This window comes from Scytonema hofmannii PCC 7110, from assembly GCF_000346485.2.
GTDB classification, from domain to species: Bacteria; Cyanobacteriota; Cyanobacteriia; order Cyanobacteriales; family Nostocaceae; genus Scytonema; species Scytonema hofmannii.
Window position 1 is genome coordinate 11,478,207 of record NZ_KQ976354.1, and the last position, 57,671, is coordinate 11,535,877.

Below are 57,671 nucleotides of genomic sequence, written 5' to 3' on the forward strand. Positions count from 1 at the left end.
TGAAGTTGTCGCACAATTAACTGTAGTGCTTCTTCCTGCTTAACTTCCTCTTTAACTTCTTCGCGAACTTCCTCTTTAACTTCTTCGCGAACTTCCTCTTTAACTTCTTCGCGAACTTCCTCGTAGTACCTTGTCTTCTTGATGTCAAAATCACTAAGTCTGAACATTTTAGCTAACTCCTGACGGTTAATACGTGGCAGTTTGTACAGTACAATTGTTTCTATCAAGTCTAACACTTGCTGTTGTGCTTGTTTGGGGAGTTCCGCACGCGCTTTATCCACCAAAGTTTGTGCTGCTTGTGGAGTACGTTTTCTTGTCTCCACTACTAACTTCATTATCCCAATTCCCAATGATTGCTCAGCTATATCCCCTAGCTCGTTTAAGTACAAACACGTGACTTGTTCGCTTCCTAATAAAGTCACGAATGGATCTACTTCCTTTGGTTCTATGCTGCGTCTGGCAAAGATCGCAACAGCTCGCCACTTTTTAGTAGGTGCATAAAGGCGTATGTAGAGAAAAATTTCCGAAAATAACCGGGCGTATAGTGCGGGATCTTTTTGGAATTGAACTTCAACAAAGAAAATCGGTTTTTCCTTTAAATCAGGAGTAGGAAGAAAGATTCCATCTATCCGAAAAGCTGTTTGTTTTAATTCCACGGAAGCAAAATCATAGGCGTTGGCTTCCGTTTCTTGCTGGGCAATAAGTTCAAAAAAAGCTTCTGGAAATGTTTGAAAGAGACGATAAAAAATTGAGTCAGTTTTCATGTAAGTTTAAATAGACATTCCTATTATTTTAAGTATATATGTCTGATTTTTTATGTCAAAACTATAATTTATTTGTGAAGTTAAATGATATAGTTTCCTAGAGAAGCGTAAAAGACGATTCAAGAAGATCTAAAGTCATGTACTTCTTGATAGAACGTTCGAGAAGTTTATTTTAGGAGTTAACAAAAATGAGTTCCTTAAATCTATCGTCCGGCGATGCACAAGAAATAGTAGGACTTCAATGGTTTTTGATTGTAGTAAACTGTGAGTCGATACTTTGACTTTTCAATCAAAATAGAGGTTTTCTCTTTAACATTTGCACTATTAATAAGTTGTGAAAGAGGTTTGTTGTAGTTCAATAATTCTTTGCCTGTAGGAGGAATGTGTAAGACTTGTTGTGACGGACACCCTGTTAGACAAACTACCTCTGGAATTGCCGTCAAGGGAACCATCAATCCCTGACGAGCTAAAAGAAAATATAGTGTGGAAAAACTGGCTCCCAACAAAGCCGTTCCAAGAATATTCCTTTGATGATTTTTGTAAAAACTTTTCCAACTCACAGTATTTAATAAAATAGAAGTCTTTATGTGCTAGTTTAGTTTGGAAAATTTTTAATCTGCAAGGAAATTTGTTTGAAAAGTTTTTAGAAATGCTTCTGGTTTACTAAGGCGCTATTCTACAAAGGCTTTTGAATCCGAGCGCACTTAAAGGCAATGGCTCTGCCAATGCCACGTGAACCTCCTGTAATCAATACGTATTTATCGATTTAATTATTTTTATTTAGATAGTGAAATACGAGGAGCGCTCATAAATGTCCTCGATATTGAAATAGTGTCACACCAATGCGATCGCTTGTCGCGATCGGTCATAATAATGACTGAGGCTGCGGAGGCAAATTTGCTAGCGCCATTGAACTACCTGGCTTTTATAACCTGCAATTCTAGTGAAACATGACTAATGATATGCGACGCGAGTTTACTAACCGCGATGAACTTGTAGCTTACCTCCGCGAACAATTTCCTGAAGCCGCACAACGGGATGACAATGTCAGCGAAACCGTAGGCGGACGCAAAGCCGCAAATAAAGCATTGCAAAAAGTAGATCCAGCACGCTACGGAAAAACACGTAACTTTTTTACTGGTGCTGTCACTCGGCTTTCTCCCTATCTTCGCTATGGCGTACTTAGTTTACGCGAAGTTAAGGAATACGCCCTGGAAAAAGTTAAAAACCAAGATGATGCTACAAAATTGGTTAATGAATTAGGTTGGCGCGATTACTGGCAAAGACTGTATGCCAAACTAGGTGATGGGATTTGGAAAGACCAAGAAGAATATAAAACTGGTTACACTGTCGCTGAATATGCGCCCGAATTACCCAATGACATTAAACAAGGAACCACAGGGCGAGTTTGTGTAGACAGCTTTAGCCGGGAGTTGCGGGTGACTGGTTACTTGCACAACCATGCACGTATGTGGATTGCAGCATATATAGTGCATTGGCGGCGCATCCGTTGGCAAGCAGGCGCAAAGTGGTTTCTCGAACACCTTCTGGATGGCGATCCAGCCAGTAATAATATGTCATGGCAATGGGTAGCTAGCACATTTAGCCACAAACCCTATTTTTTCAACCGCGAAAACCTGGAACGCTATACCGAAGGCGTTTACTGTCGGCAATGTCCACTATACGATCATTGTGATTTTGAAGGAACTTATGAAGCCATAGAAGCAAAACTTTTTCCCAAAGGAGAATTCACCAAACAACCCAACAGTCAAAGCTGGCAAAAAGGGAAAAAGCGACGGTAAGCTTCTTTGCGCCTTAATCTGAAAAGAGTTTATAGCTTCATAGCCATAATATAACCGGAAATATTCAATTTCAGTGTGTTTTACTTAATAAAGCGTAGATTGATTAAGAGATCGCAGTCAAAATGCAGCTAATGCTAGACAAGCTAGAAGGTAAACAGCGAAAAAAATTATAAGAAGTACTTATGAGTGCATTTTCGTCCTTTACAAAACTGGAGCAGATAATTAGATAGAACCTATTCTGTCTTTATCCTAGCACTTTTGTCGCCCCGTCAGGTTAGCAACAGCAACTGCCGACCGCATCTTTTAAAGATTATCATTATATTTAACGGAGTCGGTTATTAGCACACCATTCATTAAATCGTCATATCATCATAGAGTCATTTTTAGTTTATTTACCTGCACTTACTTAATTTAACCTCAAAATTAATTATTTATTGTTGGGTAATAAATTATTTGTTGTCTGAACACGCTAGTTTTGCTCTGTCGCGAAACCTACTAATCCATAGTATATTTAAAGACTAGCCCATCCCACCCACCTGATTAAAAAAACAATTCATGAAAATGTTTTCATTGATTTGGCGTTTGATAATACGTTATTTAAATTTACGTAATGACCTTGTTTTAGATCAACGCTCTAGTAAAGACTTTCAAAATCTGGTTGTTCACGCTCAGTTCTATCAGTCTGCGGGGTTTAAAATCACAGTAAATGTGGATGAACAACCTGAAACATTTATGGATATGTTTCGTAATCGAACCCCAATAAAGCCAAAGTTATTTCAAGAAATGCTCTTCCAACCCAATGGTTTTAAACTGGCAAACCTTGGAGTTTCAATAGCTCTTGAAGTTGTTTCTCCTACTGGAGAAGTGTATGCAGCATTTACTCGACGGGGTGTAAGTGGAGAGACTCTTGCTCTGATCTCTGGGTATTGGGACGCACACCGTGACAAGAAGCCATCTTTATGTGCTGTGCGTGAGCTTCTCGAAGAATTTTTGGTCTGTGATGAATCTGAGAGTGAGAAGAAGTTCCTTATTCCACAAGGTTTTGACTTTCCGTACAAAGCTAACTGGGAATACTCAGAACGTTGGACTCTTTCTGCGAATGTTGAAGCTCTCAATTGGGTGCAAAGTGCGAAAGGAATGGTCATTGGGGATAATAGCTGTCGGATTTACTTTGATTCGACAACATCATCCGGGCAGTTAGTCTTCGGGTATAGAGCAATTTTGCGTGACTGGAAAGATTTATCCCTGCTTCACGCGGAAGATGAGCCAAAAGGAAAGATTCTAATTACCTACTTGCACGACCCCATTGTGCTTTTCCGTCTCGATAAAAGTAAGAGACACCTTGTTGGAGAACCACTCACGTTGCTTAACGGTAAACTGCTACGAGTGGAACTACCAAAAAATTCCTACTTTCACCAGTCAATGGTGGGAGTAGATTCTTATGCAATAGTCCACACTCATAGAATTAATTTACACGAGGTTGTAAAATCATAGAGAAATGAGCCCATATATATCAAAATCGCACTTGTCAGGCGGATAGCCATATTTCCGCAGCAGGCGCTTGACCAACCTTCGCAGATTCGCCTTAACGTTCCCCCCCTGTGGTAATTTTGGCTAATTAAAAGCGAATTAGGGCTAGAGCACTTAATAAGAAACAACAGATGAAAAGCATATACAGCAATACTTTCAGGCTTACTTTGCCCCTGTCAACTCTACCCCTTCATTTGAGACCACGAATGTAAAGAATAAGGCTGGTTTGCAGACCTGTATAATGATGAAGCCAGTAAAGTGGCCACAATTTTCCTTCACGAGATGAGCGGTGTAAATACTCTGTCACCCCAGCCCAATGAGCAGGCTTTCCATAATCATGCCAAAGGATAATAGCTTTCTCATTGGCAACCGACAGAGCAAGCTTAGTATCATTTTCAACATACACAAATGAGTGTGAGCCGTCAATAAAAATTAGGTCAAATGTGTCGCTGAAGTTGTTGGCACTAAGGTTCGCTGTATCTGCCTTAAGTTGTATAATTCGATTGGCTGTTGGACGACCTTCAAATAGAAGTGACGACTCACCTGCTGGAAAATAACGTCCATTCCATGCATCAGAGTTGAGACGAGGGCGTTGACCATCTGGAAGGTTAATAGTAAATAACTTTGCCTCATCATTTAATTGAAGAGCTAAGTTATGGGATGTCCAACCGTGAAAAGTTCCAATTTCAAGAACTCGCTGAGGTTCGAGCCAGCGTGTAAGGACTGCAAGTATTGTCAATTCTAGATGTGAAATACCGCCGTTTTCAATCATAGCACCTACTTCAAGCGATACAAACTGGCGATCTAAATTGGGAAATAGCTTAAATAGGTGTTCGTATCCAATTTCATACGGCCCAGCAAATTCGGAGTTACGCGGATCTATATCCAGAGGATCTAAAAGTGTTGAGGGATATTTCATTGTATTCCTAGTAATTACAGTTTCATTTGATGCATACTTCGACAAGTCAACAAGATATTGAGTCAAAAGACATCATAATATCCCACTTCAGCAGTTTATTTAAGCATACAAGCTTTCCAGGAAGTTATAAAATTTTCGTAGCTGATCTATTGCAACTTGTCTTGCCCAAGGATAGCTAAGACGATATTTTTCTTCAAGCTCATCTAGGTCTGCAATCAGTCTATTTTCTGCTTCTCCCCAACTTATCAGTGAGTTACCCAAACTTTGATCTCTGACAAGCTCAAACTTCGTCTCTAAATTAGCCATCCAAAGATAATATTTGATAATTCTCTCTTCTGGCTTTAACAAGTTTTGAGCAGCTTTCCATAACTGGCCAGTTACCTCGACTAATCTCTCAGCTTCTTGTATAAACTCTCGGTCATTTTTGCCTTTTTTAGCCTGATACAGATATCCCCATAATCTAATATCAGCAATTCCTCTGTACTGATGAGCGGTATCTCCAATAGCTTGAGCAGAGCTAGTAAACTTTTCCAGGGTAACATCATGTTTTTGAAAAGAAGATGAATCCCATTCAGATAACCATTGAGGCACGTAAGGAGCATTTACTAAAAGAGCTTTTAAATTATTTTCATACTCATCAGGTTGAGATAATCGGAAATTTACAAGCCTGAAGACAGCAGCTTTAGCATAAGACTCAATTCCTTTGCTGTACAATTCTTGAAACTTCTCAGGGTTAAGATTTTGAATATCTTTAAAAAGTAAAAATCCATATTGATTGCCTCTATGCCCCCAATAATGCGCTGCTCTTAAAATATAGGGAGCAACCACGTTAGAAGGAGGATTTGACAACTGTTTCAATTCATCAGGTAATAATTCATCTATAGCTGCTTCTAAATCTTTAGGAGTAAATATTTTTCCATCAATTTCAATTTTGTGTTTTTCTACTATAAGATTGTGAGCATGATCCAAGCAAAAAAGTTGATACCAAAGCCATGCCTCATGCTTACCTTCAAAGTTGATAGAATTTCTACTCTTAACATATTCTCTGGTCATCAAAAAACTTTGAACAGCATTTCTTGTGCCTTCTTCTCGACGATCCGCATAATAGCTGTGACCGATCATCTTATTTAGAATTATATGTCCCTCAACATCTTTTTCAGACAATACACTCCGAATATTTTTAATTCGTTCAAGACCATTATCTAAATAGCCAGTGTCGTAAATATACTGCTGAAAAACGAAGTTATCGAATAAAACACCCCAAATATTTAGAAACTCTTGATCTTCTTTCAGCTTTTTAAGAAAAAATTCTTGAATCAATGGATGAATAGGATTGCTATCTTCTTCGTGAATTAAGTGCAAGTCCTTAAGATTAATTTTGGCTATACCACGTTGTTCATCTAAAGGCTTAACTGCTTTTTCTACTAGAGACCAGGTATATGCAGGAGCATCAAACAGACTTAGAATTGCCCCCAGTTGCTTTCCCGATTGTCTTAGTTGACTCCAATTCAAGTCAAAAACAGCATAAACACTTTCATATAATCGCCGTTCTCCTTCCATAAGATCGGCTGTAGTTTTGCCATTACCAATAGGGATTGCAGTCTCATGCATAGCAGCCTGATCTAAACCTTTTTTCTTGAGTTGCTTAAGCAACTCCAACAAAGTGTCTTCTTTGAACTCTCGAAGATAGCGACCAACAAGATTCAAACCTAAAGGCAGATTACCTACCCATTCACAAAGCTTTTTGGCCTCATTCCGTTCATTAATAAGTCGCTCTCTACCAATATATGCTTCCAAAAGATTTAGTGCATCTTCTTCTCGTAAAACTTCAAGTACCAAAGAAGCAATATTGAGAGGCTCCAATCTTAGACGTGTTGTAATGATTACTTTGAGTTTGGGATCATAAGGAGGTAGAAAATCTTTAACTTGGTCATACGCTGCAACATCATCAAAAATTACCAGTTTTTCTTCTGGAAATGCTTGTGACCAAAGATTCCAACAAGCTTCAACTTTTTTAGCCAAATCAATTTCTTTACCTGAAGATTGTTTATCTGGTGGAATAAATTCTAGGTGAATATTTGCAAAGTCTAAAATTTCATCAGCGACATCTTTTCCTCTGACATCGATCCAACAAATCCCACCAGGATATTGATTACTCTTTCTTGCTGCAATTGCATATTGCAGAGCTAGCTCGGTTTTCCCAATACCTCCCATTCCTTTAATAGCTGTAATAGCAAGCCTAGTTTCTTTAGTTAGCTGAGTCTCTAGGCTTCTTAGAGCTTCCTCACGCCCCACGAAATACCTGTTAGCATTACGCTTTAACTGATTAGGTATTACCGTAGGTCTTTTAGCTAGGATGATTGTATCTGCAATCTGGATACGAATATCTCTAGCGTAAACTTGACTGAGATGAACAACAGATTGCGAATCTATTGCTCTTTTTTTTTAGAGTCTTCATTACTGGTGCCAGTTTTAATACCTTCTATTACAAAACCTTCGCGAACCTCAGTGTCACCGATACTTATTGCATAGTTTCCAGATGTTTGAATATCCCTGAATGTGGCAGTTGCTGCTGTAAAACGTTTAATGTCTATAGCGTATTTTTCAGCCTCTTCTTTTGGCATCTGGCTCAGTGCCTCTGACAGTTTTTGCGCTAATTTTATGACCTCTTCATCTTGATCTGCCTTAGTTTCTTCCAAGGTTTCAATTAGCAAATTCCGAGCAGCAGAGGATTGAGGCTTTTCTTGTAAAGCTTCAATAGATGCCTTGCTTTTATAGCGATCAACTATTATTGTTTTAATGGCTTGATAAGCATCTGAAACAGCTTTGTTAGCAACATCTTTTAGTGCTACAGCAGCCCCTCCTGCGATAGCAGCAACTATAGTAGCTGAAATTGGCTCCATATAAATCCCTTTTTACTATAATGTAAGGTCTTATACTATTATTATTCTTATACTACAATTAGTAGCATTTAAGCTAGTCGCGATGCTGTTGGCGAAATATTTTTTAATATTTCACAAACCTAGTGGGCGATCGCATGATTTATACTTTGATTCAGCAACGTCCACAATCATATCTCTCTTACCTCCGCGTTCTCTGCGCCCTCTGCGGTTCAAAAAAATAAATAAAACTAGGATAGCAATACTAACCAACCATTCGTAAATCCACACATCCCATGAATAAACCAATCATCTGGATACACGGAGACTGTCTCAACCCTCAAAACCCCGCACTTGAAGAATACCCCGACGCACCAGCCATTTGGGTTTGGGACGAAGCTCTGGTAGAAGAATGGCGACTAGGCTTAAAGCGCCTCACCTTTATCTACGAATGCTTGTTAGAATTACCTGTCGTCATTCGCCGTGGCGATGTCGCAAAAGAAGTTTTAGCATTTGCCAAAGAGCATAATACTAACAAAGTAGTCACAGCAGATAGTCCCAGTCCTCGATTTGATGCTATCTGTGATGAAATTGAACGTTCTTTGGAATTGGAAGTCTTTGAGGTAGACCCATTTTTTGACTACGACGGCTATATTGACCTCAAGCGCTTTTCTCGTTATTGGAAAGTGGCGGAACAGTATGTATTTGAGTAAACTTTAAAATTTACAAATTATTCCTTTACATTTTGCAACACTTCTATCGACTCCTCACACCAACTGTTCCACGCCTTCTCACAGCAAATGCCCATCTTTAAAACGGTGTATTGACACAACTCGCCATAAGACAGTTCTTCTGGATGTGCAAAAAGGCGCTTTTCTATATCTTTATATGCTTCTAACCGCTTCAAGTGGAGACGGCGATTTTGTTCTAACTGTTGAAGTAACACCTGAGGAGACACCAACTTACCTGCAAAAACTTTAACCATAATGTCTTCCCTAATTGGTCCAAGTTCGCACTCTTCGTCAATCCACTCCGCCAACTTTTGCTGTCCGAGTTCAGTTAGATGGTAAATTTTCTTGTCCAAAGGTTTTCCCTGGGCAATAACTTCGACACTTACCCAGCCTTGTTCTTCTAGCTTTTTCAGTTCTCGATATATCTGTTGGTGAGTCGCTTGCCAAAAATAACCAACACTACCTTCAAATTCCTTTGCAATTTCATAGCCACTGTAGGCTTTTTTCGCCAACAAAGACATAACAGCGTGTGCTAGCGCCACGATCGCAACCTCTTGACACGAACAATGTATTGAATATACATTAGCAGAAACAGAGTTTATGCAATTTTTTGCATAAACTTAATTTAATTAAAAAAATTGATTTAAGAACGGCATTCCCGATCGTGGCTGTAGCCATGAGGAACGCCTGTATTGTCGTGCAATGTTGAGAATTTCTACGAGGGCAGAACTTATGAGTGATGGGTCTGTAAAGCACGATACGGTATTGCCGATGAGCAGTCATAACTTAGTGGAAGCCGTATCACCACTCAAATGGAGACGATGGATATTCATTTTGGCAGGTGCGATCGCAATAAGTCTTACAATTACAATTACAAATAAAAATAAAGACACACAACAAACTTCTCCTCTCCGTATTCTCCCAGTGAAAACTCAACGGGTAGAAGCAGTCAAGTCCTATCAAGTGTTGCAAACTTATACAGGAGAAGTGGCAGCACTACGAGCAAGTGAATTAGGTTTTGAGCGATCGGGAAGAGTTGTCAAGCTCAATGTTGATCGCGGCGATCGCGTCACAGAGGGAACTGCCCTAGCACAACTTGATACCAGTAATCTAGAAACTCAATTCCAAGAATTGCTTGCCCGTAAAGCCCAAGCCGTAGCAGTTCTAGAAGAACTCAAAGCCGGACCGCGCTTAGAGAAAATAGCTGCCGCCCGCGCCCAAGTCAGACAATTAGAAGAACTCTTAAAGCTAGAAGAAATCAAACGTTCTCGGCGACAAAATTTATACACTCAAGGAGCCATTTCTAAAGAGCAGTATGACGAAGTGGCTTTCAACGCCAATGCCTTAATACAACGTCTAGCAGTTGCTCGCAGTGAATTAGATGAACTCTTAGCAGGAACCCGCAAAGAACAGATTGCAGCACAGCAAGCAGCAGTCAAACAGTTAGATGCCAGCATTGCTGAGGTAAAAGTTAACATTGCCAAGAGTACAATCAAAGCTCCTTTCTCCGGAATAATTGCCGCACGTAGGCTAGATGAAGGCACTGTTGTCAATGCAGCTCAGTCAGTAGTGCGCTTGGTAGAAAACGCTAACCCAGAAGTAGAAATTGGTATCCCCGTGCAATTAACTGCACAGATTAAACCAGGTAGTCAACAGAATGTGCAAGTTGGACAAACAATTTACCGAGGTAGAGTTTTATCAATTTTGCCAGAAGTCAATCTCACAACTCGCACTCGCACTATAGTGCTGACATTAGAGAACTCTTTAGCTCAATCAGTAGCACCCGGACAAATTGCAAGATTAGCGCTTCCACAAACCATCTCAACAACTGGATACTGGTTACCAATTGCCGCATTAGTAAAAGGGGAACGCGGTCTGTGGTCTTGTTATGCCCTAGGGACAGAAAAAAATTCACAAGACAGAACACCATCTTACCGAGTTGAACAGCGCAACGTAGAAGTATTGCACACCCAGGGAAACCGCGTTCTCGTGCGAGGAACACTCCAACATACTGACATAGTAATAGTCGATGGCACCCAGCGAATTGTACCAGGTCAGTTAGTCCAGCCTTAAAGGGGTTAGGGAGTAGGGAGTAGGGAGTAGGGAGTAGGAAAATAGTACTTCTTTCCCTACCCCCTAACCTCCATTCCCCACTCACCACTCCCCACTCACCACTCCCCACTCCCTCAAATGTTGACCCTTTTCTATCGCAACCGCCAACTACTCATCCTCACCTTGACACTCATTCTTGTCTGGGGATTATCTTCCTTCTTCTCCCTTCCTCGTCTAGAAGATCCGGAAATAACCCAAAGAGTTGCAACCGTCACAACGTTATTTCCCGGAGCCACTGCTGAGAGAGTAGAAATATTAGTCACAGAACCCATTGAGCAAGAATTATCCGAGATTGAAGAAGTAGATGTTCTCGAATCTCGGTCTGATACTGGAATTTCCATCGTTACCGTCAACCTGAAAGAAACAGTAGAAGATGTTGAGAAGGTTTGGGCAAAGATTCGGAGTCAGATTGATGACGCGATCGCGCAACTACCGCCAGGAGCATTACAGCCCAAGTACGAAGACCAAGAAGTCAAAGCCAATTCCCTCATTGCTGGCTTAGTTTGGCAAGACAATACACCTGTAAATTACGCAGTTTTACGTAGATTGTCGGAAACATTAGAAGATAGGGTGCGATCGCTTTACGGTACTGACAAAGTGGAACTCTTTGGCGATCCAGAAGAAGAAATTCGAGTCGAAATCAACCCCGCTCATTTGGCAATGTTAGGGTTAACCACTGAAGAATTATCCCGTCAAATTCAAGCGAGTGATGCCAAGGTTAGTGCAGGACAACTCCGCAGTACTACTAACGAACTCTTGTTTGAAGTTTCTGGGGAATTAGACTCTCTCGATCGCATTCGCAATATTCCCATTCGCGCCAATCGATCGGCACAAGTAACACGTTTAAGCGACATTGCTCAAGTTAGCAAAGGTATTACTGAGCCAGCAAATAGTTTAGCCTTTGTGTCTGGCAACCCCGCCATTATCATCGCAGCCACAGTTGAGTCAGGAATCCGAGTCGATACCTGGGCGGAATCAGCACGTCAAGTTCTCAAGAAATTTCAATCCGAATTACCCAATGGTATCAGTATCAAAACCGTTCTTGACCAAAGCCATTATGTCAAGAACCGTATTAGAGGGGTCATTCAAGAGTTGGTGACTGGTTCAGTGCTGGCTATGATTGTGATTTTATTTACAATGGGCTGGCGCTCCGCCGTCGTAGTTGGTGCAACTTTGCCCTTAGCAACCCTGCTTGTGTTTGGAGGGATGAAAGTTTTAGGCGTTCCCTTGCATCAGATATCGATGACGGGATTAATTATCGCTATCGGTCTGTTAATAGATAATGCTATTTGCATGGCAGATGAAGTGCAAATTCGACTGCATCAAGGAATGAGTTCGCAAGATGCGATAAGCCGGGTACGGCTTGCGCTAAGAGCGATCACAGACAGCGTGCGTCACATGGGTATTCCCTTGCTCAGTTCAACAGTCACAACAGTGTTAGCTTTTTTACCCATTGCTCTAGCCCCTGGTGGTGTAGGGGAATTCACTGGCACTATTGGAATTAGCGGAATTCTTGGACTTGTTAGTTCACTGTTGATTTCACTGGCTATTCTTCCTGCTTTGTCAGGTTTACTTCACACCAGGAAGCAAAACTCTCGAATTCCAACTTGGCTGGAACAAGGTTTCTCCCATCCCAGTTTGACCCGAGTTTACCGTTGGACGTTACAGAAAACATTTAGCCGACCTATGCTTGCAGTCAGTTTGGCTCTCCTAATGCCAGTGACTGGGTTTACCCTCAGTTTGGATCTAAAACAGCAATTTTTTCCTCCTGCAGGTCGAAACCAATTCTACATTGATTTTGAATTGCCAAGCCAAGCTGCTTTAAGCCAGACACAAGCCCAAGTTCTGCAAGCACGGAATTTAATTCTCAAGCATCCTGATATTGTGGATGTCCACTGGTTGGTAGGGGAAAGTGCGCCAACTTTCTATTACAACGTTGTTGGTAAAAGGGAAAATGCAGCAAATTACGCTCAAGGACTAGTGCAATTGCGACCAAATGTTTTACCGAGTCGCATGATTCAAAGTTTACAGGATGAGCTTGACAAAGCATTTCCCAGCGCTCAAGTCCTCGTGCGGCAAATTGAGCAAGGACCCCCATTTGATGCACCAGTTGAAGTTCGCGTGTACGGACCTGACTTAGAAAAGCTCCGAGAATTTGGTAATCAAATTCGTGCAGAACTATCGCTAATTCAAGATGTACTTCACACCCGTGCTAGTTTGACAGAAGCACAACCAAAACTGGCAATAAAAGTCGATGAAGAACAAGCACGAGTCGTGGGACTCGATCGCAGTGCTATCGCCCGTCAACTCGACACGACCCTTGAAGGTACAACTGGAGGTTCTGTATTAGAATCAACGGAAGAACTGCCCGTGCGTGTACGTATATCTGACTCTAATCGTAGCGATCTAGACCGAATCGCTACTCTTGACTTACTACCCAACCAAGCTTCAAATTCGGAAAACAATCAAACCATTCCCCTCGCATCTGTTGGTGAAGTACAACTAGTTCCAGATTTAGCAGTAATTCCTCGTCGCGACAGAAGACGAGTCAATATTATTCAAGGATTTATCACTGCGGGAGCACTTCCTGCGGTTGTTCTCTCTGAATTTCAACAACGCATACAATTAAAAAAATTGCAACTTCCTCCAGGCTATACTTTAGAATTTGGTGGAGAAGCTGAAGAGCGCGGTACTGCAATTGCCAATTTGTTATCTACAGTTGGAGTCTTAGGGGTGCTGATGACAGCAACACTAGTACTGACTTTTAACTCATTTGCTTTGGCTGGATGCATCGGTATCATCGCTTTACTTTCAGTGGGACTGGGATTGCTGGCTTTATGGATATCTGGCTACCCTTTTGGTTTCACAGCAATTCTCGGTACCATTGGGCTGATAGGAATTGCAGTCAATGAAGCAACTGTTGTTCTGGCAGCTTTGCAGGCAGATCCACGTGCTAGGTTGGGCGATCGTTCAGCCGTACAAGAAGTTGTTGTGTCCCCCCCCCGCCATATGATTGCCACAACTATTACCGATACTGCTGGCTTTACACCGCTTTTGTTCGATCCAACAGGTTTCTGGAATCCACTGGCAATTATTATTGCTGGTGGTTTGGGAGGCGTGTGTTTGCTGTCACTCTACTTTGTGCCTTCGGTATACCTGCTACTTACACGCAGGAAGAAATCTGTTCCTAATTCTGCTTCAAAGCCTATACTGCTACACTGAGGATTTGAGTGTTTACTCAAAAAAATAAACTTGGAACAATGTCCCAAGCTTTCGTTTAGTTCAAGGAGTGCGTGGTTTGCAGAAAAGAGGAACTGCAGTTTCCTCTTCAAGTACAAACAAAATTACAGAGTTCTTCACAAAACCGTCCTCAACTTTTGGGAAGATTTCCCAAAATCCAGTTTTCATTTTTTGTGCTTATTAATACAATAGACACAATGAGAATTTTACTACTGAAAAAACTTGGGACAACGTCTCAAGTTTTTTCAGTTATACTGCTGGTCCCCCAAGGAATCCACCTAGGAGTCCGCTTAGTAGTGGGCCAACGATTGGTATTATGTCAAAGGGTCCGCCTCCTGCAGCGCCTGGTTCGGTTGGGCCTAATAATCCGCCTACTAATCCACCTACTACAGACGTTAAATCTTCATTGCTAAGTTCTTCAACTTGGTTGACGGATTGTAATTCAGTGATTTTGATGATAGCCATGATTTTCCCTTGTTGTTACAACAATAATTCTTTTCAGAATATCTACTTAGATTATTCCGCAAAAAAGGTTACCAACAGACAACTTGAGGGATTTTAGTTCGACGTAAGTGTAACTATTTTGTCCTAGAGAAGGATTGCGGTTTCTCCAGAAATGTGATATTTAGAACGACGGTACAGTATTCAAAAATGAGGCAAAAAACCCGGTTTCTCTCTCCTGCAAAGCTCGATCTCTCGTAGGCTCAACCTAAAGAAACCGGGTTTTTGGTATTACTGTACCGATGCTCTAGAGGCTATTTGCAAGTGAGAGGATGGTAGTTATATGTTGTTCATCAAACGAAATGCCAATTTACAAAAACGAATTGAAGCAATTGTTAATTGAAACTGCGATCGCTCCCAACTAAAAAATTATACGCCGATTTTTTTGAAGATAAGCTATTCAAAGATGTGTTATCAGTGCTTAAACACATTGAACTTGTCAGGCTTTGATAGTGACGAAGAGCAACAATTGTAGCGACAATTACGCATACAGTACTAAGGTATAAAAGTTTCATAATGAATGCCTTGTAAAAGGTAAGGTGAAAAGTTCTTCAAATGCACAAAACTAAGCCTTATATTTTCAAATTTAAGTTTAATTTTGTGACCCTCATCTAATATCAAACATCATTTTGTTTACCAAAATAAGGAAGAAGGAAGAGGAAAGAGGGAAGAAGGTTGGGATTTTCGTTTATATCTCAAAGTCTAACTCTCTTTCTTCTGACAAATGGGTCAAAAGCCCCTCAATTTATTGATGGATTCATAAAGGTTTTTCACTCTGAAAATCCCCTCAATTTATTGATGGGGATACAACGCACGGTCTTCCTTCTTTCTCCTTACGAGCGTTAAGTATTGTTTGATAGGGCAAAAACAATAGTCCCAAGGCTAACTGCTACAGAGGTTTGTTGATATATAAGTTTCATCTTTACGATACCTCGGTTATTTTTTTGCATCTGGGAGCTATTCAGAGCCTTGGGCTTGTCTTTCACACGCCCAGTAACTACCGCTTGATGCAATCTCATCAATGCAGCAACGTCTTCTGGCTCATATCCAGTTTCTAGCAGCTTTTGCAACCACTCAACGGTATCAATACTCAAATATCCAGTAGTTATTGCTTTTCGTACTATCTCACTAATTAAAGCCATATTCTCAATTAATATTGAATTTCTAGAGATTTCTTGTTACATCAAGCAGTGCGTACTGCAAAAGCCATGTTTCAAAGGTTTGCTTCAAGTTTAAATTAGAAAACTTTAATCGTACATCTATCCTATGAGCTTCACCCAAGAGGGTGATTTTTGAAAAGACAGATAATATTATCTATCACAATTTGGTATTGTTTATTAGATATTTGTAGAGTAGCTAATTTCATCTCACTCAAATATAGATAAAAGTCATATAGAGTTTATGACTTTAGTCATGCCTTCATGACCACTATGTCGTGTAAAAAGGATATGCAAGATCCCCGACTTCTTTGAGAAGTCGGGGATCTGAGCAAATAAAAACCGAGATTAACTTTCCCGATCCAAACGCAGAACTGCCATAAAAGCTTCTTGCGGGACATCCACCGTACCTACAGACTTCATCCGCTTTTTACCTTTTGCCTGCTTCTGCAAGAGTTTCTTCTTACGGCTGATGTCACCACCGTAGCACTTAGCAAGAACGTCTTTCCGTAATGCTGGAATGTGTTCGCTAGCGATTACCTTGCTACCAATGGATGCTTGGATGGGTACTTTAAATTGATGGCGGGGAATGAGTTCTTTGAGTTTTTCCGCCATCGATCGCCCAACACCGTAAGCTTTATCCCGGTGAACAATCATTGCCAAAGAATCAACAGGGTCACCGTTGATCATAATATCCAACTTGACTAAGGGATTTTCTCGGTAACCAATCAACTGATATTCCATGCTGGCATAACCCCGAGATCGAGACTTCATTTGGTCAAAAAAGTCGGTGACAACTTCTGCCAAAGGTAGTTCGTATGTCAGTGTAGTACGCCCTTGGGTGAGATATTTCATATCCTTAAACACACCACGTCGATTTTGCGCCAACTCCATCAAAGTACCGACGTAAGTTTCCGGTGTAATCATATCTACCTGAACGTAAGGTTCCTCAATTTTTTCCCGTTCATTAGGTGAGGGTAAGCGGCTGGGGTTATCAATGTAAATTTCCTCGCCTTTAAGGGTTGTCACCTTGTACACTACTGACGGGGCAGTAATGATGAGATCTAAATCGTACTCTCGTTCTAAGCGTTCTTGGACAATCTCCATGTGCAACAAACCCAAGAAACCGCAACGAAAACCAAAACCCATCGCACTTGAGGTTTCTGGTTCAAAATGCAATGCAGCGTCATTGAGTTCCAGTTTGTCTAGTGCTTCGCGCAAATCTTCAAATTGGTCAGCATCAATAGGGAACATTCCACAGAACACCATTGGGTTGGCTTCTGTATAACCGGGTAATGCTTCAGTCGCTTTGGAACTAGAGAGCGTAATAGTATCACCCACCCGTGCATCTGCTACAGCTTTGATTGCTGCTGATAGGTAGCCCACTTCTCCAGCATGTAATTCATCTACTTGCTTTTGAGTGGGAGAAAGTACTCCAACCTCATCAATTTCGTATTCTTTGCCAGATGCCATGAGGTAAATGCGATCGCCCTTCTTCAACTTACCATCCATGACCCGGAAATAAACAATCACCCCTCGATAGCTATCATAGTAGCTATCAAAAATCAATGCTCTTAGACGCTCATCTACCGTATTTTGTGGTGGTGGTATCCGCTCAACAATTGCTTCTAAAATCTCATTAACGCCAATACCTTCCTTAGCAGAAGCCAGAACTGCACCACTGCAATCCAAACCGATAATTTCTTCAATTTCCTTGATAACTCGGTCTGGTTCTGCCCCTGGCAAATCAATTTTATTCAGCACTGGTATAATTTCCAAATTATGCTCTAGAGCCAAATAAACGTTTGCCAAGGTTTGAGCTTCGACACCTTGAGAAGCATCCACGACAAGCAGTGCGCCTTCGCAAGCTGCAAGACTGCGGGATACCTCATAAGAAAAGTCTACGTGTCCTGGAGTATCAATAAGATTCAGGACATTAGTCTGACCATCTTTTGCCTTATAATTCATGCGGGCAGCTTGCAGCTTAATGGTAATGCCGCGCTCCCGTTCTAGATCCATGTTATCGAGAAATTGTTCTTTCATTTCTCGCTGCTCCACAGTACCAGTCACTTGTAACAAACGGTCAGCAAGGGTAGATTTTCCGTGGTCTATGTGAGCAATAATACAGAAATTACGAATGCGAGATGCGGGAACGTCAGTCATAGACTTCTTTGCTTTAGAGGCAATAAAGAATAAAAGAGCAATATACTTTAACGTATTGTAATGCTTTCTGAGCTAATGCCCAATAACCACCTGACCAGTGAGCACCTGACCAGTGACCACCTGACCAGTGACCACCTGACCAGTGAGCAGATGATACCAAGTTGAAAAAAGAATGCGACAGATCGTAGTGTGAAATTTATTCCAAGCAAAGCTTTCTCAATCCAAAATCCAAAATCTAAAATCCAAAATGGTATGACTAGTATTCACCAATTAGAAGCGTACAATAAACAACAAGTGCGATCTACACACTAAAAGGAGCGAGAAGCACTCGCGATTCGCCCTAATGTTTGAAGAGAGCTACTTGACAAGCCTTTCAAAAGATCGAGAGTACATCTTCCTATGACTATGAAAGAGAAATCTACCGATGCGGAACAAAGAGGAGCCGATAAGGTAGAAATAGCAATTCGCCTGGACTCTGAACTACTAGAGCAAATTCAGCATTTAACCAACGATCCTAGTAAAGTGATTGAAGTGGCAATTCGCCAATGGTTAAGGGGTGATACGCCAAGAGATGATGAACTCACACGCACGCCAGTACGCAAACCCTTACCTCCTCGGGGTGAGTGGAATGACTGAGATGAAAATAGATAAATCGAGGAATGTTAAAAAAATGTAAAATTTTACCAACTAAACTTCAGAACAACCTAAAACTAAATCTCAATTGTGCTATTGCTGTAAAAATTTATGCCAAACTTTATGCAGCGACTAGCAAAGATTTATTGGGTTGCCCTTGATATGTATCCAACTCGAGCCATGAGTATTACTGCTAACTCACAACGGTCAAATCTATTGTCACAAAATTCGGAAACTACTACCAGTAACACTAATGGCTTGTGGGCAAATTTAGGAGCCGAGTTGGTGTATACCCAAGAGAAAACAGGACGCTACCTGACTTTTTACTGGCAACACAGCGAGAGAGTGGGGTTAAGTCCGGAAATGTTACTTGATGATGCGAGCGCAGAGCAAGTCTTCGCTCCAAAGGATCGATCTGCCTATTTGGAAAAGTTGCGGCAGATTTTGACAACTTTGGTACCGGAAAAATATCAATGCTGGTTTAGCTACGGTCAGCAGTTGTTTGAGTTGGAGTTGACCATTAGTCCAATAATGTCTTCTGTAGGAAGTGTCTCAACAAATGTTCTAGTGATGGGACGGCTCGTACAAGAAGTAACAACAAGTCAACCGGAAAGCTTGACACCTCAAAAGCCCGTAGTGCTAAATTCGGCGTTACGTTCCCATCGCCACCAAAAACTGATCAATCAAATCACCAGAAATATCCGGCGTACATTGGACTTGGATACTATTTGGCAGCAAACAGTGGATAGTTTGGGGAAAGCGTTACAACTAGAACGTTGTATTATCTGTCCGTATCACTCGTCTAGTACGAAGGTAGAGGTAACAGCAGAATACCACCAGTCAACCAGAGGATCAATGCTGGGCTTGGAAATAGATTTTGATTCTGAGTCTGGCTTTGCTCGGGCAATCTCAACTCTGGAACCAATTGTAGTAGAGGCCCCTCAACATCCTCAATTAGAGCAGCAAAAAACGCTGGTGATTGCTACATGTTACCAGGATCAACCCAATGGGTTAATTGCTGCAACTCTTCGCGATTCATGTTGTCTCATCACAGCAGATGACCTCGATTTGGCAAAAGATGTCGCAGATCAACTTGGAACTGCGATCGCTCACGCAACTTTATACAAAGAATTAGAAGCCGCGCGTCAGGAAGCCGAACAAGCCACTCGCCGCATTCGAGATTTCCTTGCCAATGTCACTCATGAATTGCGAACGCCGCTCAACGGTATTATTGGCTTCTTAAAGCTGATTTTAGAGGGCATGGCAGACGATCCCGAAGAACAAAAGCAATTTCTGCAAGAATCACACAAATCATCATTATATTTGCTTGATATTATTAACGATATTTTAGATATTGCCAAAATCGAAGCAGGCAAAATGGAATTGGAGCTGCGTTCGGTGAAATTAGATGAGCTATTTAGTGATGTAGAAAATTTTATGCGCCCTCAAGCAGAGGGGAGAAACCTCAGTTTCCGAATGCAAATGCCAGCCACGTCAGATGAAATTATTGTTCAAGGCGATTACCAGCGATTAAAGCAGGTGATGTTAAATTTAATTGGTAACGCCATTAAATTTACCCATGAAGGGGGCATAACTGTTAGCGCTGATGTTGTTCGCAAAAAAGTCACTTTCCAAGACCGACAACTCCCCGGTATGGTGCGTGTACGTGTAGCCGATACGGGTATTGGAGTTTCCCTCGACAAACAAGACAAACTGTTTCACTTATTCAGCCAGGTAGATGGTTCTCGCACCCGTCAGTATGGCGGTACGGGTTTGGGGTTGGCGATCTCTCAAAAGCTGGTTGAGGCGATGGGTGGTGAAGTGAATTTTTATAGTTTAGGTGAAGGGCTTGGCTCAACAGTAACTTTTACAGTCCCTTTATATCAGCAACCACTCATAATTTCAAGCTCGGATGGCGATACGCAAGATTAGGAAGTGGGGAGTGGGGAGTGGGGCATGGAGCATGCCCAATTAAATCTAGTAGGATTGTTTTAGTAGTAGGTTAGCCAATTTCCTATCTTTAACTTACGAGGTTTAAAACTATGGAACTCACAATTGACAATGTTGAAACAGTTTTAGATGAAATGCGTCCCTACCTTATATCTGATGGCGGTAACGTGGAACTTGTAGAGCTTGATGGTCCTGTGGTCAAACTGCGGTTACAAGGTGCTTGTGGTTCTTGCCCCAGTTCTACTATGACTCTCAGAATGGGTATTGAGCGACGCCTTCGGGAAATGATTCCAGAAATTGCAGAAGTGGAACAAGTTGTGTAGAGAATAGGGCATGGGGTAAAGGGCATAGAGAATAGTAGCTAAATTACTATGCCCTATGCCCTATGCCCTACGCCCTATTTCCTAATTACTACCTATGTCTCATCCCCTCTACGTCGCCTTTATTTGGCACCAACACCAGCCGCTGTACAAATCTCCTGACAGCGGCGTTTCACTATCTAATTCCCAACAGTATCGTTTGCCTTGGGTACGTTTGCACGGTACTAAGGACTACCTGGATTTAATTCTGATTCTGGAACGCTATCCCAAGTTACACCAAACAGTGAATTTGGTTCCATCTCTGATATTGCAACTAGAAGATTACATTGCTGGCACTGCTTTTGACCCTTATTTGGAAGTGAGTTTGACACCAGTTAAACAACTCACTGACCCACAACGGGAATTTATTATACAATACTTTTTTGATGCCAATCACCACCATTTGATCGATCCGCATCCCCGTTATGCTGAGTTGTACTATCAGCGACAGAACAAAGGACAAGCTTGGTGTTTTTCTAATTGGGGATTGCAGGATTACAATGATTTGTTAGCTTGGCACAATTTGGCATGGATCGATCCTTTGTTTTGGGACGATCCGGAGATTGAGGCTTGGTTAAAGCGCGGTAAGGATTTTACTCTAAGCGATCGCCAGCGAATTTACTCCAAGCAGAGAGAAATTCTCAAGAGAATTGTCCCTACTCACCGAAAGATGCAGGAGACGGGACAGTTGGAAGTGACAACCTCACCCTACACCCATCCTATCTTGCCGTTGCTAGCTGATACTAACTCCGGGCGCGTAGCAGTGCCTAATATGACTTTACCAGAATCTCGGTTTCAGTGGGCGGAAGATATTCCCCGGCATTTGCGAAAAGCGTGGGATTTATATGTAGACAGATTTGGACAGACACCACGCGGTTTGTGGCCCTCAGAACAGTCAGTCAGCCCGGAAATATTACCGTATATTATTAATCAAGGATTTAAGTGGATTTGCTCAGATGAAGCTATTTTGGGATGGACGCTAAGACACTTTTTCCATCGCGATGGAGCAGGTAATGTTAAAGAACCAGAATTGCTGTACCAACCATATCGCTTGCAAACTCCTGTAGGTGATTTGGCGATTGTGTTTCGCGATCATAGATTATCAGATTTAATTGGGTTTACCTATGGTGCTATGTCTGCCAAACAAGCCGCAGCAGATTTGATAGGACATTTACAAGCCATTGCGCGGATGCAAAGAGAAAAACAATCAGAACAACCTTGGTTGGTTACCATTGCTTTAGATGGTGAAAATTGCTGGGAATTTTATCCAGAAGATGGTAAGCCTTTCTTAGAAGCTTTGTACCAGAGTTTTACAGACGAACCACATCTAGAACTGGTCACAGTCTCAGAATTTATCGAAAAGTTTCCTCCAAGAGCAACTATTCCAGGAGAAAGATTGCACAGTGGTTCTTGGGTTGATGGCAGCTTTACAACTTGGATTGGCGATCCTGCGAAAAACCGCGCTTGGGATTACTTAACACAAGCCAGGATAACCTTAGCCAGTCACCCAGAAGCAACAGAAGAAAACAATCCCGAAGCATGGGAAGCTTTGTATGCAGCAGAAGGTTCTGACTGGTTTTGGTGGTTTGGTGTAGGGCATTCCTCAAATCACGATGCTATCTTCGATCGCTTGTTTCGAGAGCATTTGCATGGGATATACAAAGCTTTGAATGAACCTAGCCCCTCTTATCTTCGCCAACCAGTCGAAAGCCACGAAGCACGTTCAGATCGCCGTCCAGAAAGTTTCATCCATCCTGTCATTGATGGTAAAGGTGATGAGCAAGACTGGGACAAAGCCGGACGTATTGAAATAGGTGGATCGCGGGGTACAATGCACAGCAGCAGCCCCATTCAGCGACTTTGGTATGGAGTGGATCACCTCAATTTTTATTTACGGGTAGACTTTAAAACAGGTGTGAAACCAGGGCAAGATTTGCCACCAGAATTGAATTTACTGTGGTTTTATCCAGACCAACCCATGAATAATAGTCCAGTTCCCCTAGCAGAAGTTCCTGATATTGCACCAGTGAACTACCTGTTCCACCATCATTTGGGAATTAATTTGCTTACGCAGTCAACTTATTTTCGAGAAGCAGGGGAACACTATCAATGGCATCCTCGCTTCAGTCGAGCCCAAGTTGCTTTAAACAATTGTTTAGAGGTAGCAGTACCTTGGGCAGATTTGCAAATTCCACCAGATTATGCTTTGCGCCTAGTTTTGCTTCTTGCAGATGAAGGGAGTTACCGTGCGTACTTTCCAGAGAATGCTTTGATTCCTATTGAGGTACCTTAGGGATTACCAAGAAACACTCCCTCACCCTCGTTCCCAGGCTCTGCCTGGGAATGCCTTCACTCTAGGCTCCACCTCCCGTACTTAGTTAATTGAGCTGGAACAATTTATGCCGATCGCTCAGCCTGGACACGGGTTGAGATGTTTCAAGAAAATCCCCTAACAATTCTTCAAATCTTTGTATCTTCAGAAAGAGACTTGATTCAATCCTCAATACACTTTGTACCTCTTCGTGAATCACGCTTAATGCCACTTTATCAACAAGCGATCCTACCCAGTCTTCAATGTATAGCCAAAGGGCATAACAGGGGGGAGCAAGACAAGTGCGTTTACATTGTTATACAAATTTGGCATTTAATGTTCCATATTTTACAAAAAATTTAGTCAATGTTAGATTCTCAAAATTTTTGGGCAAGATAAACCTAACATCACTGTAATCATTATCATTCAGAATTAGGAGTCATCGCCATGTCTCGTTTCGATAAAAATGCTATTGCCGATTTAAACCGCATTGCAGCGCAAAAAATCTCTGAAAAGATGCGGATTTTAAGGATGTCATCCATGGAAAACTTCAAGAGACGCTGGATTTGGGAACTTTTACAAAATGCCAATGACAAGGCTGCCATTGATTTTCCATCCGAACAAGTTGCCGTCAGGGTAAGATTGACTCCAGAATCTATAGAATTCAGTCACAATTTTAGTTATTTTACCAATAAAAATATTAAAGGTTTAATTCGCCAAATTAGCTCTGATGATAAAGACTGGGGAGAAGCCGATAAAACAGAGATGCCCAAAACGATAGGGAGATTTGGTACGGGCTTTTTGACCACTCACTTGCTTTCAGAGAAAGTTAACGTCAGCGGTCTTTTTCAAGATGACAAAAAAATCGCACGCAAAAGCTATATTTTGCGTGTTTGTCAAAAGAACTGACAAGTATAGCCATTCAAATTGACAAAGATGAAAACCAGACATCAATTTCCTCTGTTCATGAAAAAACACCAAAAATTTTCCTGGGTTTTCCACTGATTGGTACGGAAGATTTTCATTTTCCTGTTGTTATCAACAATCCCTTTCTAGAACCTACAGAGCCTAGAGATGGAGTGTTTCTCACCATGAAGGATGAAGAGAACATTATCAATAATAAAAAGATTGTTCAAGAATCTGTTGAACTCTACTTTATTCTTTTACAGTATGCTGTTGAACGAGACTGGCAAAACTTGTACTTATTGGCAAGAACGGATTTACCGAACCAGAGAGATTGGGTTTCCACAGATTGGTACAGGCAAAATATTCAAAAAGTCTTAAGAGCTAGATTAATGGAATCTAGTATTGTTTATACTGACAATGCAAACCTCCCTAAAATTCAACTTGCAGAAGCTTTATTTCCTTACGCCAAGTCAAAATCCAAAATATTAGAGATTTGGGATTTTGTCAATGCTTTTTTAAGCGATCGCTTACCTAAAAAAGAGCATATTGAATTTTGGTACGAGATTAGCGACAATAGTTGGGGAAAAGATTTACGTTATGGTTCAATCTCTTTCCTCATTATCTTCATACTTACCAGCCACGATGGAACGAATGATAGGAAAAAGAGATGTTGGTTTGTTGAGAACTTTCAGCAATCGCTTAATCTCGCGTTCCACTTGAGGCTGTTTCGGTAGATAGTTTTTAACTTTACAACCATTCAGTTCGGGCTGAAATAAGTCCACATAATATTGTTCCTGTTCGTTCAAACAGTGAACAGGAACTTGTTTCCAATAAATTATATGGCACAACTTGCGGTTTGACCTGATTAACTGTGGATATCTGTGATGACTTCTACCAGCCCATCTGTATGCTTTTCCCCCACCTATTGATGAGGATACAATAAGAGGGCGATGCTTAAAAAGCCGTGCGAAAGCGCGAACGCGTTTATAGAGCTAGACCGTAAGTGAGTATCTTAACGCTAGATTTATCTCCTGTTGGAGACTTAACAGAGGATGCTTTCTACGAATTGGTAAAAGCGAATCCAGAAATGAAGTTTGAACGTACAGCATCTGGAGAATTAATCGTCGTGTCGCCTACAGGTGGAGAAACAGGAAATCAAAATTTTGAGCTTTATCTTGACTTAGGAATTTGGAACCGTCAGCAAAATTTAGGAAAAGCGTTTGATTCATCGACTTGTTTCAAACTCCCCAATGGAGCAAATCGCTCTCCAGATGTAACTTGGATTAAATTAGAAAGGTGGGAATCTCTGACTTCCGAGCAACGACAAAAATTCCCACCGATTGCTCGGTGATTTTGTTGTTGAGTTGCGTTCTGCAACTGATGATTTGGAGACGTTGCAGGCTAAGATGCAGGAGTACATGGACAATGGAGTTCGTTTGGGTTGGCTGATCGATCCACAGAACCAGCAGGTGGAAATTTATCGCCAAGGACGAGAGGTGGAGGTTATAAAGTCCCCTACTATTTTATCTGGAGAAGATGTGCTACCTGGTTTTGTTTTAGATTTACGTGGTATTCTGTAGAGTGAAATTTAAAATGAGTTATATATTTAAAAGTAACAATTGAAGTGAGTGTGGGTATATCGTATAATAATTGTTTTACCTTAACTCCCTTTTTGTCCGATGAACTGCTCTTCACCAGAAGTACTTAAGTCCCATGCTGAGATTTTACAGCGGACTCAGCTTGGTAAACTGTGCGGTACTAAACAGCTATTTCGCGATCGCTATACAATACTAAGAGTTTTAGGGAGAGGTGGTTTCGGTGTCACGTTCTTAGCTAGGAATGCAGTGTTACCAGGGAAACCACTTTGTGTTATCAAACAACTTTGTCCGAAAGTAGACAATGTCAACAGCTGGAAACGTGCTTGCCATCGCTTTGAAAAAGAAGCAAAAACATTGGCTCAATTAGGAAGTCATTCTCAAGTTCCCATGCTTTTGGACTACTTTGAAGTCTGTGGGGAATTTTACTTAGTTCAAGAATATGTCAAAGGTTTTAACTTAGCACAGGAAGTTAAAAGGACTGGTTTATACACTGAAGACACAGTTAAAAAATTTTTGCAAGAATTGCTGCCAGTATTACAGTACGTACATAAAAATCATGTCATTCATAGAGATATTAAACCTCATAACATACTACGTTGTGAAGATGATAAACGGTTAGTGCTCATTGATTTTGGTGCTGTCAAAGAGGAGTTGGTGTTAAAGAATGAAACATCAATGGATGCACCTGCAAATACTAATTTTATTGGAACGATGGGATTTGCTCCGCCAGAACAGCTTTCCTTGCGTCCAGTTTATGCTAGTGATATTTACGCACTAGGTGTGACTTGTCTTTATCTTTTGACTGAAAAACTACCTCTGGAATTTGAGTATGATGTTAAAACAGGTGAGATATGTTGGCAAAAAGCGGTAAGCGTCAGTGCTTATTTTGCTCAAATTCTAGATCGAATGCTCAAACTTTCTCTAGAAGAGCGTTTTAAATCAGTCGATGATGTCATTTGGGCTTTAGAGATGGAAAATCATTTGCCCACCTTGACTGACTGTTTAACAACTCAAAGATTGGGAGTCCAGGAGAAAAGTGTCAGCGAAGAACCAGAATACTTGACGCCTACAGAAAGAACTGCAAGAGCGATTCGCGACTGGCAAACAAGGAAAAAACAGTGACCAGTGACCAGTGACCAGTGACCAGTGACCAGCGATCAATAATTACTAACCATTAACACTTATCAGAAATCTCATATAAGATAGAGGATAATTAATCCTTATAAAAAACTCAGGGATAATTTAGCATAAATTATTACGCTATCGCGTTCTTTTGGTGATGATCTGCTGTCTCAATCCTGATTGCCCAAATCCCCTGAACAAGAGTGGAAGGACGTTTTGTCAAACGTGCAACACCCCACTGGTTCATTTGTTACGAAATCGCTTCCGCGTTACAAGTGTACTGTCTGATGAAGGAGGATTTGGTAGAACCTATTTAGCAGAAGATATCGATAAGTTAGATGAACTGTGTGTTATCAAGCAACTTGCTCCCAAAGTCCAAGGAAATTGGGCATTAAAAAAGGCGATGGAGTTGTTTCAAAAAGAGGCTGAAAGATTGCAGGAACTTGGAGAACATCCCCAAATTCCAACTCTATTAGCTTACTTTGAACAAGATAACTACTTATATTTGGTTCAGCAATTTATAGATGGGCAAAACCTGTTAAAAGAGTTACAACAACGGAGAGCGTATAACTCTCAAGAAATTAAAGAAATTTTGTTAGATTTGCTGCCCGTTCTGAAATTTATACATGAGCGAGGAGTGATTCACCGAGATATAAAACCTCAAAATATTATCCGTCGTCGAACTTCTCAAGCAACAACTGGAAAAGTTTTTCATCATACCTCCACTAAAGTAAAAAAGGTTGAAAATCTAGTTCTGATTGACTTTGGCTCTGCAAAGCAGTTTACAGCAAAAGTACAAATGAAAATGGGGACTTCCATCGGCTCGCAAGGCTATTCCCCAATTGAACAAATTAGAGATGGTGTCGCTTATCCAGCTAGCGATCTGTTTAGTTTGGGTGCAACTTGCTTTCATTTGCTGACTGGAATTTCCCCTTTTAAGTTATGGACTGAACAGGGATATGCTTGGGTAAAGAATTGGCGAGAATACGTCAAAAGTCCAATTAGTCAGGATTTAGAGCGGGTTTTGGATAGGCTGTTGCAAAAAGATATTCAGCAGCGCTACCAATCTGCTGATGAAGCTATAGTAGATTTAACATTAAAGCAGCAAATACCACCACCGCTTCCGACTGCAGGTGCGCCGACTCCTTCTGTTGTTGTGCCTCCGACTCAAGCACCATCGATACCCAAACAATACATTTTCTTCAGAAATTCTCTCCTTGCAGGAACTGCTGTATTAGTGTTGGGTTCGGGAGAGTTTTGGTACAAGCAACTTCGACGTCTTGAAACCAAAATATCTTCTAGTATCAGTCAGCCTAATAACAGCACAGCAAATCGAGATGTCGCTCTTCATACGCGATCGCCATCCCCATTAGGTCGTTTTTCCCTAGTCTCAACTGTCAGAGGATATTCCCACCCCATTTTAGCTGTTGCTATTAGCCCAGATAGTAAAACGATCGCTAGTAACAGCGAAAGTGGAATTAAACTCTTAAGTTTAATAACGGGACAGGAAATTTCTACCTTAAACGGTCACGGTGGTATAATAAATACCCTAACTATTAGCTCAGATGGACAAACTCTTGCTAGTGGAAGTAAGGACAAAACCGTTAAAATTTGGAACTTGGCAACCGGTCAGGAAGTCCGTACACTTATAGGGCATTCCAACTCGGTTCATGCCCTTGCCTTCAGTCATGATAGTAAAATTCTTGCTGATGGTAGTGATGACAACACTATTAAACTGTGGAGTCTAGTAACAGGAGAAGAAATTAGCACGCTAGCAGGACATTCTAACTCGGTTCGGTCGGTCATTTTTAGTCCCAGTGGTAGAACTCTTATTAGTGGTAGCTATGACAAAACAATTAAGTTATGGAATTTAGAAACGGGAGAGCAAATTCGTACTTTAGAAGGACATTTGGGTACAGTGACTTCTATTGCAATCAGTCCTAATGGCAAACTTCTTGCAAGTGGAAGTTCTGACAAAACGATCAAATTATGGAATCCGGACACGGGAAAGCAAATTCGTACTTTATTTGGTCATTCCGATAAGGTGACCTCTATCGCTATCAGTCCGAACGGCAAACTCCTTGCCAGTAGCAGTTTGGATAGAACTATCAAACTGTGGAATTTAGAGACTGGACAGCAAATTCGCGTTCTGCTAGGTCACTCTGATAGTGTCCTTTCCATCGCCTTTAGTTCAGATGGAAAAACTCTTGTCAGTGGTAGTAAAGATAACACTATTAAGATTTGGCGAGTTTCTCGTTAATTTTTTGTTATGAATTCTACAGTGTTAAGAAATCCGGAATTCTACTGGCTCAATCGGTAACTACATTATATTCCCATAAAAGTAAGATACCTCTGATTTCACATCAGAGAGCGATATAAAAGCAGCGTAACGTGGAATTTGCAATGTCTGTAACAACAACTGACACAAAAATTAAAGTTATGACGGGTGCGGCGATCGCGCTTTTGGGATTTGCTGGAATGTGGTATTGGCCATCTCCTCCTGCAGCAACCAGTGCGTCATCCCAATCAAGTCAATCTCAAAAAAAAACCCTATCAAAGTTCGCTGAAGCTTTCACTCTTAAAGGTCACGCTGATACAATTTTGGCTGTTGCGGTTAGCCCTGACGGACGCACTCTTGCTAGCGTTAGTGCCGACAAAACCATCAAGTTGTGGAATTTAACGACAGGAGTTGCGATCGGCATTCTCAAAGGTCATTCCGATTGGGTTAATTCTGTCACCTTTAGCCCTGACAGCAAAATCCTTATCAGTGGAAGTACTGACAAGACAGTCAAACTGTGGAGCGTAAATACTCAACAAGAAATACGTACTCTTAGGGGACATTTAGCTGCAGTCCAGTCTGTCGCTATTAGCCCGGATGGTTTAACTATCGCTAGTGGAAGCTGGGATCAGAGTATCAACTTGTGGAACTCTGCCACTGGAGCAAAAGTTCTTACTCTTAAAGGAAGCTGCGACGTTGTTAATTCTGTTGCTTTTAGCCCAGATGGTAAAGTTTTGGCTAGTGGTAACTATTTTGACAATACCATTAATTTATGGAATACGTCAACAGGAAAAGAGATCCAAACTCTTTCGGGACATTCTGATGCTGTTTATTCTCTTGCATTCAGTGCTGATAATCAAAAACTTGTCAGTGGCAGTTGGGACAAAACTATCAAAATTTGGGATCTCAATACGAGAAGAGAAATCAATACACTCACAGGACACAATAACAGAGTTTGGTCTGTAGCTGTAAGCCCTGATGGTAGTACTCTTGCTAGCAGTAGCTGGGACAAAACAATCAAAGTTTGGAACTTGGCTACAGGACAAGTCATGAATACACTCACAGGGCATACAGACAGAGTATGGTCTGTCGCTTTTAGTCCGGATGGTAAGACCCTTGCTAGTGGAAGTTTTGATAAAACAGTTAAGATCTGGCGGTTGGTGCAGTGAAAAGGCATTTGTCACTGGTCACTGGTCACTGGTCACTGTTTCCTAAAACACAGTCAACCGATACGTACCCCGTTCTCTTGAATTTGCTGAGATAACGACTACATAGTACGTGCCATCTTCAGGTAACTTGGCTCGGTCAATGAATGCACTGTACCTTCCATCCTTGTTATCATCTGTAGCGACAATTTGCCCTTGGGAATTCAACAAGACTATGTAAGGTGAAAACTGTTCAAAGACACTGTCAGCACGGATACTCACAAGTTGGTCTTTTTTACCCTGAAACTTAGATATATTATAAGGGCTGCCACTTTTTCGTTGGATTCGACTTTCTTGGGTTAATTCATCAGAGCGATCGAGACTGTAACTTGCTCTGTCATTTCTAAGAGCCAAACTGTACCGCCCTGTATCTCCGGGCTTACGGCTGGTGACAGCGATCGTGTAGGTACCTGTTCTTGGCAATCGGACAAAAATAAATGCATCTTTGACTCCTTGAGGATTCACCTCTTCATTACCTCTCGTCAAAAGCACGTTATTATCTGGATCGAGCAAAAACATGAAGGGGTCTAAATTCAAGTTGTTTGTACGACGCCGATCTGCACTACCACTTAGCCTAATTTGAACAAGTTGGTTTTCTCTACCTTCAAACTGGTAGAAGTGATAATATCTGCCCTGTGATTGATAATCTCCTGGAGCCAAAACACCGAATGCGATATCTACAAAGTTTATTTCTTGAAACTCAGGTGTTTTGGACAAAGAAACAGATGAAGTAGCTGCTGTTGTTGGCGTAGAATTTCCCTGGCGTGAAGGCTTAGAATTTCCCTGGCGTGAAGGCTTAGAATTTCCTTGACGCGAAGGCGTAGAATTTCCTTGGCGCGAAGGCGTAGAATTTCCTTGACGCGAAGGCGTAGAATTTCCTTGACGCGAAGGCGTAGAATTTCCTTGGCGCGAAGGCGTCGAGCGATCGCCTGAAGGACTAGGTACTGGAATGGAAACACCTGTGCCGGATGGAGTAGATGTTGTGCTAGTGTTAGAGGGTTGCGTTGGTGTAGTTGAGACGTTCGGTTTTGAGGCCGTGCTGGTCTCAGAAGGATTAGATTTTGGGGTGGAATTTACAGATCCCGAAGATACACCTGCAGGTAGAGGCGATTCAATGGGTTGTTTTACCTGTCGGGGTACGGGTTGTTGGGCTATAGGAATTTGCTCAATACCTTTTTCTACTGCTGCTGGTTGTCTCTCATCGGCGGGTTTGGCAATTAAAAAGGGTTTTGAGTGTAGGACATTTGCTAAAACCTTGATAGGAAAGGCATAATTTGTTATCAACAAACTACTACTCATGCAACCAATTAAAGCCAACTTTAATTTGTTTGCACATTGTTTGTTGCTTTTTTCTACCATTTTTACGCTACTCCTGTTGATTGAAACATTGTACTCAGGGTAGATTGACACCGTACTATATTTCACCAACAAAATACTATAGTTAATCTGCTGATTTACTGATATAGATTACTGTTGCTTGGTACCTAAAAAAACGTCACAAACATAACTTCTATAAATCTTTACACTAGCAATGCTTTTATTTATCTATATTAAAGAAGCTTTTGTAGCTTTCCCAACAAATCCAGATGTTAACATCAAAATATCGAGAAACAATGTAGAGACGCGCCATGGCTTGTCTGTACAGGGATTGTAGACGATGCACAATAAATTTCTGGAGATGTTTAATATAAATCTTCGATATTTCTTCCTGAAAGCTAAACCATTCACTTATGGATTCCCAGTATGCTCTGCTGCCTGAATCCCGACTGCCTAAATCCCCTAAATCCTGACGACAGCGTGCTGTGCAAAAGCTGCGGTACACCATTGGTATCGCTGTTAAGGAATCGTTATCGTGTTATCAAAGTATTGTCTGATGAAGGTGGATTTGGCAAAACTTATCTTGCTGAAGACGTGGATAAGTTGAAAGAATTGTGTGTAGTCAAGCAGTTTGCGCCAAAAATTCAGGGAACAAGTGCTCTAAAAAAAGCAGTTCAGCTATTTCAAGAAGAAGCGCAGCGATTGCAACAACTTGGAGAACACAATCAAATTCCCCATCTTTTGGCTTATTTCGAGGAGAATAATTATCTATTTTTAGTACAGCAATATATCGATGGTCAAAATTTATTAAAAGAATTGCAACTAGTGGGAACTTATAGTGAAAGTAACATTCGTGAACTTTTACTAGATTTATTACCTGTGCTCCAGTTTATCCACAAACAAGGAGTTATCCACCGAGATATTAAGCCGCAAAATATTATTCGTCGTGATAGTGATGGGCGATTGGTGCTGATTGATTTTGGAGCCTCAAAGCAGCTATCGGTAACAGTACAAACTAAAATCGGGACAACCATTGGGTCTCATGGTTATACCCCAATGGAACAGATGGAAGACGGAAAAGCTTATCCATCAAGCGATTTGTTTGGTTTGGGTGCAACTTGCTTCCATTTACTGACAGGGATTTCTCCGTCTAAACTTTGGCTGCAACATGGCTTTAGTTGGGTGAATGATTGGCAGCGATATCTCAAAAAACCAGGTAGCGGAGAAGCAATTTTAAGTCCCAAGTTAAGTAAGATTCTCGACAAACTTTTGAAAGTAGAATTTCAACAGCGCTATCAAGGAGCAGAGGAAGCCCTCAAAGATTTATCAGAGCTTTTACCGCCACCATCTTCAACCCTACTTTCGGTCAATTCATTACAATCTCAGTTGCTTCCTTTACCGCGATCGGCTAGCAAGGTAAGACATCAACTCTTGATAAGTGCTGGTATGGTTCTGTTGGGATTGGGAGGAGTTAGTTTATACCTATTTTACCCACCTGCAGTTACTCAGTCTTCTGATGTCAGTCAGCCAAGCAATAAAACCGTTCAAAGTTCTAACTCACCAGAGACCCTGAGAGGTCACTCCAGCGATGTTAACTCCGTCGCCTTCTCTCCAAATGGGCAATCTCTTGCTAGCGCCAGTGACGATCGCACAATTAAAATCTGGAACTTAGCGACCCGACAGACAACCCTTACCCTCAAAGGTCACTCTCAATGGGTTTGGACTGTTGCCTTCAGCCCAGATGGTAAAACTCTTGCTAGTGGCAGTGCAGACAATACTATCAAACTGTGGAATTTAGAAACAGGGCAAGAAATGGGTACTCTAAAGGGACATCCGGGCGGAGTTTCTTCAGTTGCCTTTAGCCCAGATGGCAGAACTCTTGCCAGTGGAGGTTTAGATAAAACTGTAAAATTGTGGGATGTGGTAACGGGAAAAGAAATTCGCACGCTAAAAGGACACTCAAGGGCAACTGCTTCTGTTCGCTTTAGTCCTGATGGCATGACTCTTGCTAGTGGGAGTTGGGATAAGACAATTAAACTGTGGAATGTATTAACAGGTGAAGAAGTTCGTACTTTAGAAGGACATACTGACTACGTTCTTTCTGTTGCCTTTAGTCCAGATGGTGTCACTCTTGCCAGTGGTAGTAAAGATAAAAGAATTAAACTTTGGAACTTAGCAACGGGAGAAGTTACGCATACATTAACACAACATTCCGACAAAATAAATTCTGTTGCTTTTCTACCAAATGCAGGTTATGGCAAAAGCTTAAACGGAGTTATCCTTGTCAGTGGTAGCAATGACAATACAATTAAACTGTGGAATTCTACAACTGGAGAAAAAATTCAGACTTTAAAGAAGGATTCTGGTTATATTTACTCTGTCACTATCAACCCAGATGGACAAACGATTGCTAGTGGTGGTAGTGCTGACAACATCATTAAAGTTTGGCAGTTGCCACTGTGAAGTCTCTGTAAAGAGGTTTTTATTGACATTGAGACTCTCATCTCGCTTGCAACTGGATGGCTCCGCGCTCGCAATTTGGCCCGTTCACTCAATAACTCCTGAATGTATTGACGGATACTATTTAACCGCTTTGGATTCATTGATCGGCTATACTTGAGCCTTCATGCTTCATAATTCATCATTTATTTGAGAAAAGTTACTAATTTAAACAAGAAATAAATAAATGAGGAATTCTGTTAAGACTTGGTACATTATGAAACAGAGCGCCATGTTCCTTTGTAAAACTAGCCATGCAATACGATGACATACAGCTAAGTGAGCCAGCAATAGAAGCAGCAATAGACTATAATCCACTCACAGTTACAACTGACACACTACTAATAGACGTTATTGCTTTAATGAACCAAAGGCGGATTCACAGTTGTTCGTTATCTGGTGTCAATTCGTACTCAGATGGGTTTCCCTCCTATGAGACAGGTTCTAGTTGTGTTCTAGTGATGCAGGGAACGGAGTTGTTAGGAATCTTTACAGAACGGGATATTGTGCGACTGACAGCAGCAAGCATACCCTTTGAAAAGGTGACAATCGCTGAAGTCATGACAAAACCAGTGATTACACTCTCTCAAACTACTTTTAAAGATATTTTTGCCCCTCTATTTTTATTTCGGCGCTACCGGATTCGTCATTTACCGATTTTAGGACAGAAGGGAGAACTCATTGGAGTTGTTTCTCATGAAAGTATTCGTAGTATTTTGCGCCCCATCCATCTCCTCAAGCTTATGCGTGTAGGGGATGTGATGACAACCCAAGTGATTCGTGCGCCAGTCACTGCTTCAATTTTGAGCTTAGCTCAAGTCATGGCGGAGTATAAAATTAGCTGTGTTGTCATTACCGAGCAATATCCAGAATTAGAACTGGGACACTTTATTCATGTTCCTGTAGGAATTGTTACCGAGCGAGATATCGTACAATTCCAAGCGCTACAAATGAATTTGACAGAAGTCCGGGCGCAGTCTGTTATGAGTACGCCGCTTTTTCTATTAAGTCCTGAAGATTCTCTTTTAACGGCTTTGCGGGAAATGCATAGGCGGCATACAAAAAGATTAGTCGTGTCTTGGGATGGTGGCAAAGAACTGGGACTTGTAACTCAAAGCAGCCTGCTACGAGTTCTCGATCCAGTCCAGATGTATGGGGTAATCGAAACGTTACAAAAAACTGTTATCTAAAGGATGAAGTGAATACAAAACTTTTATCTTTGATCGTTCATCCTTTATACTTTATTATGTGTCCTCCGGAAATACCCGTTAACTTAGGTAGTTCTAATTAAGAGTAAAATGGAGTTAACCGTAATATTTAACTCCATTTTGTTTATGCAATACTTATCACCAGCATTGCTTCAGTTCAAGACTGTACTTTCTACGTTTGGAGTAAAACGTAGTATTATGTAGTTAATACCCAACCTGAATACACCAATGGCACGGAAAAAAGTAGTCCAGACAACTGAATATACAGTTACTCGGATTGCCTACTCTGTTGGTGACGTACCAGACAAGTTAAGTAATCTGGCTCAAGCTTTAGGCGACTTACGCTCAGAGTTATGGAACAAATATGGGTCACTGCAAGCTTGGGGGATTGATAAAAATACAATTATTAAGAACATCCGAAACGCCCCAGAGCTAAGAGCACTATATGGGTCAGAAAGATTTAACCTTAGCTCTGAAATATGGGAAAGAACTGTACAAGCCGTCATTGATGATATTCATACAGTTCAAGAAGCGGCTATTGTACAAGTTATTCGGAAAATATACTCTACCTTTAAACCTGAAAAAAAGCAGGTGATTAAAGGTAAAAAAACAAGATTAGTAGATAACCCAGAAACTTCATTCAGAGATGAGCTTACTAAAAGTCTCAATTCTCAGGAGTGGCGACAATACCCTTTAATTAGTCGTTGGGTTAGGCAATATTATAAGCGTGGTCATACTTGGGTTGATAACCAAATTGTAATCAACGCCCTTGGTTCAAATATGAAAGGTAAGGTGTCCCATAAAGGAAAAGTGACTACTTACCAAATACCTGGTTTTATGAATGGAAAGAAAGTATCGTGGATATCTATTTCCGTCCTCACTGGTAGAGTTACACCCTCTTCTGGACGCCTACGTTTTATAATCAATGATTCGGGAAATGTAGAACTTCATTATCCTAAAACAACTAAGATTGAAGTCAATCCTAGCAAGGATAACTTAGGCGTTGACAAGGGGGTTACTGAAGGCTTTTATGGTAGTAATGGTATAGCTTATGCTAAAGGTTTAGGAAGTGTTATTAATGATGCTTCTGACAGAAGAACTAAGAAAAATAAGAAGCGCCAAAAGTTATTTGCTATCTCAAAAAAGGTTGACCCTGCTAAGTCAGCTAGAATCTTAGAAAATAACTTAGGGCGGAAAAAAGCGAACAGGTTAGATATTAGAAAACGTCAAACAATTACTCAGATCATTCGCACTGATACCAAGAAAATATTTGATAACTTTGGTGAAGTGGTAGCCGAAGATTTAAGTAAATACATAAAAGGGAAAAAGAGATCCAAAGCTGTAAATCGCAAATTAAATGAATGGAGCAAAGGTGAATTACAGAAAGCATTAGATGAAATTTCTATCCGTAAGGGTGGAGTGGTTAAATTAGTCAATCCTGCGTATACTTCACAGGTTGATCATCGCAATGGTACGTTACTGGGAAAACGTCTGGGAGATCAATTCTTGACCTTTGATGGGGTGGTATTGCAAGCTGACCAAAATGCGGCGACGAACATCAAAACTAGGGGGTCTGACCTTCAAATAACTAAGTTTATGAAAAAGGAACAGATTCATAGAATTTTGCTGGAACGTACTGCACTATTCCTCTCTGAGTTAGGTCATAGTTTGGAGTCTGCTGTCTCAATGGGATGGTTAGATGAAAAGCATCTCGGTAGAGGTAAACCGCTACGGCGTAGGCGGTAGGGTCTAGATACGGTGTCCTAAGAGAATTGCTTTACTTGACCAGCAAAGTAGTTACTACCGTCAATCAGACTGCGAAACAAATGAACAATTGTATATTTTGGGATTTACTCCGATTGACTACGATATGTTGTTACGCCATTTAGGAGGTTCCATCAGTTTTTTCATTCTTGCCATTTCAGCTATTTCGATCATTTGGTCTAAGGGAGTATCTTCAATAAACTTTGAAGCAGCTTCTTTGAACTCTGTGTTGGGACACTCATCCCCTAAAACACAACCATTGACGCAAGCTTCGGCGCAGTTAATTTTTGCTTGTTCCATGATTAACTCCTTGGAAAATAGGGAGTGGGGAGTGGGGAGTAGGGAGTAGGGATGAGGCGTGGTAACAAATATTGGTACACTTGAACTATGATAAGTTTAATTTTTTGCAATTCACTATAAATCGTAACTGAATGTCAGAAAACTTTGCAACCACTGGAACTATTGCCGCGATCGCAACTGCTATTGTCCCCCAACAAGGCAGTGTTGGGATCGTGCGTGTCTCCGGGACGGAAGCAATGCACATTGCTCAAACATTGTTTCACGCACCAGGGCGTCAAGCTTGGGAAAGTCACCGTATCCTCTATGGTTATATTCGCCATCCACAGACACAACAAGTGGTGGATGAAGCGCTTTTGCTGATTATGAAAGCACCTCGTTCCTATACTCGTGACGATGTGGTGGAATTTCACTGTCATGGAGGAATCATGGCAGTACAGCAGGTTTTGCAGCTCTGTTTGGAAAATGGGGCTAGACTGGCTCAGCCGGGAGAGTTTACCCTGCGGGCGTTTTTAAATGGACGACTGGATTTAACTCAAGCAGAAAGTATTGCCGATCTGGTGGGTGCGCGATCGCCGCAAGCAGCACAAGCCGCATTGGCAGGATTGCAAGGAAAATTAGCGCATCCTATCCGTCAGTTACGGGAGAGTTGCTTAGATATTTTAGCAGAAATCGAAGCTCGAATAGATTTTGAGGAAGATTTACCACCGTTAGATGAAACTAGAGTTATCTCGGAAATTGAGAGAGTTGCTGTAGAAATAGCCAACATCTTGGCAACTGCTGACAAAGGCGAACTGCTTCGCACTGGGTTAAAAGTGGCGATCGTTGGGCGTCCGAATGTAGGTAAGTCGAGTTTGTTGAATGCTTGGAGTCGAAGCGATCGCGCCATTGTGACTGACTTACCCGGTACAACTCGCGATGTTGTAGAATCACAGTTAGTTGTGGGTGGAATTCCCGTGCAGGTCTTAGATACAGCCGGAATTCGGGAAACAGAAGACCAAGTAGAAAAGATTGGGGTTGAACGTTCCCGACGTGCTGCAAGTGGTGCGGATTTAGTGCTGTTGACTGTAGACGCTTCAACAGGTTGGACAGCAGGTGATAGAGAAATCTATGAACAAGTGCAACATCGTCCTTTGATTTTAGTGATCAACAAAATTGACCTAGCATCACCAGCAGAAGTGCAATATCCCAAGAGTATTAGCCATGTTGTTAAGACAGCCGTTGCTCAAAACCAAGGGCTTGATGCTTTAGAAGCAGCGATTTTGGAAAAAGTCAGAATAGATAAAGTACAAGCCTCTGACTTAGATTTAGCGATTAACCAAAGACAAGCAGCCGCACTTGTCAAAGCGAAAATGTCGTTACAACAAGTACAGGAAACAATCGCTCAGCAGCTACCTCTTGATTTTTGGACGATTGACTTGCGAGGCGCAATTCAAGCGCTGGGAGAAATTACTGGTGAGGAGGTCACAGAATCAGTATTGGATAAAATTTTCAGTAGGTTCTGCATCGGAAAATAGACCACTAAGTATTGGACTTTGGACAAAAAGGAGTGTTCGTATAAAGCCCTCATTCCGCACCTAAAATGTAACGGGTTAAGCATAGTTCACTCAAAAAATGTATTTTGGGTTACAAAATTGCGGACATCGCTCTTCTGGAGAAAAACTTTACGATTTACTGACTTTATCTGCAAACCCACCTCAAAATATGGTAATTTCGAGCTACAAAGCTTTCCTATCTTCATAATATCTGAATTTCACTCTCTGTTGAAACCACATTTTGAAGAGGACAACAAGTTATGAAATTTTGGTCACGACGGCGCGTACTCCAGTTACTTAGTTTTACTAGTTATGGATTCAGTACAGCTCTATTTACCAGAACAATATTTCCATTACGTGGATTAGCGAAAACGAATTCAATTGTCACACTCCCCTTTCAATTTGAGAGTGTTGCAGTAAATTCCCAAGGGCAAGAAATCCACAGTATTGGTCATGCCAAACGCTTTATTGAAATTCTTGGTAGTGATGAAATCCTAGAGATGGTTGCTATTCCTAGTGGTACCTTTGAAATGGGATCGTCAGAAACTGAAATAGGACGAGACGAAAATGAAGGTCCAACGCACGCCGTAACAGTAGATGCTTTTTCCATAGGTAGGTATCCTATCACCCAGTCACAGTGGCAGTCTGTAGCAGCACTCCCCAAAATTAAACGTTTTCTTGATCCTAATCCGTCCGCTTTCAAGGGAGACAACAACCCTGTAGAGCGTATCTGCTGGTATGATGCTGTTGAGTTTTGTGCACGTCTCAGCAAGCAGACAGGACGGACATATCGACTACCCACTGAAGCCGAGTGGGAATATGCTTGTCGCGCTGGCACTACAACCTCGTTTCACTTTGGTGAAAACCTGACAACTGTTCTAGCGAACTACAACGGACACGCCATCCGTAACTTCAAAAAGACCCATAGTACTGAAATTGATGAAATGCTTAGTCAGGGGAGTTCTTCCAGTCCTTCAGGAGGTAGTCCTTCAGGAGGTAATCCTTCAGGATGTCCTTCGGGATGTCCTTCAGGACGTAATCCTTCAGGGCAAAGCGGTTTCAATTCTTCAGGAAACATGGGAGATGTATCCTCTCTCAAGCAAAACAAGCAAGTTATATATCGTCAACAAACGACTTCTGTAGGAAGTTTTCAAGTTGCGAATGCATTTGGTTTGTCCGATATGCATGGGTTAGTTTGGGAATGGTGCGCTGACCATTGGCACGATAACTATGAAGGATCTGACGCAAAAGGACGGGCATGGTTATCAGACAATGAGTATCAATTCCGGGTGATGCGTGGGGGAGCCTGGAGTACCTTCTTTGATCGCTGTCGGGCAGCAAGTCGCAGTAAGGGTGGACTGTACGATCAAAGTTATAACATCGGTTTTCGGGTTGTGTGTGAATTGACTTAAGCTGAACGGTGATTGAATCACTTTGTGGGAAACGATAGATGCTTAAATGCGTAATACAAAACCTACTTTTAGCGCTTAAAAGCAGTTTTATTGCGTATGTTCCTTTATCGATACTCCTAGTTTGTTATCCGGGGTGGACTCGAACTCCGGAGGCAGAGGTAAAATACCATGTCCAGCAACTAGTAGAAGAGAACACGGCTCCAGTTGATCGCGTCAATGCTGCCTCTGCTTTAGGCAATCCAACCTTAGGCGATAAGGTTGCTGTCACAGCCCTCATCAAAGCCCTGAAGCAAGATCCTGAAGCAGCCGTTCGCATTAGTGCCACTGCTGCATTACAGCACAGAAGTTTGACTAAGGATCGCGATTCCCTTCTCACGCTTGTTGAATCAGCAGTTCCTGCACTGATTAGTACTTTAGATAAACAGCAAGAATTTAGATCGGATGTTCGTGCAAGAGCAGCTGATGCTTTAGGAAAAATTATCTGGCAGGCGCGACAACACGCTGGCTTGCAAGAACAAGATGAGCCGATTGGACGCGTTGTCTCTGCTCTCCTCAGCACCTTAAAAGACAAAACTCAGGAGGTACAAGTTCGTGCTAGAGCAGCATATGCACTAGGATGGATGGGATCTTCTGCCAAAATAAGCGTTTCTACTCTCATTGATGTCTTAGACGATGAGAAGGAAAATGATATTCTTCGTGCAAGAGCTGCCGATTCCCTTGGTCATTCTGAGTTGAATGCAGTGTCTGATAGTCGTGCTGTTCTCGCTCTTATCAAAGCTCTAGCAAAGAAAAATGAAGTAGGTCTTCGTGCGAGTGCCGTTTCTGCTTTGGGAACTATTAAAGCAGACAGGGAACTTGCTGTTCCGGCTCTCATTACAGTTTTAAAAGAGGATACTGAAGCACAAGTTCGAGAAAGAGCAGTATATGCGTTAGGAGGTTTTGGGAACGATACTAGATCTACTTCTGCTCTTATAAATGTATTAAAGGACGAGACACAAGAGGAAGGCATACGTGCAACCGCTGCGTCTGCCTTGAGAGTAATGGCTTCAAACTTCCAAACAACTCTCCCATTAGATGCTATCTCAGTTCTAGTCAACGCATTAAAGAATGGGAGTTCAGAAATTCGAGCAAATGCTGCTTATGCCCTGGAATCGACCCATAGTTCAGATGCGAGGACTGTTGTTCCGGCTTTGATCGATCTTCTCAAGGACAAGAAGAAACAGGTTCAGGTAAATGCTCACTATGCATTAGAACAAGTGGTTTTAAGATTTCAGAACGAAGGCAAAACTGCTCCGCTCTCAAAGTTAGATCGATTTATATTGGATGCGGAGAAGTCCTCTAAAGCTATGAGAGAAGCTGGTTTTTCCACCGCAACAGTTGATCGTTCCCTTGAAAGCCTCAGACTACAACGGCAATCTCGTATACTAGACAGAGTGTTAGAATGGTTGTATAAAAATCCTTGGAGCTTAGGGCTAGCGTTCTACTTTGTGAGTTTACCATTGCTTTGGGGCATTATTTTTTGGTTACGCCCACTCTGGCTGCTAAAAATCAATAAAGCCTTTGTTCCACTCCTCAGTGTTGAAGTACCTAGTCCGATTGTTGGTGCGTTTAAGATAACACTTCAGACCGTTCCTTATATTACGTTTTTTGCGTTTTTTCGTTACCGACATCGGGTGCTAGATGCATGGGTCACAAAATATCTTGAACCTACCCAAGCAGCTTTTCAGAAAAAAGATACCGTCCGCTCTCACATTACTCGTATTCCCATCCCGCTTAATCTAGACGAGCAAACGATTTCTAATCTGACGAGTCAAGATTTGCGATCGACATTCTCTAGAAATCCAAGTTATATTCTCATTTGGGGGGAAGGGGGATCGGGAAAAACGAGTCTGGCTTGCCAACTGGCGTGGTGGGCAATATCGAGCGAAAAGACCAAACGTCTTTGTCGCCACCCCATGATACCAGTATTGATTGAGTTTGACATTGATTTAGATGTTGCAGCAAGCGAACAACCATTTATCCGATCTATATCTAGACAGCTTTATAGCTTAATCGGTAAAGCTGAGCCGATTCCGAAAGAATTGCTCGAACATTTGCTTCGGCAACGCCGTGTATTAGTCATTGTGGATCGTTTGTCTGAGATGAGTGAAGACACACAAAAGAAAATCAAGTTTGGCGATCCGGACTTTCCTGTGAATGCTTTAATTGTCACATCTCGGATTAAGGAAGTATTCAACGTTGAACCTAAGACTACAATTGAACCTCAACGCCTTAAGAGCGCTTCGCTGTCCGTATTTATAGATAGCTACCTAAAACTACAAAAAAAGCGGAACAGTTTTAGCGATGTAGATTATTTTGAAGCCTGTCGTCGCTTATCACAAATGATTGGTCAGCGCAATATTACGGTTTTACTTGCCAAATTATACGCAGATCAGATGATTGTTACTAAGAACAATCAATCAGACAGATCTTTGCCTGTAACTGACAATATTCCTGATTTGATGCTCAGCTATTTGAACGCGGTGAATCGTAGTATGGAAGGAACAAGCAAGCTAGACAATCGCACGGTTCACCGTGATATGGGAGTAATTGCTTGGAATTGTCTGAAGGACACCTATCAACCAAGACCAGCTGACTACGATACTGTACTAGCCTCGTTAGGCGATAATGCCGAAACCCATCTCCAGTATCTTGAAAAACGACTTCGTCTCGTTAAAATACTCGAACCGACTCAGGATAAAGTTCAAATAGTGCTCGATCCCCTGGCTGAATATCTTGCTGGGCTATACGTATTAAACTATTACGGTAATGATGAAGAAAAATGGCATAACTTCCTAGAAACGGTAGACTTGATGAAGAATAGGCAGGCGCTTATCAAAGGTTTCTTACTAGCAGTACAAGACTGTTGTATCGCTAAAGGCATGGACGCAAAAACTCCTAGTTTCGTACTAGATGAGCTTAAAAAGCGAATTTAGAGTCGAAAGTTCAGACTATAGGTTACACTTTGCAAGTCTCAATGCGAGAGAAGAGGAGACCACTCCCGTAGAGGACAAGGATACGACCCAAAAACCGCACCAAAACCCGCCAGGAAGGTGTCCACGGGGAACTTTTACGGTATCAAATGTAACTTCTCCATATCCAATCCAGCTTTCTTCCACTCTCCATCCCACGCGATCGCCAAATTTTTCCCAGGCTTCTTTATAGTAGTTGCCGTCGGGTAACCCCCCGACTTCAAGATAAATTTGTTTTTGAATGCTGAAGCCAAAGCGTCCTGAGCTATATTTTACCCATAAGCGATCTATGGTGCGGAGGTCTGTACAAGGAAAGTTCAAAAGTTCTTCATCTCTAATCCAATCACCTTCAGAGCGACCAACAGCTTGGAGCATCACCAAATAGGTTTCATAGTCTGCTTCTTTCCACTGTCCTGCTTTTAGGAAATTTCGGAGTTTGGTATAGTCTATACCCTTTTCACTACTTAGGGCATCATCTGAATCTTCAGTTACAACGGTACTTCGAGTTTCAATAACTTCACTTGAGGGTGGGTTACAATCCTGTCCGCGAGCATTGGGGGAATCATTCAACTGTTTTTTATCCAACAACTTGGGAGTCAGTTCTTCTGCAATCCCCTGAATCTGAATCAGTGTGCAACCAAGTTCATATGCAAATTCAATCGATTCTCCAGCACCTAAAGCATCGTAAAAACCAACTGCGAATTCAATGGCTGCTTTATCTCCAACTGCTTGCCTCATACCAATAACATAATCAATATGTTGAGCTATTGCCTTAGCTTGAATCTCTGAATAACAAGCATTAAGCACTACACATTTGACGCGGTTGCCAAATAGCTTAAATAGTCTAGCTAGAGCCAAAGCGTCTACTAGCTTTGCTTGTCCTGTTTCATCCTCGAAAATCAGACCGTCAAGTCCTGCTCCATGTCCAGAAAAGTGAACGATATTTGGTTTGAAATCTAAAATAGAGCGGTGAATATCTCTAGAACGGACAGCTAATGCTGACTTGATTTCAAATTGCTCGCGTTGTCTAGCCCGTTGTAACCCTTGTTCAATTTCACGCAACTCTTCGTCTAGACGCAACTGACTAGTACCTTTTGGATTTGCTGCCAAAATCAAGATTTTCTGCAAATGGTTAATTGGCTCTAAACGGGTATTAAGTGTTGAGGCTGTGGAAGTAGATTGCTGTTGTCGTCGTCTTGAGGCTTCTTCCTGTTCTCGTTGTCGTTGCAATCTCTGTACTTCTTGTTGTTCAGCTTCTTTTTCCAAAAGAGCTATATCCTCATGTTTAAGCTGATAGTGTTCTTGCAGTTTCTTCAAATCAGCTTTAGCCTTTTCTAAGAGCGGATATCCTTGTTCATCTACCCACTTGGTAAAGACTTGCCTATATTTATCCAAATTTTCTTTATATATCCCAAAAGGTTCTAATATTTTGTCTCGGACTGCACGAACTTCTTCTTCGGTTAATTTTAGTTTTTTTTGTAAATCCTTTAATATTTCCGATTCCCCAAAAGAAATCTCTCCATCTTCTGCAAATGCCTCAACCTGCTTGTGATATTTATCTATGGCATCTTCCTTATTGCTGTAATGTGAAGGGATGTTTAGTGACTTAACAGAAGGTATCTCCGGAGTCAACAATTCTTGAGCAATGGTTGCTAACTGAGAGTTCCCAGGGTTTTCTTCGTATGCAGCGCGAACTAGGTCAACAAGCCATCCTTGAGCTTGTGCCGTTTTTATCAATTGGTATACAACGCTTTGTAAGTTACTATCTAGAGTAATTTGGTTTAGTTTTTTATCTAGATCGAAATCTAACAATTGTTCCAACAATGACCTTTCGGGAAAAGCACTGATTAGGGCATCTCTTAATTGTTTGCGCTGCAGGGGAGTCATCATTATATTTTTTTATAAATATACGTTCGTAATGCACTACTGGAACTCAGAACTGGGTGTTGGCAAATTAACAACGTATAATGCCCCTTGTAACGAGCTTTTGACTCTCCCCAGTGACCTAACCAACTCTTGCGTTGCCTATTGAGAGCTAAAGACAAGCTTTAGTTTTTGGCAAGCCTACACCTACTCCGCTTCGGAGAGGTTTAGGTAGTTGACTCTCTGACCGTACAGCAATGTGTTGAGTCAATGACAACTAACTATATTATTATGTACTCTCGGATTTAGAATTTGTACCGCAAGACAGAGAAAAGTCAGCCGAGATAACTTGCTTTGTGACCATTTTGCAGTTAAAAGCATCTCTGAGTTATGATATAACTTTACATCAAAAATGTCTTTTATTCAAAAAATAAAAAATGCTAATGCATTGATTGTAGGAGCAAGCCAAGGTATCGGTTTTGGTTTTGTAAAAACATTACTGCAAGATGATAGAATTGCCAAAATTTATGCAACCTATCGTCAACCAGATTCTGCTTCTGAGTTGTTAACTTTAGCAGACAAATACTGCGATAAGCCGGGTACAGCTTGTGCCAAGGGCGATCGCTTAACTTGTCTGTCAATGGATATTACTGATGAATCACAGATTGCTGACGTTGTCCAAAAGATCCGCACAGAAGTACAGCAACTTCATCTAGTCATTAATTGTGTGGGTATGTTGCATGAATCTTCTCTAGAACCAGAAAAAAGTTTACGACAAATTAATCCAGAACACTTAATGCGCTACTTCCAAGTTAACAGTATTGGCTCGGTTTTACTCGCCAAACATCTATTACCCTTATTCCGTCACAAAGAGCGTAGTGTTTTTGCTAGTATTTCAGCCAAAGTCGGTAGTATAGGTGATAATCAACTTGGAGGATGGTATGGTTATCGAGCCTCGAAAGCGGCTCTTAATATGTTCTTGCGAACAGTGGCGATTGAGTATGGAAGAACTAGTCCCAAAACCATAGTTGTCACCTTACATCCCGGTACAACAGATACTCGTCTTTCCAAACCGTTTCAAGCAAACGTACCACCTGAAAAATTGTTTTCCGTTGAGCGGACAGTCACTCAGTTACTGAGTGTTATTGAGCAACTTGAAGAAGACGATAGCGGAAAGTTTTTTTCTTGGGATGGTAGCCAATTGCCTTGGTAGCAGTAACCAGTAACCAGTGACCAGTGACCAGTGAGCAGTAACTAGTGACTAGTCAGATTACTCTCCGAATTCTTGAGACTTGCGTTTTTCTGTTTCTGCCCACACCCAAGCCATAAAAAGTAAAACGAGCAGTGGGCAGAGACTAACTATTGCGATCGTAATGACTAACAACATTGATAGAAATTTTCAGGATAGTAGACTACCAAGAGGAATGAATTTGTTAACTTTTGACCAAGAACGTGAATATCTTGATTGGTTTAGTTTGTAGTATGCATTAAATGCTTATACTAAAGTTAAGGTAGCAGAAAAAAAAGTTTAACGAAAGTTTTTTTGGAGAAATTACGCAAACAAGACAATTGTTTTATAATTCTTCATAATTATTTTACAAAGTAAAAAAAAATACGTATGTATTTGTGTGTTTCATTGTATTTTTTTAAATTTAAAGGTTTAAAAAAATTGCTAAAGAGTAATATAAGGTACTTCCTTAAAAAGAAATTACTTATATATTGCGATTTTAATAAATTTTGTTAGAGACAAGTGAGTGGGATGATTGACAACTGAATCCCCCATTAGTTAACTTTCAAAGTGTTAAAGAACGCAATCACTTTCTTTTCTATATCTGCGGTAGATTCGTTCCAAAAATCCGGTTTCTTTGAGAGACAACTAACAACTAACAACTAACAACTAACAACTAACACCCTTCTATATTTATGAAATCCAATTCTCCACTAAAGCTCAACCGTCGCCAGTTTTTGATAAGTTCAGCTATGACAAGTGGTGGAATCATAGCCACGGATCTTCTATCAAAATCACAAGTTTTTGCCCAAGCACCTGCCATCATCAAATCAGACCGTCCTACTATCCCTTATGGTGTAGCAAGTGGTGATATCAGTGGCAATAAAGCTGTCATCTGGAGTCGCAGCGACAAACCGGCAAAGCTGATTGTGGAATACAGTCTAGATGAATCTCTCCGAAATGCACAACGTGTTGTTGGACCCAATGCTTTAGAAGTCAGCGATTATACGGCACGGGTTTATCTTAAGAACTTACCATCAGATCAAAAGATATACTATCGGGTACTTTTCCAAGATTTAGATGATACCAGCAAAGAAAGCGAACCTGCGATCGGATCTTTCCGAACTTCTCCTACTTATAAAGGTCAACGAGATATCTTTTTTGCATGGTCGGGGGATACTGCCGGTCAAGGATGGGGTATTAATCCAGACTTTGGTGGTATGAAGATTTACGAAACCATGCGGAAGCTCAATCCAGACTTTTTCATTCATTCCGGTGACACTATTTATGCCGATGGTCCAATCCAATCAGAAGTCAAATTGGATGATGGTAGCATCTGGAAAAACATTACAACTCCGGAAAAGTCAAAAGTTGCTGAAACTCTAGAGGAGTTTCGAGGTAACTACATTTACAACTTATTGGATAATAACGTCCGACGTTTTAACGCTGAGGTTCCTATATTAGCCCAGTGGGATGACCACGAGACAACCAACAACTGGTATCCGGGTGAAATTCTTAATGACAATCGCTACACCGTCAAAGATGTTTCTTTGTTAGCAAGACGAGCAAATCAAGCTTTCTTGGAATATTTCCCCATTGACATCAATGGTAAAGACCCAAGCAGAATTTACCGCTCGTTCAATTATGGTCCTTCACTGGAAATTTTCATGATCGATAAGCGCAGCTACCGGGGACCCAATACACCAAATCGTCAAACAGAACAAAGCGCAGAAACAGCATTTTTAGGCAACGCCCAGGTGCGCTGGTTAAAAAACCAATTGCGGAAATCGACAGCAACCTGGAAAATTATTGCTAGTGATATGCCAATTGGGTTATTGGTTCCAGATGGTCCTACCGACTTTGAAAATTTAGCGAACGGAGATGGTCCTGCTTTGGGGCGGGAACTCGAACTTGCCGATTTACTGAGCTTTATCCATCGCAGTGACATTAAGAACGTCGTGTGGTTAACAGCTGATGTACATTACGCAGCAGCCCACTACTACGACCCCACTCAAGCACAGTTTACCGACTTTAAACCTTTTTGGGAGTTTGTTGCAGGTCCTCTTAACTCTGGTACTTTTGGACCAAATCGACTTGAGAATACCTTTGGTCCGCAGTTAAAATTCCTGAGTATTCCTACAGATTTACCAGCAAATCGACCCCCAAGTGATGGTTTCCAGTTCTTCGGAACTGTGAAAATTAACAGTAATACAGAAGTGATGACAGTGGCATTGCTGAATCTAGAGGGCAAAACTCTTTACAGCACGGATTTGTCGCCGGAAAAGTAAAGCGCCCCAACGGGCGGTTTCGGAAAAAATAATTACCCAAATATTGTGGAGTGGGCATCCTTGCCCCTCCGTTGAACAATTCCCAACAAATCCATTGAGTTCTCGCGTCTTTTCAACTATCGACTATCCAACTCAGTGGTTTGGCCTTATAATAAGTGCCTAAGGGCTAAAGTATAACCCCACAAATTCTGTTAATTCAGTTTTAAGGCTAGCTGCAAACTATAACAGCTAGCTAGCGGGATGCTTTGTCTTTAACTCGAGAACAACTCCTCAGGGGGCATCTACCTTTTTTTGTTTTCTCTTTTATATTTAATAGCAATTATTCGCCCTACTTAATACTAACGTTTGTCATTTTTTTCTGTCAAGAATTCATTCAAAATTGACGTAAGATTAATAGTTAGTAATTTAATTCCTATTTCTACAATTTAGGTCAAATGCGGGAAAATAAAGACAAGCGTGATATCAGCCGTCTACGGAATGGCAAACAGAGGAGTACGTGAACTGGAGCAATGAGCGAGAAGATCGAAGCAATTCGGTCTGCTGACTCCACCATGACTCAGCACGGAATATGGATTCTGTGTTTGTCGAGGCAAACAATACCCCGTTTGGAGTGCTCAAATGAGCAGTAATTTTGGCCAATTTGTCCAGAATTCTGCCAAAATCTTCCGAAATAACGTTACCCAGTAACATGACATGACTGACAAAAGGCGTTCTGTTGATTACAAACAAGTCAGCGGCTATGTTCTCCTAGATATAGCGCGGGAATTCAAAAGCGTTTGTGCTCGTGAGGGAATTTCCCAAAGTGATGCAATAGAAGAGATGCTTTGTGAGTGGCTGGCTAAACGAACTGCTTCCAACTTCTCAACACCCGAACAAACCTATTTCCCAAGAACGATTGCGGAGTTGGTTCGAGTCAATATGACAAAACTGAGGCACCTTGGAATCAAAAACTTGCAAGCGCTTGCCAAAGGGGAAGTACTACCCACACCTGGGGACTTCGCCATTATCACGTCTACTTTGGGCATTCCCGAGCAAGAACGTAAGATGATTTGGCAACAAACTTTTAAGTGCTTACATGACAATTCTGGAGGTGTAATAGATGAGTATGAGTGTTCTGAAAGTCATCAATCAACCAGGTTGGAACTATAAGCTGTCTTCTGAAGGAGTTTCTATCCTTGCCCCTACAAAGCAAGATGCAACTCGTCTTGCTCAAACTTATGGGGATGTTTTGACTGAAACCGCAGCAAAAATTAAGGGGAAAGTGCGAATAGCATGGAAACGCTGCAAGCATCCCATTGAGTTTTACGGGTGGATGGGGTTTCAAAAAATGCCTGTATCTGCTAAAACTAGCGATAAGCCGGGTACGGCTTGCGCCAAGGGCGAACGCATTTTCCCTGGAGAAACAGTTTTTTGCAGCCAGTTGTACTTACCGACAGCATTGTTGTATCGAATGATTGCAGCATCTGAAAATCAGCGTCCAGTCAGTATTGTCAGACAAGATAACAACCAGCAAATCATTGTTAACCAAGCAATGTCTGATATGTTGCAGTCTTTTCCAAAGATTGCCACTCAAAGGGTGATGACCCGATTTTGGCTACCGGAAGATTTAGCAGAACTGCAACGGCGCTTACGCAATGAGAGCCGATTTATTTGGACTTACTGCGGTGGACTCAACGAACAAACTTGGGCAATCCTTACAACTGAGTTCGAGGCTTTTGAAGTTGAGGGAATCTGGTACAGACAGGGAACCTGTTTGACCACTCCTCAACCTGTGCCGATCCCACCAGGGTCTTTTCAGTGACCAGTGACCAGTGACCAGTGACCAGCAATTAGCCCCCTGCATTTATTTATAAAAAAAATTTATTATTCAAATCCCCTACTTTTAAGTATGAGGATCAATTGTTCACTGGTTTGAGGTGTCAGAACCCCGGTTTCTTCAAGAAACCGGGGTTCTAATTTCGTCACGAATTACTGGTCACTGGTCACTGGTTACTGGTCACTGGTTACTGGTTACTGGTCACTGGTCACTGATAACATTTTTACTTTTGTATAAAATTCTAAACATTTGTAATCACTTACAGAAAAGTATCACAGGAAACAATTCTTAACAGTAACTCTCTAAATTCTATAAAAAAAAACACATAATTTTTGGATATTAATTGACTATTATTAAATAATAGACATCATTACAAAACCAAAATGCTTAACTCCTTAACAGGCTTGTTAAGGAGTTAGGTTGGGTACTGACTACCAACATTGAACGGTGGTCAGCAACCAAGCTGCAAAAATCGGTAATTTTAGAGCGGGAGGGGAGTAACAGTAATACTGCTCGGTTGGTAATGCTCAACCTACTAAGACCCCCTCTGCCTCCCTTAAAAAGGGGATTTGCTACCCCGGTTTCATAAGGCAGGGGCATGGGGGATCAAGTCTTAACCGAGAAGTATTAGGACTAACAGCTTAAAAAAACTGTTAATTAAGTTTGCGCTATAAATTAATGGTGCTGTAAATAATACACTCATTAATGGCGGGATTTTTGTTTGTTTAACACTATTTATTCCTCAGCTTGCTGGGCAGTGATTTAATCCAAAATCCAAAATCCAAAATCTAAAATCCAAAATCCAAAATTGCTATAACTTGGCAACAAAATTTTCATCACTTCATATGATAAATCAGAAGGTGTGAGAGATGAGCACGTGTGTTCTTAGAGTTCTCAATCAAGCAGGGTGGAACTATAAATTGTCCTACCAAGGGGTTTCTATCCATGCCCCTACAAAACAAGATGCCATATATCTTGCTCAAAACTATGGGGATGCTTTGTCGGAAACGGCAGCAAAAATTAAGGGGAAAGTAAAAATAGGGTGGAAACGTTGCAAACACCCAATTGAGTTTTTTGGATGGATGGTCGATCAAACACCACCTCCACCAGCTGAGACTGCTGAGAGTCTCTTACCAACAGGTTCAGTTTTTTGCAGTCAGTTGCACTTGCCAATGGAATTGTTGTATCGAATAATTGCAGCAGCTGAAAACGAGCGTCCGGTCAGTATTGTCAGACACGATAATCAGAAGCAAATTATTGTCAATCAAGCAATGTCTAATTTGCTACAAACTCCGCCGGAAATTGCCACTCAAAGAGTCATGACTCGATTTTGGCTACCTGATGACTTGGCAGAACTAGAGCAACGATTGCGGAGTGAAAGCCGATTTACTTGGACTTATTCTGGTGGACTCAATGAACAAACTTGGGCAATCCTTACAACCGAGTTTGAGGCTTTTGAAGTAGAGGGGATTTGGTACAGACAAGGAACCTGCTTGACCAGCCCTCAGATTGTACCCATTCCTGTCGGGGCTTTTGCTCCAGCTTGAGTCAGTGACCAGTGGCCAGTGACCAGTGACCAGTGACCAGTGACCAGTTATTAGTCACATTAATCAAAAAGAGGGCAAAAAACCCGGTTTCTCTCTGTCAGAAAACTCGATATCTCGTTGGCTCAACTTGAAGAAACCGGGTTTTTGGTATTACTGTACTGGTGCTCTAGTCACTGTTAATGATTTTTTAAATGAATTCTTGACACGACAAAATGACAAGCGCTAAGATAAGCAAGTAGGGCAATATGCCATACATTGAAAAAAAAACCCCATCTACAGATGAGGCTAGCTGATATTTGTGCACTATAGGGTATTTTACTGTGATTAAAATACTCCGGTGTGTCTTATTAGAAAAACAAATTTAAAATGAAATAATGTTACAAGATATTAATGAAGTAATGTAAAGAGCAAGGATTTATAGCAAGTCTTGTTGCTTACCAGATCTAAAACATAGAATTTGTAGCTGTACAATCAAAACCTATCTGCACGGGTTAACTGTATTGACTTGCGGAATTCTTGCACGACTTCTTTCATATCCCGTAACTCACCCTCAACAAGGTCATTCATTTGCCGCATTTCATCGGCTGAGATTTTACCAACAAGTTCGGCGATCGCTTTCTCCAATTCTGGATACTTTTGTAATGTTTCCGAACGAACTATGGGAGTTGCTTCATAAGGTGGAAAATACTGCTTGTCATCTTTCAGCACCACTAAACCCAAGCGAGCAATTTGTCCATCTGTTGAATTGCCATTCACCATATCTACTTGCTTTTGCAATAGCGATCGATATATCAATCCTAAATCCATGATGCGAGGAGATTTGGCAAAGCGCAAACCATAGGTTTTCGCCAACCCAGGAAAACCATCTTCCCGTTCCATAAATTCATAACTAAAACCCCCACGCCATTGAGGTGTATACCGAGCAGCATCAGACAGAGTTTGAATATTGAAACGTTTGGCATCTTCACCGCGTATAGTCATGGCAAAAGTATTTTCAAAGCCCAAAGAACCCATAACTTCTAAATTAAACTGTTGGGCATAAGCTTGTTTCAATCGTTGAAAAACAATTTTTGGATCGCTAATTGTTTTTTGTTTTAAAATACCAGTAAAAGCCGTACCTGTATATTCAACATAAGCATCAATTTTACCAGCAGTAATAGCTTGATGAGTCACAAAAGAACTTGTGAAGCGACGGCGATCAACCTTTAAATTAGTGTTTGCTTCAATTTGTTGTGCCAAAAGTTCACTTAAAATATCCTGTTCCGTAAAGCCTTTAGAAGCAACAACAATATCACCTCCACTCCCCCCTATATTCCTAGAGTTACAACTAGCAACTCCCAAAACCAAAGCAAAAGTTAAAAGAAAAAAGACTAAAAATTTTTTCACTACTCTCCTTTCCCCCTCTAGAGTTAACCCGGTCACTGGTCACTGGTCACTGTTAATTTTTTCTCTAACCAACCAAGAGCAAAGTCAGCGAGTAAAGCAATAATTGCCGCAGGAATCGCACCTGCTAAAATTAACTGATTGTTGACAACTGCAATTCCTCGAAAAATTAGCTCTCCCAATCCACTTGCACCAATTGCAGTGGCAATAGTTGCGATTCCAATGGCAATGACTGTTGCAACACGGACTCCTGCTAAAATCACACTGACTGCCAAGGGAATCTCTACCTGTAATAATAATTCTTTATCTGTCATTCCCATGCCACGACCTGCTTCTGTGATGGCAGGATCGATACCAACAATGCCAGTGTATGTGTTGCGGATAATAGGTAATAAAGAATATAAACTTAAAGCGACAATAGCAGGATTCTGTCCTATTCCACCAACCACAGGCACGGGAATAAGCAAGCCAAACAGCGCTAAACTAGGAACAGTTTGCAGAATATTTGCGATGCCGAGAATTGGTTGACGAAGATTTTGTTGGCGGCTAGTTAATATGCCTAATGGAATACCTATGATAGTAGCAATACTAATAGAAATTGCCACTAGAAGCAAGTGTTAAAGAGTGCGTTCTAGAATCTCTTGAGCATATTTTATCAAGAAGAAGTTGCTTAAGTTCATAAAGCAAATTTTAAAGACTGCAAAAATGCCAGAGCTTCAGGATGCTGGGATTGCAAAAATTGTTCTGGTGTACCCAATACTACCAATTCTCCCCCACACATCAAACCAATTCTAGATGCCAAAACAAATGCTTCGTGGATATCGTGAGTCACGAACAACACAGTCTTGCCCAATTCTGTCTGCAAACGCTTAAATTCTTCTTGTAGTTCTAAGCGCGTAATGGGATCTAACGCCCCAAAAGGTTCATCCATCAACAACATAGGTGGATCTGCTGCTAACGCCCTTGCTACTCCTACTCGTTGTCTTTGCCCTCCTGAAAGTTGGTGTGGAAATCTTTGAGCAAATTTCTCAGGTTCTAAACCAACTAAATGCAGTAATTCATAGACTCTTGTTTTTATTTGTTTTGGCTTCCAACCTTCTAAAGTAGGAACCAAACCAATATTGCGTTCCACAGTAAAATGGGGAAATAAACCTGTTTCTTGAATAACGTAACCAATTTTTCTGCGTAGTTTTATTTCATCCCATTGAGTTGTAGAAATCCCATTAAATAAAACTTCACCTTCTGTTGGTATCAAAAGATGGTTGATTAATTTTATTATTGTTGTTTTGCCACTCCCACTACGCCCTAGTAAGAGCAGCGCTTCTCCTTGGTAAATAGTAAAATTGAGATGTGATACCAAAGGGCGCTTGTTTAGGCTGAAGGTCACATTGCGAAATTCAACTGCGGTTTCTGTATCCTGCGGCATTATAAGTAACTGCAAATTGGCTTTATGCCATTATAAAGAACCAGGAGTAAGCTGGAGGCATTTAATTTTCCCATGTTGACCGAGGGGGAGAGTGGGGAGTGGGTTGTTCGCCCCTACATTTTAAATACGTAGCGTGTTGTCCACAAGGTAAACAAGGGCAGAAACAGCCAATGAATAGCTAGAACAGCTGTAGCGACTCCAATGACTTTCCATTGAATTCCGAATAAAAGTGCAGCAGTAAATATAGTAGTGAATAATACATTCCAACGAAAGTTGAGATGTGGTTTACTAATAGCAACTAGTAATTGGGAAGCTGCATCTGCAAATGGCCGAGGAATAGCGGATAGACAAATGAGCACGACAATGGGAATAGCAGGTGTCCATTTTTGACCAAAAATAATTGGTACGTATATGGGAGCTAAACTAGCTTGAAAAATAACAAAGGGAATGATGACAAAGCTAATGGCTTTTAAACTGTTGAAATAACTGTTTCTAAATTTGTCCCATTCTGCCCTAGACGCACATAAATGTGGTAGGATTACGGATTCTATTGCACTGATAAGACTTAAACTAATTCCCAACCCGGCGTTAAAACCAAAAAAATAAATTCCTAATTCTTTAACGCCTAGAAATCCCAAAATTATCCAATAATCCAAGTTATTTCTTAAAGTTTTGAGTAAGCCAACTGCTAGAATATTTTTACCAAAATTCCAAATTTCTTGCCAATACTTGGTCGTAAATCCTGTGCTGGGACGCCAGGAATGCTGTTGTCGGTAGATTATGATTTCTAATGGGGCGACTAAAACGGCTGGTAAAGCAAATGCCCAAATCCCCATACCCATCACGGCAAGTAATGCTGAGAGTATAGTGGAAATTGAGTATTGAATACTATCAGCGATCGCTATGCTTTTAAAGCGGTTTTCTCGTTGCAGCATGACTTTTTGGATATTGGATACAGGCCAAATTAAATAAGTCAGCCCTGACACACAAATGGGTAAAATCACGTCATAGGTGTTTTGAATCCAAGAAATGGGAAAAGCCGCAAGACACTGAAGAAGAAATAAACCACTGAACACCACCCAATTTAACCAATAAGCAGAATTACTTAACTCCTTGAGTTCGCTGTCATCCGCCTGGATGATTTTGGCACCAATACCTATGTCAGAAAAGGTAATGGCAAATTCCCGCACTGCTAACACAATTGCTCCCAAACCGTAGTCGTAGGGTGTGAGAAACCGGGCAATAATGACTACGAGTCCCAAACGCAAGACTCTGTAGGCTATCTGTGCCATTCCTAACCAGCCTAGATTGCGAATGAACTGGTTTGAGTTAATGATTTTAATGAGTCGTGTGATGGGATTCACTGTGCAGGGGTTGCTTACACTTTATTATTGGCAATCATACCTAATACTGGAATGCGGGCGGCTTTCAGTTCATCCAATGCTTGCTGAAGGTTGGTGCGGGTTGTTTTGCCAAGTCCGACGACAAACAGAACTCCATTGGTGCGACTAGCCAAGAGACTGGTGTCAAGCAATCCCATGACGGGGGGTGCGTCGTAGATGACTAAATCAAACTTGGTTTGCGATCGCTCGATAAAAGTATCCAATTGTACAGACGAGAACAATTTTGCCGGGTTTTTTGGCTTTTCTCCAGCAGTCACTACAAAGAGGTTTTCTTCTTGTGGTGCTTGTCCGATGACATCCTCTAAATCCAGACCTTTGGAGAGAACTTCACTGAGTCCTTGTCTATTCACTAAACCTAGTATGGTGTGTACGTGAGGATAGCGCAAATCTGCATCCACTAGAAGTACTCGTAAACCAGCTTGAGCAGCTATTTTGGCCAGATTAATAGCTACAGTAGATTTACTATCTTCCAATGTTGCATAAGTTACTATTAAGGATTGAATTTGAGCATTAAATCTTAAAGTATGGACTCGACTGTAGAGAGAATAGAAAGCTTGAGATAAGGAAGAAGCTTGATCTTGATATTTTACCGCTTTCGGTAAAAGTCGAGGGATGGGCTTTTGTGTATTAACTGCTTCTTCACCTGCTGTCAATAGTTTGGCATTTCTCTGGAAAGGAATAACGCCTAACAAGGGAAGTTTTGTTTTCCGTTTCACCTCTTCAGGATCGTAGAAAACATTTTTCACATTTTCTAAAACAAAAGCAGCAAATATGCCCAACAGAACACCTACAACTCCACCCAAAAGTACGGTGCGGGAAGGTTGAAGTGACACTGCTATTAAACGACCTTTTTTGTCACGCGGTAATGTAGGGGGCATGATCAATTCCCAAGGAATTTCCTGTTGGGCGACATCTACCCTGAGTGCTTCTTGCTTAGCTAAAAGCTGGTTGAGGGTGTCTGTCGCAACTTGTAACTCTCGTTGTAAATTACTATGGTTACGTGCAATAGCTGGATATTTTTTAATTTTCTGGTTGAGTTCAAGTGTGGCTTTGTTATTTGCATCGAAACTAACTGCGAGTAACTTCACTTGATTGGTAGCATCAACTAGTTGTGTTGTTAAATCGCGACGAACTGTGTTTTGATATGTTCTAACTTTAGAAGTGAATCTGTTTATTGATGAATTGTTACCAAGAGCAACTTTTGCTTCTTGTTCTAATAAACGAAGTAGTTTTTTTCTTTCTTCCTTTAAATTCAACATCACAGGATTGGAATCAGTTAGACGGGTTGATTCTGCGGCGATTTTAGCTTCAATCTCTCTCACCCTAGTCCCTATTTCCTGATACTGAGGTGATTCACTTAAAGCTGATGCTGCGATCGCTTCTTCTTCTAACATTCCCAATTGCTTTTTTAAGGATGTGGAAAGTGACTTAGCCTCAGCGAGTTGTCTTTCAGTTTCTCTCTGTTGTGCTTGAAGTTCATCTAATCGTTTAAGGAGTTGTTCGCCTTGAAGTTC

At 41.3% G+C, this 57,671-nt stretch carries 43 protein-coding genes and 2 pseudogenes (1 of these 45 only partly in view); 27 read left to right on the plus strand and 18 right to left on the minus strand.

Features of this window, described 5'->3' with window-relative positions; all coding sequences use genetic code 11:
• Nucleotides 1–764: Rpn family recombination-promoting nuclease/putative transposase (locus WA1_RS48370; RefSeq protein ID WP_272819389.1), on the minus strand; the 764-nt coding region annotated here is incomplete at its 3' end.
• 203 nt (nucleotides 765–967) lie between these two features.
• Nucleotides 968–1,324 carry a hypothetical protein gene (locus WA1_RS48375; protein ID WP_017742411.1) on the minus strand — a complete coding sequence of 119 codons (357 nt, stop codon included), beginning with the start codon at nucleotides 1,322–1,324 and terminating at the stop codon, nucleotides 968–970.
• Between the two features lie 390 nt (nucleotides 1,325–1,714).
• Here WA1_RS48375 and WA1_RS48380 point away from each other — a divergent pair, with 390 nt between their 5' ends.
• Nucleotides 1,715–2,566, plus strand: a complete 852-nt coding sequence (locus WA1_RS48380; RefSeq protein WP_017742410.1) for an FAD-binding domain-containing protein — start codon at nucleotides 1,715–1,717, stop codon at nucleotides 2,564–2,566.
• Between the two features lie 555 nt (nucleotides 2,567–3,121).
• Nucleotides 3,122–4,060 (plus strand): hypothetical protein, encoded by a 939-nt coding sequence (locus tag WA1_RS48385; RefSeq protein ID WP_148662911.1) that lies wholly within the window; start codon nucleotides 3,122–3,124, stop codon nucleotides 4,058–4,060.
• Here WA1_RS48385 and WA1_RS62040 read toward each other — a convergent pair.
• From WA1_RS62040 to WA1_RS48400, 4 genes and pseudogenes are all read right to left on the minus strand, one after another.
• Nucleotides 4,055–4,150: pseudogene (locus WA1_RS62040) on the minus strand (hypothetical protein); the annotation flags it as partial. The gene WA1_RS48385 and the pseudogene WA1_RS62040 sit on opposite strands and share 6 nt — an antisense overlap.
• Nucleotides 4,151–4,286: 136 nt before the next feature.
• Complete coding sequence (locus WA1_RS48390; RefSeq protein WP_017742408.1) at nucleotides 4,287–5,015, minus strand: class I SAM-dependent methyltransferase; 729 nt, start codon at nucleotides 5,013–5,015, stop codon at nucleotides 4,287–4,289.
• A gap of 99 nt (nucleotides 5,016–5,114) precedes the next feature.
• The gene (locus tag WA1_RS48395) at nucleotides 5,115–7,310 is read right to left on the minus strand and encodes an NB-ARC domain-containing protein (RefSeq protein ID WP_017742407.1); all 2,196 of its coding nucleotides are present in this window, start codon (nucleotides 7,308–7,310) and stop codon (nucleotides 5,115–5,117) included.
• Nucleotides 7,311–7,444: 134 nt separating this feature from the next.
• The gene (locus WA1_RS48400; RefSeq protein ID WP_017742406.1) at nucleotides 7,445–7,918 is read right to left on the minus strand and encodes a hypothetical protein; all 474 of its coding nucleotides are present in this window, start codon (nucleotides 7,916–7,918) and stop codon (nucleotides 7,445–7,447) included.
• A gap of 272 nt (nucleotides 7,919–8,190) precedes the next feature.
• On the opposite strand from WA1_RS48400, the gene WA1_RS48405 reads away from it, so the two are divergent.
• On the plus strand, nucleotides 8,191–8,607 hold the full coding sequence (locus tag WA1_RS48405) for a hypothetical protein (protein WP_017742405.1): 417 nt from the start codon (nucleotides 8,191–8,193) through the stop codon (nucleotides 8,605–8,607).
• A 17-nt stretch (nucleotides 8,608–8,624) separates the two neighbouring features.
• Here the strand turns inward: WA1_RS48405 and WA1_RS48410 are convergent, their stop codons facing one another.
• On the minus strand, nucleotides 8,625–9,167 hold the full coding sequence (locus tag WA1_RS48410; RefSeq protein ID WP_026134544.1) for a PadR family transcriptional regulator: 543 nt from the start codon (nucleotides 9,165–9,167) through the stop codon (nucleotides 8,625–8,627).
• A gap of 190 nt (nucleotides 9,168–9,357) precedes the next feature.
• Here WA1_RS48410 and WA1_RS48415 point away from each other — a divergent pair, with 190 nt between their 5' ends.
• Both WA1_RS48415 and WA1_RS48420 read left to right on the plus strand, forming a co-directional pair.
• Nucleotides 9,358–10,698, plus strand: coding sequence for an efflux RND transporter periplasmic adaptor subunit (locus WA1_RS48415; protein ID WP_017742403.1), 1,341 nt, complete (start codon nucleotides 9,358–9,360; stop codon nucleotides 10,696–10,698).
• 117 nt (nucleotides 10,699–10,815) lie between these two features.
• Nucleotides 10,816–13,959: an efflux RND transporter permease subunit gene (locus WA1_RS48420; protein WP_066613322.1), complete on the plus strand. Its 3,144-nt coding sequence runs from the start codon at nucleotides 10,816–10,818 to the stop codon at nucleotides 13,957–13,959.
• A gap of 267 nt (nucleotides 13,960–14,226) precedes the next feature.
• Here the strand turns inward: WA1_RS48420 and WA1_RS48425 are convergent, their stop codons facing one another.
• The 3 genes from WA1_RS48425 to lepA form a co-directional block, all read right to left on the minus strand.
• Nucleotides 14,227–14,442 (minus strand): Blp family class II bacteriocin, encoded by a 216-nt coding sequence (locus WA1_RS48425; RefSeq protein ID WP_017742400.1) that lies wholly within the window; start codon nucleotides 14,440–14,442, stop codon nucleotides 14,227–14,229.
• Nucleotides 14,443–15,320: 878 nt separating this feature from the next.
• Entirely contained in the window at nucleotides 15,321–15,620 is a 300-nt protein-coding gene (locus WA1_RS48430) for a hypothetical protein (RefSeq protein WP_017742399.1), read from the minus strand.
• Between the two features lie 363 nt (nucleotides 15,621–15,983).
• Nucleotides 15,984–17,798 (minus strand): translation elongation factor 4, encoded by a 1,815-nt coding sequence (gene lepA / locus WA1_RS48435; protein WP_017742398.1) that lies wholly within the window; start codon nucleotides 17,796–17,798, stop codon nucleotides 15,984–15,986.
• 399 nt (nucleotides 17,799–18,197) lie between these two features.
• Here lepA and WA1_RS48440 point away from each other — a divergent pair, with 399 nt between their 5' ends.
• The 10 genes and pseudogenes from WA1_RS48440 to WA1_RS48490 all read left to right on the plus strand — a co-directional run bounded on the left by WA1_RS48440 (nucleotide 18,198) and on the right by WA1_RS48490 (nucleotide 30,124).
• Nucleotides 18,198–18,434 (plus strand): hypothetical protein, encoded by a 237-nt coding sequence (locus WA1_RS48440; protein WP_033334838.1) that lies wholly within the window; start codon nucleotides 18,198–18,200, stop codon nucleotides 18,432–18,434.
• Between the two features lie 177 nt (nucleotides 18,435–18,611).
• Nucleotides 18,612–20,363 (plus strand): ATP-binding protein, encoded by a 1,752-nt coding sequence (locus WA1_RS48445; RefSeq protein WP_026134543.1) that lies wholly within the window; start codon nucleotides 18,612–18,614, stop codon nucleotides 20,361–20,363.
• Between the two features lie 110 nt (nucleotides 20,364–20,473).
• Nucleotides 20,474–20,704, plus strand: a complete 231-nt coding sequence (locus tag WA1_RS48450) for a NifU family protein (protein WP_017742395.1) — start codon at nucleotides 20,474–20,476, stop codon at nucleotides 20,702–20,704.
• A 94-nt stretch (nucleotides 20,705–20,798) separates the two neighbouring features.
• Nucleotides 20,799–23,033, plus strand: coding sequence for a glycoside hydrolase family 57 protein (locus WA1_RS48455; protein WP_017742394.1), 2,235 nt, complete (start codon nucleotides 20,799–20,801; stop codon nucleotides 23,031–23,033).
• A gap of 465 nt (nucleotides 23,034–23,498) precedes the next feature.
• On the plus strand, nucleotides 23,499–23,960 hold the full coding sequence (locus tag WA1_RS48465; RefSeq protein WP_017742392.1) for a sacsin N-terminal ATP-binding-like domain-containing protein: 462 nt from the start codon (nucleotides 23,499–23,501) through the stop codon (nucleotides 23,958–23,960).
• The gene (locus WA1_RS56320; protein WP_017742391.1) at nucleotides 23,945–24,691 is read left to right on the plus strand and encodes a hypothetical protein; all 747 of its coding nucleotides are present in this window, start codon (nucleotides 23,945–23,947) and stop codon (nucleotides 24,689–24,691) included. Before WA1_RS48465 ends, WA1_RS56320 begins: the two co-directional genes overlap by 16 nt.
• Before the next feature lie 269 nt (nucleotides 24,692–24,960).
• Nucleotides 24,961–25,537 (plus strand): annotated as a pseudogene (locus tag WA1_RS48475) (Uma2 family endonuclease).
• Nucleotides 25,538–25,636: 99 nt separating this feature from the next.
• Nucleotides 25,637–26,677: a serine/threonine-protein kinase gene (locus WA1_RS48480; protein WP_017742388.1), complete on the plus strand. Its 1,041-nt coding sequence runs from the start codon at nucleotides 25,637–25,639 to the stop codon at nucleotides 26,675–26,677.
• Between the two features lie 157 nt (nucleotides 26,678–26,834).
• Nucleotides 26,835–28,937 (plus strand): serine/threonine-protein kinase, encoded by a 2,103-nt coding sequence (locus WA1_RS48485; protein WP_026134542.1) that lies wholly within the window; start codon nucleotides 26,835–26,837, stop codon nucleotides 28,935–28,937.
• Between the two features lie 143 nt (nucleotides 28,938–29,080).
• Complete coding sequence (locus WA1_RS48490; RefSeq protein WP_017742385.1) at nucleotides 29,081–30,124, plus strand: WD40 repeat domain-containing protein; 1,044 nt, start codon at nucleotides 29,081–29,083, stop codon at nucleotides 30,122–30,124.
• Between the two features lie 42 nt (nucleotides 30,125–30,166).
• Here WA1_RS48490 and WA1_RS48495 read toward each other — a convergent pair whose 3' ends face one another.
• Nucleotides 30,167–31,519: a PPC domain-containing protein gene (locus tag WA1_RS48495; protein ID WP_017742384.1), complete on the minus strand. Its 1,353-nt coding sequence runs from the start codon at nucleotides 31,517–31,519 to the stop codon at nucleotides 30,167–30,169.
• 172 nt (nucleotides 31,520–31,691) lie between these two features.
• Here WA1_RS48495 and WA1_RS61120 point away from each other — a divergent pair, with 172 nt between their 5' ends.
• The 4 genes from WA1_RS61120 to WA1_RS48510 all read left to right on the plus strand — a co-directional run bounded on the left by WA1_RS61120 (nucleotide 31,692) and on the right by WA1_RS48510 (nucleotide 36,930).
• The gene (locus WA1_RS61120) at nucleotides 31,692–31,814 is read left to right on the plus strand and encodes a hypothetical protein (RefSeq protein WP_272819390.1); all 123 of its coding nucleotides are present in this window, start codon (nucleotides 31,692–31,694) and stop codon (nucleotides 31,812–31,814) included.
• An 89-nt stretch (nucleotides 31,815–31,903) separates the two neighbouring features.
• Entirely contained in the window at nucleotides 31,904–33,940 is a 2,037-nt protein-coding gene (locus WA1_RS48500; RefSeq protein WP_026134541.1) for a serine/threonine-protein kinase, read from the plus strand.
• 290 nt (nucleotides 33,941–34,230) lie between these two features.
• Nucleotides 34,231–35,166 carry a CBS domain-containing protein gene (locus tag WA1_RS48505; protein ID WP_017742381.1) on the plus strand — a complete coding sequence of 312 codons (936 nt, stop codon included), beginning with the start codon at nucleotides 34,231–34,233 and terminating at the stop codon, nucleotides 35,164–35,166.
• A gap of 246 nt (nucleotides 35,167–35,412) precedes the next feature.
• Nucleotides 35,413–36,930 carry an RNA-guided endonuclease TnpB family protein gene (locus WA1_RS48510; protein WP_017742380.1) on the plus strand — a complete coding sequence of 506 codons (1,518 nt, stop codon included), beginning with the start codon at nucleotides 35,413–35,415 and terminating at the stop codon, nucleotides 36,928–36,930.
• Nucleotides 36,931–37,047: 117 nt separating this feature from the next.
• On the opposite strand, the gene WA1_RS48515 is transcribed toward WA1_RS48510, so the two are convergent.
• The gene (locus WA1_RS48515) at nucleotides 37,048–37,248 is read right to left on the minus strand and encodes a hypothetical protein (protein WP_017742379.1); all 201 of its coding nucleotides are present in this window, start codon (nucleotides 37,246–37,248) and stop codon (nucleotides 37,048–37,050) included.
• A 131-nt stretch (nucleotides 37,249–37,379) separates the two neighbouring features.
• Here WA1_RS48515 and mnmE point away from each other — a divergent pair, with 131 nt between their 5' ends.
• The 3 genes from mnmE (at nucleotide 37,380) to WA1_RS48530 (ending at nucleotide 43,167) form a co-directional block, all read left to right on the plus strand.
• Nucleotides 37,380–38,762 carry a tRNA uridine-5-carboxymethylaminomethyl(34) synthesis GTPase MnmE gene (gene mnmE / locus WA1_RS48520; protein ID WP_017742378.1) on the plus strand — a complete coding sequence of 461 codons (1,383 nt, stop codon included), beginning with the start codon at nucleotides 37,380–37,382 and terminating at the stop codon, nucleotides 38,760–38,762.
• A 278-nt stretch (nucleotides 38,763–39,040) separates the two neighbouring features.
• The gene (locus WA1_RS61125; RefSeq protein WP_017742377.1) at nucleotides 39,041–40,192 is read left to right on the plus strand and encodes a formylglycine-generating enzyme family protein; all 1,152 of its coding nucleotides are present in this window, start codon (nucleotides 39,041–39,043) and stop codon (nucleotides 40,190–40,192) included.
• 38 nt (nucleotides 40,193–40,230) lie between these two features.
• Nucleotides 40,231–43,167, plus strand: a complete 2,937-nt coding sequence (locus WA1_RS48530; RefSeq protein WP_017742376.1) for a HEAT repeat domain-containing protein — start codon at nucleotides 40,231–40,233, stop codon at nucleotides 43,165–43,167.
• A gap of 15 nt (nucleotides 43,168–43,182) precedes the next feature.
• Here WA1_RS48530 and WA1_RS59095 read toward each other — a convergent pair whose 3' ends face one another.
• A complete protein-coding gene (locus WA1_RS59095) occupies nucleotides 43,183–45,093 on the minus strand; it encodes a GUN4 domain-containing protein (RefSeq protein ID WP_017742375.1) in 1,911 nt (636 codons plus the stop codon).
• Between the two features lie 385 nt (nucleotides 45,094–45,478).
• Here WA1_RS59095 and WA1_RS48540 point away from each other — a divergent pair, with 385 nt between their 5' ends.
• The 5 genes from WA1_RS48540 to WA1_RS48560 all read left to right on the plus strand — a co-directional run bounded on the left by WA1_RS48540 (nucleotide 45,479) and on the right by WA1_RS48560 (nucleotide 51,945).
• Complete coding sequence (locus tag WA1_RS48540; protein WP_017742374.1) at nucleotides 45,479–46,279, plus strand: SDR family NAD(P)-dependent oxidoreductase; 801 nt, start codon at nucleotides 45,479–45,481, stop codon at nucleotides 46,277–46,279.
• A gap of 710 nt (nucleotides 46,280–46,989) precedes the next feature.
• Nucleotides 46,990–48,582, plus strand: a complete 1,593-nt coding sequence (locus WA1_RS48545; RefSeq protein ID WP_017742373.1) for an alkaline phosphatase D family protein — start codon at nucleotides 46,990–46,992, stop codon at nucleotides 48,580–48,582.
• 693 nt (nucleotides 48,583–49,275) lie between these two features.
• Nucleotides 49,276–49,731, plus strand: coding sequence for a hypothetical protein (locus WA1_RS48550; protein WP_017742372.1), 456 nt, complete (start codon nucleotides 49,276–49,278; stop codon nucleotides 49,729–49,731).
• Nucleotides 49,682–50,383 (plus strand): hypothetical protein, encoded by a 702-nt coding sequence (locus WA1_RS48555; protein ID WP_026134539.1) that lies wholly within the window; start codon nucleotides 49,682–49,684, stop codon nucleotides 50,381–50,383. Before WA1_RS48550 ends, WA1_RS48555 begins: the two co-directional genes overlap by 50 nt.
• 884 nt (nucleotides 50,384–51,267) lie before the next feature.
• Nucleotides 51,268–51,945, plus strand: coding sequence for a PAS domain-containing protein (locus WA1_RS48560; protein WP_017742370.1), 678 nt, complete (start codon nucleotides 51,268–51,270; stop codon nucleotides 51,943–51,945).
• 471 nt (nucleotides 51,946–52,416) lie between these two features.
• Here the strand turns inward: WA1_RS48560 and WA1_RS48565 are convergent, their stop codons facing one another.
• The 5 genes from WA1_RS48565 to WA1_RS48585 form a co-directional block, all read right to left on the minus strand.
• Entirely contained in the window at nucleotides 52,417–53,331 is a 915-nt protein-coding gene (locus WA1_RS48565; protein ID WP_017742369.1) for a glycine betaine ABC transporter substrate-binding protein, read from the minus strand.
• A gap of 32 nt (nucleotides 53,332–53,363) precedes the next feature.
• A complete protein-coding gene (locus tag WA1_RS48570) occupies nucleotides 53,364–53,942 on the minus strand; it encodes an ABC transporter permease (RefSeq protein ID WP_272819391.1) in 579 nt (192 codons plus the stop codon).
• Between the two features lie 62 nt (nucleotides 53,943–54,004).
• Nucleotides 54,005–54,754, minus strand: coding sequence for an ATP-binding cassette domain-containing protein (locus tag WA1_RS48575; protein WP_017742367.1), 750 nt, complete (start codon nucleotides 54,752–54,754; stop codon nucleotides 54,005–54,007).
• A 113-nt stretch (nucleotides 54,755–54,867) separates the two neighbouring features.
• Nucleotides 54,868–56,118 carry a lipopolysaccharide biosynthesis protein gene (locus tag WA1_RS48580; RefSeq protein WP_017742366.1) on the minus strand — a complete coding sequence of 417 codons (1,251 nt, stop codon included), beginning with the start codon at nucleotides 56,116–56,118 and terminating at the stop codon, nucleotides 54,868–54,870.
• 14 nt (nucleotides 56,119–56,132) lie between these two features.
• Nucleotides 56,133–57,671: the 3' portion of a GumC family protein gene (locus WA1_RS48585; RefSeq protein WP_017742365.1), read on the minus strand. The gene runs 756 nt beyond the window's last position; only the last 1,539 of its 2,295 coding nucleotides appear in the window; its start codon lies off the right edge, out of view; it ends in the stop codon at nucleotides 56,133–56,135.

Bases quoted from the DNA above. Each gene is read 5' to 3' on its own strand.
- WA1_RS48450 (WP_017742395.1), top strand. From the start codon at position 20,474: ATGGAACTCACAATTGACAATGTTGAAACAGTTTTAGATGAAATGCGT.
- WA1_RS48490 (WP_017742385.1), top strand. From the start codon at position 29,081: ATGTCTGTAACAACAACTGACACAAAAATTAAAGTTATGACGGGTGCG.
- lepA (WP_017742398.1), bottom strand. From the start codon at position 17,798: ATGACTGACGTTCCCGCATCTCGCATTCGTAATTTCTGTATTATTGCT.
- WA1_RS48545 (WP_017742373.1), top strand. From the start codon at position 46,990: ATGAAATCCAATTCTCCACTAAAGCTCAACCGTCGCCAGTTTTTGATA.
- WA1_RS48485 (WP_026134542.1), top strand. From the start codon at position 26,835: ATGATCTGCTGTCTCAATCCTGATTGCCCAAATCCCCTGAACAAGAGT.
- WA1_RS48575 (WP_017742367.1), bottom strand. From the start codon at position 54,754: ATGCCGCAGGATACAGAAACCGCAGTTGAATTTCGCAATGTGACCTTC.
- WA1_RS48505 (WP_017742381.1), top strand. From the start codon at position 34,231: ATGCAATACGATGACATACAGCTAAGTGAGCCAGCAATAGAAGCAGCA.
- WA1_RS48510 (WP_017742380.1), top strand. From the start codon at position 35,413: ATGGCACGGAAAAAAGTAGTCCAGACAACTGAATATACAGTTACTCGG.
- WA1_RS48405 (WP_017742405.1), top strand. From the start codon at position 8,191: ATGAATAAACCAATCATCTGGATACACGGAGACTGTCTCAACCCTCAA.
- WA1_RS48465 (WP_017742392.1), top strand. From the start codon at position 23,499: ATGTCTCGTTTCGATAAAAATGCTATTGCCGATTTAAACCGCATTGCA.
- WA1_RS48455 (WP_017742394.1), top strand. From the start codon at position 20,799: ATGTCTCATCCCCTCTACGTCGCCTTTATTTGGCACCAACACCAGCCG.
- WA1_RS48560 (WP_017742370.1), top strand. From the start codon at position 51,268: ATGAGCACGTGTGTTCTTAGAGTTCTCAATCAAGCAGGGTGGAACTAT.
- WA1_RS48385 (WP_148662911.1), top strand. From the start codon at position 3,122: ATGAAAATGTTTTCATTGATTTGGCGTTTGATAATACGTTATTTAAAT.
- WA1_RS48420 (WP_066613322.1), top strand. From the start codon at position 10,816: ATGTTGACCCTTTTCTATCGCAACCGCCAACTACTCATCCTCACCTTG.
- WA1_RS48550 (WP_017742372.1), top strand. From the start codon at position 49,276: ATGACTGACAAAAGGCGTTCTGTTGATTACAAACAAGTCAGCGGCTAT.
- WA1_RS48380 (WP_017742410.1), top strand. From the start codon at position 1,715: ATGACTAATGATATGCGACGCGAGTTTACTAACCGCGATGAACTTGTA.
- WA1_RS48500 (WP_026134541.1), top strand. From the start codon at position 31,904: ATGCTCTGCTGCCTGAATCCCGACTGCCTAAATCCCCTAAATCCTGAC.
- WA1_RS48440 (WP_033334838.1), top strand. From the start codon at position 18,198: ATGACTATGAAAGAGAAATCTACCGATGCGGAACAAAGAGGAGCCGAT.
- WA1_RS48400 (WP_017742406.1), bottom strand. From the start codon at position 7,918: ATGGAGCCAATTTCAGCTACTATAGTTGCTGCTATCGCAGGAGGGGCT.
- WA1_RS48495 (WP_017742384.1), bottom strand. From the start codon at position 31,519: ATGGTAGAAAAAAGCAACAAACAATGTGCAAACAAATTAAAGTTGGCT.
- WA1_RS48480 (WP_017742388.1), top strand. From the start codon at position 25,637: ATGAACTGCTCTTCACCAGAAGTACTTAAGTCCCATGCTGAGATTTTA.
- WA1_RS61120 (WP_272819390.1), top strand. From the start codon at position 31,692: ATGCTTTTATTTATCTATATTAAAGAAGCTTTTGTAGCTTTCCCAACA.
- WA1_RS48430 (WP_017742399.1), bottom strand. From the start codon at position 15,620: ATGGCTTTAATTAGTGAGATAGTACGAAAAGCAATAACTACTGGATAT.
- WA1_RS48555 (WP_026134539.1), top strand. From the start codon at position 49,682: ATGAGTATGAGTGTTCTGAAAGTCATCAATCAACCAGGTTGGAACTAT.
- WA1_RS48415 (WP_017742403.1), top strand. From the start codon at position 9,358: ATGAGTGATGGGTCTGTAAAGCACGATACGGTATTGCCGATGAGCAGT.
- WA1_RS48425 (WP_017742400.1), bottom strand. From the start codon at position 14,442: ATGGCTATCATCAAAATCACTGAATTACAATCCGTCAACCAAGTTGAA.
- WA1_RS48390 (WP_017742408.1), bottom strand. From the start codon at position 5,015: ATGAAATATCCCTCAACACTTTTAGATCCTCTGGATATAGATCCGCGT.
- WA1_RS48515 (WP_017742379.1), bottom strand. From the start codon at position 37,248: ATGGAACAAGCAAAAATTAACTGCGCCGAAGCTTGCGTCAATGGTTGT.
- WA1_RS59095 (WP_017742375.1), bottom strand. From the start codon at position 45,093: ATGATGACTCCCCTGCAGCGCAAACAATTAAGAGATGCCCTAATCAGT.
- WA1_RS48530 (WP_017742376.1), top strand. From the start codon at position 40,231: ATGCTTAAATGCGTAATACAAAACCTACTTTTAGCGCTTAAAAGCAGT.
- WA1_RS61125 (WP_017742377.1), top strand. From the start codon at position 39,041: ATGAAATTTTGGTCACGACGGCGCGTACTCCAGTTACTTAGTTTTACT.
- WA1_RS48445 (WP_026134543.1), top strand. From the start codon at position 18,612: ATGAGTATTACTGCTAACTCACAACGGTCAAATCTATTGTCACAAAAT.
- mnmE (WP_017742378.1), top strand. From the start codon at position 37,380: ATGTCAGAAAACTTTGCAACCACTGGAACTATTGCCGCGATCGCAACT.
- WA1_RS48540 (WP_017742374.1), top strand. From the start codon at position 45,479: ATGTCTTTTATTCAAAAAATAAAAAATGCTAATGCATTGATTGTAGGA.